Annotated in this window: 53 protein-coding genes (2 of these 53 only partly in view); 27 read left to right on the top strand and 26 right to left on the bottom strand. The window is 75.0% G+C overall.

What is annotated here, in order from left to right; genetic code table 11:
* The 8 genes in view from HUT06_RS23400 to HUT06_RS23365 are tightly spaced (each overlapping or abutting the next) and all read left to right on the top strand, a layout consistent with a single transcriptional unit that may run on beyond the window.
* Positions 1–1,845, top strand: partial view of a lycopene cyclase family protein gene (locus HUT06_RS23400; RefSeq protein WP_176197688.1) — the 3' portion only. Its footprint begins 174 nt before the window's first position; the window shows 1,845 of its 2,019 coding nt (coding positions 175–2,019); its start codon lies off the left edge, out of view; the stop codon is at positions 1,843–1,845.
* Positions 1,842–2,399 carry a hypothetical protein gene (locus HUT06_RS23395; RefSeq protein WP_176197687.1) on the top strand — a complete coding sequence of 186 codons (558 nt, stop codon included), beginning with the start codon at positions 1,842–1,844 and terminating at the stop codon, positions 2,397–2,399. Before HUT06_RS23400 ends, HUT06_RS23395 begins: the two co-directional genes overlap by 4 nt.
* Positions 2,396–4,066 carry an AMP-binding protein gene (locus HUT06_RS23390; protein WP_176197686.1) on the top strand — a complete coding sequence of 557 codons (1,671 nt, stop codon included), beginning with the start codon at positions 2,396–2,398 and terminating at the stop codon, positions 4,064–4,066. Before HUT06_RS23395 ends, HUT06_RS23390 begins: the two co-directional genes overlap by 4 nt.
* Positions 4,063–5,271, top strand: coding sequence for an acyl-CoA dehydrogenase family protein (locus tag HUT06_RS23385; protein WP_217711409.1), 1,209 nt, complete (start codon positions 4,063–4,065; stop codon positions 5,269–5,271). The genes HUT06_RS23390 and HUT06_RS23385 overlap by 4 nt, the downstream gene beginning before the upstream one ends.
* A complete protein-coding gene (locus tag HUT06_RS23380) occupies positions 5,268–6,416 on the top strand; it encodes an SDR family oxidoreductase (protein ID WP_176197685.1) in 1,149 nt (382 codons plus the stop codon). The genes HUT06_RS23385 and HUT06_RS23380 overlap by 4 nt, the downstream gene beginning before the upstream one ends.
* On the top strand, positions 6,413–7,372 hold the full coding sequence (locus HUT06_RS23375) for an NAD(P)-dependent oxidoreductase (RefSeq protein ID WP_176197684.1): 960 nt from the start codon (positions 6,413–6,415) through the stop codon (positions 7,370–7,372). The genes HUT06_RS23380 and HUT06_RS23375 overlap by 4 nt, the downstream gene beginning before the upstream one ends.
* Complete coding sequence (locus HUT06_RS23370; RefSeq protein WP_176197683.1) at positions 7,369–8,868, top strand: PEP-utilizing enzyme; 1,500 nt, start codon at positions 7,369–7,371, stop codon at positions 8,866–8,868. Before HUT06_RS23375 ends, HUT06_RS23370 begins: the two co-directional genes overlap by 4 nt.
* Positions 8,843–9,106, top strand: a complete 264-nt coding sequence (locus tag HUT06_RS23365) for an acyl carrier protein (protein WP_176197682.1) — start codon at positions 8,843–8,845, stop codon at positions 9,104–9,106. Before HUT06_RS23370 ends, HUT06_RS23365 begins: the two co-directional genes overlap by 26 nt.
* Here HUT06_RS23365 and HUT06_RS44690 read toward each other — a convergent pair.
* From HUT06_RS44690 to HUT06_RS23330, 7 genes are all read right to left on the bottom strand, one after another.
* Positions 9,087–10,073: a PEP-utilizing enzyme gene (locus HUT06_RS44690; protein ID WP_176197681.1), complete on the bottom strand. Its 987-nt coding sequence runs from the start codon at positions 10,071–10,073 to the stop codon at positions 9,087–9,089. The genes HUT06_RS23365 and HUT06_RS44690 overlap by 20 nt on opposite strands.
* Entirely contained in the window at positions 10,070–12,199 is a 2,130-nt protein-coding gene (locus HUT06_RS23355; RefSeq protein WP_176197680.1) for an MMPL family transporter, read from the bottom strand. Before HUT06_RS23355 ends, HUT06_RS44690 begins: the two co-directional genes overlap by 4 nt.
* Before the next feature lies 1 nt (position 12,200).
* A complete protein-coding gene (locus HUT06_RS23350) occupies positions 12,201–12,413 on the bottom strand; it encodes a hypothetical protein (RefSeq protein WP_176197679.1) in 213 nt (70 codons plus the stop codon).
* 90 nt (positions 12,414–12,503) lie between these two features.
* Positions 12,504–13,178: a response regulator transcription factor gene (locus HUT06_RS23345; RefSeq protein ID WP_176197678.1), complete on the bottom strand. Its 675-nt coding sequence runs from the start codon at positions 13,176–13,178 to the stop codon at positions 12,504–12,506.
* A complete protein-coding gene (locus HUT06_RS23340) occupies positions 13,175–14,311 on the bottom strand; it encodes a sensor histidine kinase (RefSeq protein ID WP_176197677.1) in 1,137 nt (378 codons plus the stop codon). The genes HUT06_RS23345 and HUT06_RS23340 overlap by 4 nt, the downstream gene beginning before the upstream one ends.
* 120 nt (positions 14,312–14,431) lie before the next feature.
* Positions 14,432–15,094 carry a permease prefix domain 1-containing protein gene (locus HUT06_RS23335; protein ID WP_176197676.1) on the bottom strand — a complete coding sequence of 221 codons (663 nt, stop codon included), beginning with the start codon at positions 15,092–15,094 and terminating at the stop codon, positions 14,432–14,434.
* Positions 15,091–15,414 carry a PadR family transcriptional regulator gene (locus HUT06_RS23330; protein ID WP_176197675.1) on the bottom strand — a complete coding sequence of 108 codons (324 nt, stop codon included), beginning with the start codon at positions 15,412–15,414 and terminating at the stop codon, positions 15,091–15,093. Before HUT06_RS23330 ends, HUT06_RS23335 begins: the two co-directional genes overlap by 4 nt.
* A gap of 86 nt (positions 15,415–15,500) precedes the next feature.
* Between HUT06_RS23330 and HUT06_RS23325 the strand changes: the two genes are divergently transcribed.
* Positions 15,501–15,944, top strand: a complete 444-nt coding sequence (locus HUT06_RS23325; RefSeq protein WP_176197674.1) for a hypothetical protein — start codon at positions 15,501–15,503, stop codon at positions 15,942–15,944.
* Positions 15,945–15,966: 22 nt separating this feature from the next.
* Here the strand turns inward: HUT06_RS23325 and HUT06_RS23320 are convergent, their stop codons facing one another.
* Complete coding sequence (locus HUT06_RS23320; protein WP_217711408.1) at positions 15,967–16,422, bottom strand: MarR family winged helix-turn-helix transcriptional regulator; 456 nt, start codon at positions 16,420–16,422, stop codon at positions 15,967–15,969.
* An 83-nt stretch (positions 16,423–16,505) separates the two neighbouring features.
* On the opposite strand from HUT06_RS23320, the gene HUT06_RS23315 reads away from it, so the two are divergent.
* Positions 16,506–18,011, top strand: coding sequence for an MDR family MFS transporter (locus HUT06_RS23315; RefSeq protein WP_176197673.1), 1,506 nt, complete (start codon positions 16,506–16,508; stop codon positions 18,009–18,011).
* On the opposite strand, the gene HUT06_RS23310 is transcribed toward HUT06_RS23315, so the two are convergent.
* The 3 genes from HUT06_RS23310 to HUT06_RS23300 are packed head-to-tail and all read right to left on the bottom strand — an operon-like array spanning position 18,008 to position 20,305.
* The gene (locus HUT06_RS23310; RefSeq protein WP_176197672.1) at positions 18,008–18,676 is read right to left on the bottom strand and encodes a response regulator transcription factor; all 669 of its coding nucleotides are present in this window, start codon (positions 18,674–18,676) and stop codon (positions 18,008–18,010) included. The genes HUT06_RS23315 and HUT06_RS23310 overlap by 4 nt on opposite strands.
* 20 nt (positions 18,677–18,696) lie before the next feature.
* Positions 18,697–19,125 carry a pyridoxamine 5'-phosphate oxidase family protein gene (locus HUT06_RS23305; RefSeq protein WP_176197671.1) on the bottom strand — a complete coding sequence of 143 codons (429 nt, stop codon included), beginning with the start codon at positions 19,123–19,125 and terminating at the stop codon, positions 18,697–18,699.
* On the bottom strand, positions 19,106–20,305 hold the full coding sequence (locus tag HUT06_RS23300) for a sensor histidine kinase (protein WP_254715344.1): 1,200 nt from the start codon (positions 20,303–20,305) through the stop codon (positions 19,106–19,108). Before HUT06_RS23300 ends, HUT06_RS23305 begins: the two co-directional genes overlap by 20 nt.
* 145 nt (positions 20,306–20,450) lie before the next feature.
* Between HUT06_RS23300 and fdxA the strand changes: the two genes are divergently transcribed.
* Together fdxA and HUT06_RS23290 are read left to right on the top strand one after the other, a co-directional pair.
* Positions 20,451–20,774 (top strand): ferredoxin, encoded by a 324-nt coding sequence (fdxA, locus tag HUT06_RS23295; protein ID WP_176197669.1) that lies wholly within the window; start codon positions 20,451–20,453, stop codon positions 20,772–20,774.
* Position 20,775: 1 nt separating this feature from the next.
* Positions 20,776–21,408 carry a metalloregulator ArsR/SmtB family transcription factor gene (locus HUT06_RS23290; RefSeq protein ID WP_138641398.1) on the top strand — a complete coding sequence of 211 codons (633 nt, stop codon included), beginning with the start codon at positions 20,776–20,778 and terminating at the stop codon, positions 21,406–21,408.
* Between the two features lie 36 nt (positions 21,409–21,444).
* Here the strand turns inward: HUT06_RS23290 and HUT06_RS23285 are convergent, their stop codons facing one another.
* The 10 genes from HUT06_RS23285 to tkt all read right to left on the bottom strand — a co-directional run bounded on the left by HUT06_RS23285 (position 21,445) and on the right by tkt (position 35,005).
* Positions 21,445–21,777 carry a cupin domain-containing protein gene (locus tag HUT06_RS23285; protein ID WP_176197668.1) on the bottom strand — a complete coding sequence of 111 codons (333 nt, stop codon included), beginning with the start codon at positions 21,775–21,777 and terminating at the stop codon, positions 21,445–21,447.
* A 102-nt stretch (positions 21,778–21,879) separates the two neighbouring features.
* Positions 21,880–23,082 carry an Ig-like domain-containing protein gene (locus HUT06_RS23280; protein WP_176197667.1) on the bottom strand — a complete coding sequence of 401 codons (1,203 nt, stop codon included), beginning with the start codon at positions 23,080–23,082 and terminating at the stop codon, positions 21,880–21,882.
* Positions 23,083–23,224: 142 nt separating this feature from the next.
* Positions 23,225–23,980 (bottom strand): 6-phosphogluconolactonase, encoded by a 756-nt coding sequence (pgl, locus tag HUT06_RS23275; protein WP_176197666.1) that lies wholly within the window; start codon positions 23,978–23,980, stop codon positions 23,225–23,227.
* On the bottom strand, positions 23,977–25,023 hold the full coding sequence (locus HUT06_RS23270; RefSeq protein ID WP_176197665.1) for a glucose-6-phosphate dehydrogenase assembly protein OpcA: 1,047 nt from the start codon (positions 25,021–25,023) through the stop codon (positions 23,977–23,979). Before HUT06_RS23270 ends, pgl begins: the two co-directional genes overlap by 4 nt.
* Positions 25,023–26,549, bottom strand: coding sequence for a glucose-6-phosphate dehydrogenase (gene zwf / locus HUT06_RS23265; RefSeq protein ID WP_176197664.1), 1,527 nt, complete (start codon positions 26,547–26,549; stop codon positions 25,023–25,025). Before zwf ends, HUT06_RS23270 begins: the two co-directional genes overlap by 1 nt.
* A 110-nt stretch (positions 26,550–26,659) precedes the next feature.
* A complete protein-coding gene (locus HUT06_RS23260; RefSeq protein ID WP_176197663.1) occupies positions 26,660–28,252 on the bottom strand; it encodes a glucose-6-phosphate isomerase in 1,593 nt (530 codons plus the stop codon).
* Positions 28,249–29,952, bottom strand: coding sequence for a phosphoheptose isomerase (locus tag HUT06_RS23255; RefSeq protein WP_176197662.1), 1,704 nt, complete (start codon positions 29,950–29,952; stop codon positions 28,249–28,251). Before HUT06_RS23255 ends, HUT06_RS23260 begins: the two co-directional genes overlap by 4 nt.
* 136 nt (positions 29,953–30,088) lie before the next feature.
* Positions 30,089–31,756: a glucose-6-phosphate isomerase gene (locus HUT06_RS23250; protein ID WP_176197661.1), complete on the bottom strand. Its 1,668-nt coding sequence runs from the start codon at positions 31,754–31,756 to the stop codon at positions 30,089–30,091.
* A complete protein-coding gene (gene tal, locus HUT06_RS23245; RefSeq protein WP_176197660.1) occupies positions 31,753–32,868 on the bottom strand; it encodes a transaldolase in 1,116 nt (371 codons plus the stop codon). Before tal ends, HUT06_RS23250 begins: the two co-directional genes overlap by 4 nt.
* A gap of 10 nt (positions 32,869–32,878) precedes the next feature.
* Positions 32,879–35,005 (bottom strand): transketolase, encoded by a 2,127-nt coding sequence (tkt, locus tag HUT06_RS23240; protein ID WP_176197659.1) that lies wholly within the window; start codon positions 35,003–35,005, stop codon positions 32,879–32,881.
* A gap of 615 nt (positions 35,006–35,620) precedes the next feature.
* Here tkt and HUT06_RS23235 point away from each other — a divergent pair.
* The 3 genes from HUT06_RS23235 (at position 35,621) to HUT06_RS23225 (ending at position 38,914) form a co-directional block, all read left to right on the top strand.
* Positions 35,621–36,565 (top strand): heme o synthase, encoded by a 945-nt coding sequence (locus HUT06_RS23235; RefSeq protein ID WP_176201563.1) that lies wholly within the window; start codon positions 35,621–35,623, stop codon positions 36,563–36,565.
* A gap of 73 nt (positions 36,566–36,638) precedes the next feature.
* Positions 36,639–37,865 carry a PrsW family intramembrane metalloprotease gene (locus HUT06_RS23230; protein ID WP_176197658.1) on the top strand — a complete coding sequence of 409 codons (1,227 nt, stop codon included), beginning with the start codon at positions 36,639–36,641 and terminating at the stop codon, positions 37,863–37,865.
* Between the two features lie 47 nt (positions 37,866–37,912).
* On the top strand, positions 37,913–38,914 hold the full coding sequence (locus HUT06_RS23225; protein WP_176197657.1) for a heme A synthase: 1,002 nt from the start codon (positions 37,913–37,915) through the stop codon (positions 38,912–38,914).
* Positions 38,915–38,963: 49 nt separating this feature from the next.
* Here HUT06_RS23225 and polX read toward each other — a convergent pair whose 3' ends face one another.
* The 5 genes from polX to HUT06_RS23200 all read right to left on the bottom strand — a co-directional run bounded on the left by polX (position 38,964) and on the right by HUT06_RS23200 (position 44,307).
* Positions 38,964–40,685: a DNA polymerase/3'-5' exonuclease PolX gene (gene polX, locus HUT06_RS23220; RefSeq protein ID WP_176197656.1), complete on the bottom strand. Its 1,722-nt coding sequence runs from the start codon at positions 40,683–40,685 to the stop codon at positions 38,964–38,966.
* 51 nt (positions 40,686–40,736) lie between these two features.
* A complete protein-coding gene (prcB, locus tag HUT06_RS23215) occupies positions 40,737–41,573 on the bottom strand; it encodes a proteasome subunit beta (protein ID WP_254715343.1) in 837 nt (278 codons plus the stop codon).
* 65 nt (positions 41,574–41,638) lie between these two features.
* Positions 41,639–42,586, bottom strand: coding sequence for a DMT family transporter (locus HUT06_RS23210; protein ID WP_176197654.1), 948 nt, complete (start codon positions 42,584–42,586; stop codon positions 41,639–41,641).
* A gap of 3 nt (positions 42,587–42,589) precedes the next feature.
* Positions 42,590–43,360 carry an ABC transporter permease gene (locus HUT06_RS23205; RefSeq protein ID WP_176197653.1) on the bottom strand — a complete coding sequence of 257 codons (771 nt, stop codon included), beginning with the start codon at positions 43,358–43,360 and terminating at the stop codon, positions 42,590–42,592.
* Positions 43,357–44,307: an ABC transporter ATP-binding protein gene (locus tag HUT06_RS23200; protein ID WP_176197652.1), complete on the bottom strand. Its 951-nt coding sequence runs from the start codon at positions 44,305–44,307 to the stop codon at positions 43,357–43,359. The genes HUT06_RS23205 and HUT06_RS23200 overlap by 4 nt, the downstream gene beginning before the upstream one ends.
* Before the next feature lie 198 nt (positions 44,308–44,505).
* Between HUT06_RS23200 and HUT06_RS23195 the strand changes: the two genes are divergently transcribed.
* The 12 genes from HUT06_RS23195 to sufU form a co-directional block, all read left to right on the top strand.
* Complete coding sequence (locus tag HUT06_RS23195; RefSeq protein WP_176197651.1) at positions 44,506–45,744, top strand: arginine deiminase; 1,239 nt, start codon at positions 44,506–44,508, stop codon at positions 45,742–45,744.
* Between the two features lie 50 nt (positions 45,745–45,794).
* Complete coding sequence (gene argF, locus HUT06_RS23190) at positions 45,795–46,808, top strand: ornithine carbamoyltransferase (RefSeq protein WP_176197650.1); 1,014 nt, start codon at positions 45,795–45,797, stop codon at positions 46,806–46,808.
* A gap of 10 nt (positions 46,809–46,818) precedes the next feature.
* The gene (gene arcC / locus HUT06_RS23185) at positions 46,819–47,754 is read left to right on the top strand and encodes a carbamate kinase (RefSeq protein ID WP_176197649.1); all 936 of its coding nucleotides are present in this window, start codon (positions 46,819–46,821) and stop codon (positions 47,752–47,754) included.
* Between the two features lie 13 nt (positions 47,755–47,767).
* On the top strand, positions 47,768–49,234 hold the full coding sequence (locus HUT06_RS23180; RefSeq protein WP_217711407.1) for an amino acid permease: 1,467 nt from the start codon (positions 47,768–47,770) through the stop codon (positions 49,232–49,234).
* Positions 49,234–50,181, top strand: coding sequence for a universal stress protein (locus tag HUT06_RS23175; protein WP_176197648.1), 948 nt, complete (start codon positions 49,234–49,236; stop codon positions 50,179–50,181). Before HUT06_RS23180 ends, HUT06_RS23175 begins: the two co-directional genes overlap by 1 nt.
* A 131-nt stretch (positions 50,182–50,312) precedes the next feature.
* Positions 50,313–51,014 (top strand): metalloregulator ArsR/SmtB family transcription factor, encoded by a 702-nt coding sequence (locus tag HUT06_RS23170; protein WP_254715789.1) that lies wholly within the window; start codon positions 50,313–50,315, stop codon positions 51,012–51,014.
* A 28-nt stretch (positions 51,015–51,042) separates the two neighbouring features.
* A complete protein-coding gene (sufB, locus tag HUT06_RS23165) occupies positions 51,043–52,455 on the top strand; it encodes a Fe-S cluster assembly protein SufB (protein WP_176197646.1) in 1,413 nt (470 codons plus the stop codon).
* Positions 52,455–53,591 carry a Fe-S cluster assembly protein SufD gene (gene sufD, locus HUT06_RS23160; RefSeq protein WP_176197645.1) on the top strand — a complete coding sequence of 379 codons (1,137 nt, stop codon included), beginning with the start codon at positions 52,455–52,457 and terminating at the stop codon, positions 53,589–53,591. The genes sufB and sufD overlap by 1 nt, the downstream gene beginning before the upstream one ends.
* Entirely contained in the window at positions 53,588–53,902 is a 315-nt protein-coding gene (locus HUT06_RS23155) for a non-heme iron oxygenase ferredoxin subunit (protein ID WP_176197644.1), read from the top strand. The genes sufD and HUT06_RS23155 overlap by 4 nt, the downstream gene beginning before the upstream one ends.
* A 26-nt stretch (positions 53,903–53,928) precedes the next feature.
* Positions 53,929–54,693, top strand: coding sequence for a Fe-S cluster assembly ATPase SufC (sufC, locus tag HUT06_RS23150; protein ID WP_176197643.1), 765 nt, complete (start codon positions 53,929–53,931; stop codon positions 54,691–54,693).
* Complete coding sequence (locus HUT06_RS23145) at positions 54,690–56,009, top strand: cysteine desulfurase (protein WP_176197642.1); 1,320 nt, start codon at positions 54,690–54,692, stop codon at positions 56,007–56,009. Before sufC ends, HUT06_RS23145 begins: the two co-directional genes overlap by 4 nt.
* Before the next feature lie 43 nt (positions 56,010–56,052).
* Positions 56,053–56,291, top strand: the 5' portion of a protein-coding gene (sufU, locus tag HUT06_RS23140) for a Fe-S cluster assembly sulfur transfer protein SufU (protein WP_131939266.1). Its footprint extends 220 nt past the window's final position; only the first 239 of its 459 coding nucleotides appear in the window; it begins with the start codon at positions 56,053–56,055; its stop codon lies off the right edge, out of view.

Below are 56,291 nucleotides of genomic sequence, written 5' to 3'. Positions count from 1 at the left end.
GGCTGGGACGAGGCTTTCCCGCGTCCGGCCGGAGAGCTCGACCTGTGGTTCGGCGCCCGCACCCGGCGCGTGATCGACGACGCCGCGATGGCCGTGTGCGACCGCGCCGGGCTGCTGGCCGCGCTGCGCCGGGCCGCGACCGAGGCGGGCGCCGTGACGCTGGCCGGGCGCGTGGCGGATCTGCGCCGCGCGGACGGCGGCCACCGTGCCGTACTCGCCGACGGGACGGCCGTCACCGCCCGCCACGTCGTCCTCGCCACCGGCCCGGCGCCGGACGGCGCGTCCGGCGGAGCGGGGGCGCGGCTGCAGTGCGCGCAGCGGTTCACCGGTGCCGCGCCGGGCGGCCGGATCGTCCTCCAGCTGGTCACGCCCGCCGGCAACGACCCCAAGGCCCAGCCGTCCTGCGTCTGGGTGCTGCCCGGCTCCGGCGGCGGGTTCACGATCGGCGTCACCGGCGGCGGCCCGGACGCCGCGTCCCTGATGGCCGGGGCGGTCGCCGGGCTCGCCGAGGCCGACCCGCGGTTCGCCGGGGCGCGCCCGGACGGCCCGCTGTCGTGGGGCCCGGTCGACAGCGGCTTCGCCCCCGAGCGCGCGGCCGAGGACGGCCGCCTGGCGGTCGGCGACGCCGCCGGCCTCGTCAACCCGTTCACCGGCGAGGGGCTCAGCTACGCGGTGCAGAGCGGCCTGCTCGCCGCCGAGTCCATCGCCCGCCACCCCGGCGACCCCGGGAAGGCGGCGCGCTCCTACCGCGCGGCGCTCACCCGCGCGTTCGTCGGCTACTTCGAGACGGCCCGGCACGCGGCCCGCCGGTACCACCTCGCCTGGCGGGTGCTCGCCGCGACCGCCGAGAGCGACCACCCGTTCTTCGGCAAGGGCCGCCGCGCCGTGCTGCTGCCCGAGGGCATCGCGGGCGTGACCGCCGCCGAGCCCCTCGACCCGGGCCCGCGCGAGTCACTGGTGCTGCGGCCGTTCCTCGCGGGCTGCGACGAGGTGTCGGTCGCGGCGGTGCGGGGCGAGTGGCCGTTCATCGCGCGGATGCTCATCACCGGAGCCGGCCCCACCCACCGCCGCCTGCGGCCGGCGGCGCTGCTGTGCGCCGGCCTCATGAGCACCGGTGCCCACCCCGACATCGGGCACGCCCCGACCGGCTCGGCGATCGAGCTGGCCTCGCTCGGCGGGCTGGCCTTCCTCGGCCCGGCGGCGCCCGCGCTGCCCGGCGGGCGCGGCGTCGACTGGGCGTCGGCCACCACCGTCCTCGCCGGGGACTTCCTCCTGGCCCAGGCGTGCACGCTGGTCGCCGAGCACGCGCCCGGCCTGTCGTGGTCGTTCTCGGACTGGCTCGCGGAGCTGACGGTGCTGCGGGCCCGGTACCTGGACGGGGCGCCGGGCACCTCGGCCACCGACGTGTTCGCGGCGATGTTCGAGTACCCGCTGCGGGCCGGCGCGCTGCTGGCGGACGCCCCCTCCGCGACCGTCGCCCCGCTCCGCGAGTTCGGGCGGCACTGCGGCCGGGTCTTCGTGCACGCCGAGGACGTCCTGGCCGTGCGCGGCCTGCGCACCCGCCTGGACACCTCGCTGGAGGCGATGCTCGACGGCCGGGTCTCGGCCCTGCCCGACCTGCTCGGCGCGCCCGGCCTCACCGCCGGCGCGGTGGCCGCCGACCCGCGGCTGCGCGGCGAGGCGCTCGCCGTCGCGGTCGCCGCCTGCCGCGAGGAACTGGACCTCGCGCGCAAGGCCGCGGCCGAGGTGGCGGAGGAGATGCCCGCGCGCATCCTGCGCGGCTTCGCCGAGGCGATGGCCGCGCCCGCCCTGGACGTGCCCGCCCCGGCCGGGGCGCGGTCATGACGGACGCGTTCGCGGTGCTGCACGCGCTGTGCGTCAAGGGCATGGCCGGGACGGCGCAGCTGAGCCTGATGACCGGCAGGCCCGAGTCCGCCGTCCTGCCGGCGGCGCGGAACCTCGCCGGCGCGGGCGCCGCGGTCTTCGTCGCCGCCCGCGAGGTGTGGCGGGTCACGGAACAGGGCCGGTCGCGGCACGCCGCGGAGGTGCGCGCGGACCTCACCCCGGACGCCGCCGCGACGCTGCGCGCCTGCCACGACCGGTTCGTCCCGCTCGACCACCGCGTCAAGGAGCTGTGCACCCGCTGGCAGCGCGGGGAGGCCGCCGAGGCGGACGTCCGGGCGGAACTGGCGGACCTGCACCGGAGCCTGCTCGCCGTGGCGGTGTACATGGCCGGCGCACGAGGCCGGTACGCGGGGTACGCGCGCCGCCTCACCGCCGCCCGCGACCGCTTCGAGTCGGGCGACGCCGGGGCGCTCACGGGCGTCCTTTGCGACTCCTACCACGAGGTCTGGATGGAACTGCACCGCGACCTGCGGCTCACCCTGGACCTGCCGTGACCGCCGGGCTCCTGGACTGGCTCGACGCGCCGTCGGAGTCCGCCGGCCTGCGCTTCCTCGCCGAGGACGGGACGTGGGAGGCCCTCTCGTACGCGGCGCTGGCCGGGCACGTCCGCGCCACCGCCCGCGACCTGCGCGACCGGGGGCTCACCACGGGGCAGACCGCGGTCGTCCTGCGCCGGACCGGGCCCGGGTTCGCCGCCGCGTTCTTCGGGATCCTCGCCGCGGGCGGCACCCCCGCGCCGCTCGCGCCGCCCGCCGCACTCGGCGCCGCCCGCCGGTGGCGCGCCCATGCCGCCCACGTGATCGCCGAGTCCGGCGCGAACCTGGTGCTCGCCGACCCGGACCTGGCCGGGGCCGCGGCCGCGGTCGCCGGGCCGGGACGCGCCGTCCTGGCGCCCGCGAGCGCCGCCGACGCCCCGCGTGGATCATGGCCACCGGCCGAGACGGCCCTCCTGCAGTTCACCTCCGGATCGCGCGGCAGGGCACGCGGCGTCCGGGTGAGCCGGGGCAACCTGGAGGCCAACATCGCGATGATCGGGCGGCGCTGGGCCGGCCGGGCCGCCGGGACCGGCGTGCCGTGGCTGCCGCTGCACCACGACCTCGGGCTGGTCTTCGGCCTGCTCACCCCGGTCGTGCGGGGCGAGCCGGTCGCGCTGATGCGGCCCGAGCAGTTCGTCCAGCGGCCGCTGCGCTGGCTGCGCGAGCACCACGCCCGGCCGGGCATGGTCATGCTGATGCCGAACTTCGGCCTGGAGTACGTCGTGCGGCGCGTCCGGCCCGAGCAGGTCGCCGGGCTCGACCTGTCCGGGGTCGAGGCGGTCGTCACCGGCGCCGAGCGGGTGCGCCTGGACACCGCCGCCGCGTTCCTGGACCTGCTGGGCCCCTGCGGCCTGCGGCCGTCGGCGCTGCGCCCCGCCTACGGGCTGGCGGAGGCGACGCTCGGCGTCACCTGCGCGCCGCTGGGCCGCGCCGCGCCGGCCGTCGCGGTCGCCCCCGGCCCCCTCCGGATGGGGGAGCCGCTCCCGCTGCTCGGCGCGGCGGAGGTCTCCCGGCGCGCGCCGGCCGGCCCCGGCGTCTGGCACGTCGGCTGCGGGACGCCGCTGGACGGGCTCACCGTGCGGATCGCCGACGACGCCGGCCGCCGCGTCCCGGACGGGAGCCTCGGCGAGATCACCGTGGCCGGCCCCTCGGTGGCGCTGGGCCACACCAGCGCGCAGGAGGACCCCGCCACCCGGTTCGAGGACGGCGTGCTGTTCACCGGCGACGCGGGCTTCATGACCGGCGGCGAGCTCTACGTCGTCGGCCGCATCGGCGACAGCCTCCAGGTGCGGGGCCGCAACGTGTACGTGGAGGAGCTGGAGGCGGCCCTGGCCGAGGAGGGCCTGCTGGCCCGGCGGCGGACCGCGGTGCTCGCCGGGTACCTGGACGACGACCCCGTGGTGTGCGTGCTCACCACCGCACCGTCCGCGGAGGGCGTCGTCGCGTGCCTCGCCCCGCTCGTGGGCCCCGACGTGGCCGTGCGCGTCGTGCGGGTGCGGGCCGCCGCGATCGAGCTGACCTCCAGCGGCAAGCCGCGCCGCCGCTCGATGTGGCGGAGGCTCCTCGCGGGCGAGATCGACGGCCCGCTGCTGTCCTCGTCCGAGCCCGCGGGGGCCGGGCGGTGACCGGGCCGCTCTACGCGGCCGGCCTCACCGGCCCGCACGTGGACGCCTTCCGGGACCGCGTGCGCGCCGCGGTCCGGGACGAGATCATGCCGCTGACGCCCGCGGCGGAGGAGGCGGGCGCGTTCCCCCGCGCGGCGCTGGCCGCGCTGGGCCGCGCCGGGCTCGTCCGGGAGCGCTGGACGCCGCTCCCGGGCGGCGATCCCGGCCGCGCCGCGATCCTCGCGGAGGAACTGGCGCGGGCGGGCGGGGTCGGCATCGGGGTCGGCGTCGTCGTGGAGACCGTGGCCGCGGCCCTGGCCCGCTACGGCCGGTCCGACCTGCTCGCCCGCACGCTGGAGGGCGTCCTCGCCGGCGACCTGGTCGGCTGCTTCGGCGCCTCCGAGCCCGCCGGCGGCTCGGACATCAACGGCATCGGCACCGCGGCCGTCCGGGACGGTGCGGGCTGGCGCGTGCGCGGCGAGAAGAAGTACCTGTCGCTCGGCCGCGCCGCCGACTTCGCCCTGGTCCTGTGCCGGACGGGTGGCTCGGGGCTCGCCGCGCTCAGCCTGGTCCGGGTCCCCGCCGAGGGCCTGCGCGAGGTGAGGCGGCTCGCCACGCTGGGCGCCGCGTCGCTGGAGACCACATGGACGGCGATCGACGCGTGGGTGCCCGACGAGGCGGTGCTGGGCCGCCCCGGACTCGGCCTGACCGCGGCGACCTGGGCGCTGAGCCACGAGCGGATGGCCGTCGCGGCGCACGCGGCCGGCGTCTGCGGGCTGGCGATCGGGCTGGCCTGCGCCCACCTGCACCGGCGCCGCCAGTTCGGCCGCCCGCTGATCGAGCACCAGGCGCTCCGGCTGCGGCTGGCGCGGCTCCAGGCCGAGCTGGTCGCGTTGCGCTCGGGCGTGCACGGCGCCGCCGCCACCGCGTTCCAGCCGGGCGGTGCCGGGGCGCGGGAGGCGGCCGCGCTGAAGGTCACCGCCGTCCGGCTCGCCGAGCGGACCGTCACCGAGTGCATGCACCTGTTCGGCGGGATGGGCTACCTGGAGGACGAGACCCCCATGGCACGGATGTGGCGCGACGTCAGGATCGGCCGGGTCGGCGGCGGGACCGACGAGATGATGTGGGAGATGGTGGCGGCCGGGCTCGTCCCCGACTTCGCCGCCTACGACGCCACCGTCGGGGACGCCTCCGTCGGGGACGCCTCCGTTGGGGACGGGGCGTGAGGCTGCTGGTGGCGGGCGCCACCGGCCAGCTCGGCGCCGGCCTGCTGGAGACGGCGGGGGAGGCGGGCTGCACCGTGGTCCCGCTCCTGCGCGTCCCGGCGCGGGGCCGCCGCGCGGGACGGCTCCAGGCGCCCGACCCGGCGGTGGCGGGCGAGCCCGTGCACGGCGACGTCCGGTCGCCCCGCTGGGGCCTGGACGACGCGGCGGTGCGGCGGCTCGCCGCCGAGGCCGACGCCGTCGTCAACCTGGCCGGCGAGACCGACTGGGCGGGCCGCGCCGCCGACCTCCACACCACCCACGTGCTGGGCGCCGAGCACGGGTACCTGCTGGCGCGCGAGCTCGCCGCGCTGTCCGGCCGCCGCGTCCCCTACCTGTACGCCGGGTCGGCCTACGCGGTCGGCGGCGCCGTCGGGGAGATCGCCGAGCTGCCCTACCGGCGGCGCGCCGACCGGACCGTCTACGAGCAGGCCAAGTGGCTCGCGGAGCGGCGGCTGGCCGAACTCGCGGCCGAGGACGCGCCGCTGCTGGTCCTGCGGCTGTGCGCGCTGGTCGGCAGCGCCGCGACGGGCCGGACGCTGCGCCGCAACTCCCTCTACATGCTCGCGGACCGGTGGGACGACCTGCCCGGCGGGATCCTGCCCGCCATGCCCGCCGCCCGGGTGGACGCGCTGCCCAGGGACGTGGCCGCGCGGGCGCTGCTGCGCGCGGTCCGCCGCCTCGCCGGCGCGCCGGACGCGGGGCGGCCGGGCACGGGCCCGCCGGACGCCGGGCCGCTGATCTGCCATCTCGGCCTCGGCGAGGCGGCGCCCAGCGTGCGCGGCCTGCTCGACGCGGCGTTCACCGCCGACCCCGAGCGGTTCCGCCGCCCGCCGCGCGTCGTCTCCGTGACGGCCCGGCAGCTCGTCTGGACCAGCCAGAACGCCCACCGCTTCCTCCCGCTGGCGCCGGCGGCGCGCAACGCGCTGATCGGGCTGCGCTACGTCGGCCTGGACCGCGTGTTCGCCCGCCCCCGGCTGGCGGCGCTGCTCGGCGGGGAGTTGCCCGCCGCCGACCCCGGCCTGCTGGCCGGGCTGCTGTTCGGCGCGCCGCCGCGCCGCCTGGACACCCCGGACGCGGGCGGTTCGATGGCGCGGTTCCCCGGATGAAGGTCCTGGTCGTCGGCGCCTCCGGCTACCTGGGCGGTGCGGTGTGCGCGCGCCTGGAGCGGGCCGGGCACGAGGTGATCGGCCTCAGCCGCTCCGGCGGCGGGCCCGCGCGGCGCGCCCTGCGGGGCGACGCGACCCGCCCGTCCCTCGCGCTGCGGGGCGACGCGCTCGACGAGGTCAGGGCCGAGGCGACCCACATCGTGACCGCCTTCGGCAGCGTCGACTGGGACGCCGGGCCGGCCGACGCCCTGGACCTGCACGCCGCCGGGGTCCGCAACGTCCTCGCGCTGGCGCGCGGCTGCGAGCGGTTCGCCGGCCTCGTCCACGTCTCGTCCCTCCTCGCGCTCGGACGGGCCTCCGGCCGGGTGGGGAACCGCGAACTGTACGTCGGCCAGAGCTTCCGGAACTGGTACGAGTACGGGAAGTACGTCGCCGAGGGCCTCGTGCGGGCGGCGCGCGACGTGCCGTCCACGAACGTGCGGTTCGGCCCGCTGCTGGGCGTCCCCGCCTCGCCGGGTGCCCTGTCGGCGCGGCACGGGCTGCTCGCCGCCGTCCGGCCGCTGCTCCAGGGGTACCCCGTCCACCTGCGCGGGGGTGGGGAGTTCCCGTGCTACGCGGGCGAGGTGGCGGGCGCGGCCGAGGTCGTCGCGCGCGCGGTCGAGGCGCCCGCCACGGGAGCGACCTGGACCTGGTTCGACCCGGACGGCCCGACACTGGCGGACGTGCTGCGGGCGGTGTGCCGCCCCCTCGGGCGCGTCCCGCGCATCGTCGACAGCGCGGCCATGGGGCGCCTGCAGCGCGCGCTCGCGTCCCGCGCCGGGGTGCCGCCGGCCCTGCTCGGCTACTGCGAGCCGTGGTTCGACCTGGACCCGGCCGTCCTGGACGCCGTCCCCGGCGGCGCGCCGCGCTGCACGACCGGATACCTGGAGGCGACGGGCCGGGAGGTCTTCGCGTGACCGCTCACTTCCCGCCGATCGACACCGACCCGCACCCGTCCCTCCCCGTCTACAGCGCCGGGAACTTCGGCGAGGTCGCGCCGGACCGGATCTCACCGGTGTCCTGGTCGCTGGTCGGCACGCCCATGGAGCGCGCGACCCGGCGCCTCGCCGCGCGCTGCTTCGGGGAGCGCCCCTGGGCGCAGGGCGGCCACTACGTGTTCCTCGGCTACTTCGCGTGCAAGCCGTACCACAACCTGTCCGCCTACACGCGGCTGGCGAGCCGGCTGCCCCTGGTCACCCCGGAGGACGTCACCGCCGCCTACTTCGAGGGAACCCGCCCGCCGAGGCTCGGCCGGGCGCGCGAGGGCGCCCTCCGCCAGGCCGCCGCGCTGCCCCGGCTGATCCGCGAGCTGACCCGGCTCGGCCCCGAGCTGCGGCGGCTGGAGGAGGAGACCGCCGACCTGGAGCTGCTCGCCCGCACCGCCGTGTCGCTGGGCGGCGAGGCGGGCCTGGTCGAGGTCCTGACGCGCGCGGCCCCTGTCCTGGACGACGCCTGGGACGCCCACATCGTCGCCACCACCGGGCTCGTGCCGCTGGGCGTCGTGCAGCGGCGGGTGAACGGGCTGATCGTCCCGCACGCCGAGGCCGTCACGCCGTGGCTGAACCGCCCCGCGGAACTGGTGTGGGAGCGGCTGCACGCCTTCACCGGCGACCTCGCGCCGGGCGAGTTCCTCGGCACGTCCTTCTACGAGGTGGCCGAGGACCGGGAGCCGTGGTCCCGGTTCGGCGCCCGGCGCCGGGCCGAGCCCGCCGCGGACCGCCCCGGCACCGACCCCGTCGTCGACCCGGCCGAGGCGGCGCTCGGCATGCTGGGGCCGGGCCGGCGCCGCCTGGCCGGAGCCCTCGCCCGGGTCATGGCGGAGACGATGGCCTCACGGGAGCATTCGAAGTCGCTGGTCATGCGGGTGCTGCACGTCCACCGCAGGGTCCTGCCGGAGCTGGCCCGGCACTGGCCGCTCGACGACGCGGACTGGCCGTACCTCACCATCGAGGAGCTCCGCCGCCTGCACCGCGCGCCCGGCCTCGCCGGCCGCGCGGCCGAACGCGCGGCGGCCTGCGCCGCGGCGGTGGACGCGCCCATGCCCGAACGCCTCGACTTCTCCGGCGGCGGGCGGCGGGGCCGGGACGCGGCCCCGGCGGCGGGCAGCGGCGTGTCGCCCGGCCGCGTGACGGGCGTGGTGGTGCGCCCGCCCGCCGACGAGATCCCGGCCGGCCGCCCCGCCATCCTGGTGTGCGAGTCGGCGGACGCCGACGCCGCCCCGCTGCTCGGGCTGGTCGGCGGGGTCGTCACCGGGCGCGGCAGCGCGATGTCCCACATCGCCATCCTGGCCCGGGAGCACCGGGTCCCGGCCGTGGTCGGCCACCCGGGCGCCGCCGCGCTGCGCCCCGGCGACGTGATCACCATCGACGGCACGACGGGAGAGGTCCATGCCGAAACGGCCTTCACCGGATGAGTTCCTCACCGTCCTGGAGGACGCCTACGAGGCCGCCAAGCGGATCCGGCGCAGCATCCGCATGGAGGACGACATCGCGCGGGGCCTCGGGATCGACTCCCTCGACGCGATGGAGCTGCTCCTCGTCCTGGAGCAGACCTACGGCGCGGCGCTGATCGACGCGCCCGCGATCGCCGACGTGGAGACCGTGGGCGACCTGTACGACCTCCTCGTCCTGCTCACCGGCCCGTCACCCTGACCGCGCCGCGGGTCCCGTCGACCTCGGCGCGCATCCCGGTGCGCAGCCGGTCGAGGGCGTCCGCGACGCCGGTGACGCACGGGACCCCCAGCTCGCGGGCGACGATCGCGGCGTGGCACAGGCTCCCGCCGGAGGTGGTGACCACGGCGGCCGCCTCCGCCATGAGCGGCACCCACTCCGGGTCGGTGCCGGCGATCACCAGCACCGACCCGGGCCGCCACGACGGATCGGCCGGACCGGACGCGCACACCACCGTCCCCTCCGCGACGCCCGGAGCCGCGGGGACGCCGGTGAGCGGCCCGCCACCGGGGGCCGGGGCCGGCACCGGCCGGGTGACCGGCCTGTACTGCACCCACGTCAGGCCCGAGTCGAGCACGGCGAACTCCAGGTCGGCCACGGTGTCCAGCGCCCGCTGCACGCCGAGGCAGGCCCGCCCGGCCGGCCCGGCGCCGCTTCCGGAGGTGCACTCCTCGGCGGTGCACTCCTCGGCGGCGCCGGACGCCCACTCCAGCCGGCCCGACTCCAGGTCCCGCCCGATCCACACCCCGGACTCCCGCGGCGGCTCGTACCGCTGGAGCACGACCGCGACCTCGACGTCCCGGACGGCGAGGCCCGCCCTCGCCTGGTAGGCCCGGACGCGCTCGCCGGCCCCCGACCGCGCGACCCGGGCGATGGCCGCCGGGAGCCCGCCGAAGCCGACGCCCAGCTCGGTGCGGAACAGCCCGGCGAAGGAGTGGACCGGATCGTCCTCGACGGAGGCGGAGCTGCGGACGGCCCACAGGCCGGGCCCGGCGAGCCCGCTCAGATCCGCCGCGCCCGGACCGGCGGTGCCCGGACCGGCGGGCAGCACCCAGGTCGCGGGGACGCGGAACCCGTGGCGCCGCAGCACGGCGAGCCCGCGCGCCTTGCCGCCCACCGCCGCCCGCGCGTCCTCGGGATCCACGTCGCGGAGCATGATCGGCTTCACGGAGCGGACGATACGCCCTCGCGGTGGCCGAGGTCCTCCGCCGGGCGCTCCAGGGCGACCCGGGGCAGGCGCCTCGCCAGCGGAGCCGGGAGCCACCAGGCGTGCCGGCCGAGGAGCTGCATCACGGCCGGGACGATCAGGCAGCGGATGACCACCGCGTCCAGCAGGACGGCGACCGCGAGGCCGAGGCCGAACTGCTGGAGCATGCGGTCCGGGCTCAGGATGAACGCCGCGAACACGACGATCATGATGGCGGCGGCGGCCGTGATGACCCCGCCGGTGGCGGCCAGGCCCTCCCGGACGGCGTGCGACGGGTCCCGCGTGCGCTCCCACTCCTCGTGGATCCGGGAGACCAGGAAGACCTCGTAGTCCATGGAGAGGCCGAACACGATCGCGAAGATCATCACGGGGATGAACGCCTCGATGGGGCCGCTCTGCGCGCCGAACCGGCCGTCCTGGAACACCAGCGTGATCGCGCCGAGCGCGGCGGCGATGGACAGCAGGTTCAGCAGCGCCGCCTTGACCGGGATCAGGACCGAGCGGAACACCACCATCAGCAGCAGCGCCGACATGCCGACGACGATCGCGACGAACAGCGGCATCCGCGCGGACACGGCGTCCGAGAAGTCCTGGGTCGCGGCGGTCGGGCCGCCGACCAGGTACTCGGTGCCGGTCCGGGCCGACAGGCCGGGCAGCACGTCCTCGCGCAGGTCGTGGACGAGCGCGGTGGTCGCCGCGTCCTGCGGCGCGGTCGCCGGGTAGGCGATGACGGCGGACACCGCGCCGTCGCGGGACGGGATCGGCGGCGTCGCCGCGGCGATGCCCTCGGTCTCGGCCAGCGCCGTGCGCAGCGGCCCCGCGTCGCCCTTGGCGACCACGATGAGCGGGCCGTTGAAACCGGGCCCGAAGCCCTCGGCCAGCAGGTCGTACGCCTGGCGGCTCGTGGTGGACGGGGCGTCGTTGCCCGCGTCGGCGAAGCCGAGGCGCATGCCGAGGGCCGGGGCCGACAGGGCGAGCAGCGCCAGCACGGCGGCCAGCAGGGCCGGGACGGGCCGGCGCTGGACGGCCGAGGCCAGCCGGTGCCAGCGGTCCGCGCCGGGCCGGGCCTTCGCCGCCCGCTTGCGGACGTGCCGCTCGATGCGGCCGCCGAAGACGCCGAGCAGCGCGGGCAGCAGCGTCAGCGACGCGGCCATGGTGACCAGCACGGTCAGCGCCACGGCGAGCGCCACGCCCTGCAGCGAGCCGAGCCCGAGCGCGATGAGGCCGAGCAGCGCGATGATCACGGTGCAGCCGGCGAAGAAGACGGTGCGCCCGGCGGCGTCCAGGGCCCGGCGGGTCGCGGTGGCCGGATCGGCGCCGCCGCGCAGCTCCTGCCGGTACCGGTAGAAGATCAGCAGCGCGTAGTCGACGCCGACGCCGAGGCCGATCAGCATCATGATCGGCGGCGTGAAGTCGGCGACGGTGAACGCGTGCGAGGCCAGCGCGATCAGCCCGACCGCGCCGCCCACCGCGAACAGCGCGGTGACCAGGGGGAGCGCGGCGGCGACGAGGGAGCCGAACAGCAGCACCAGGATGACCAGGGCGGCCAGCATCCCGGCGCCCTCGGCGCCGCCGCCCCCGCCCTCCTCGGCGCCGCGCACGGGGTCGCCGCCGAGCTCCACGCGCAGCCCGTCCCCGGACGCCGCCCGCGCCGTTTCGATGATCTTCGTGACGTGGTCCTTCGGGACGTCCTGCGCGGACGCGTCGAGGGTGACGGTGGCGTAGCCGATGGTGCCCTGCTCCGACACCGTCAGGTCCCCGACACCGGCGACGGAGGGCAGGCCCCGCACCCGGTCGAGCATCCGCCCGATGTCCCGGCGGTCGGCGGCCAGCCCGCCGCCGTCCCGCGCGACGATCTGGACGGTCGCGCCGGCCTGCTGGGAGCCGTGCTCGGCCATCAGGTCGGCCGCGGCCTGCGAATCGGTGCCGGGCAGCGAGAAGTCGTTGTGGTAGGCGCTGCCGGCGGCCTGCGAGCCCACCGTGATCGCCGCGACCACGGCGGCCCACAGCAGGAGGGCGGCCCAGCGGTGCCGCTGCGACCACGCGGCCAGGCGGCCGAAGCGGCCGGAGGGAACGGGGACGGTCACGTCAACCTCGGTTCATGCGGCGGGCGCCGACGACGGCGCCGGCGGCGGCGGACAGGATCGGCACGACGACGAAGGCGGCCAGCAGGACGGGCGTGCCGTCCACGTCGAGCGTGCGGTCAAGGACGAAGGTGAAGAACGCGCCCACGGTCTCGGTCAGCAGGAAGCCCGCGGCCCCGCCGCAGACCAGCCCGATGAGGGCGCCCGGAATGCTCATGCCCCCAGCGTCGGGAACAGGCGCCCCCGGCGGCATCGGCCGGGAGGCCGCACCCGGCCCACCCCGGAAGTTGCGGGCGCGGCGGCGCGGCTACCTCCCGGGTCGCATCCAGCGGGGGCTGACCATGCCCGACTCGTAGGCCATCACGACCAGCTGCGCCCGGTCGCGCGCCCCGGCCTTCGCCATGATGCGGCTGACGTGCGACTTGACGGTGGCGGTGCTGAGCACGAGCCGCCCGGCGATCTCGTCGTTGCTGTGCCCGGCGGCGACGAGCAGCATGACCTCGCGCTCGCGGCCGGTGAGCGAGCGCAGCCGGGGGCCCGGCTCGGGGGCGTCGGCCCGCCCGGCGAACTCGCCGATCAGCCGCCGGGTGACCGACGGGGTGATCAGCGCGTCGCCGCGCGCCGCGACCCGCACCGCGTGGATCATCTCGGCCGGCTCGGTGTCCTTCAACAGGAAGCCGGTGGCGCCCGCGCGCAGCGCGCCGTACACGTACTCGTCCAGGTCGAACGTGGTGAGGATGACGACGTGCACCCCGTCCAGCCGCGGATCGCCGGTGATCTTCCGGGCGGCCTCCAGACCGTCCATCCGGGGCATCCGCACGTCCAGCAGTGCCACGTCGGGGCGCAGCGCGCGGCAGGCGGCGACGGCCTGCTCGCCGTCCGCGGCCTCGCCGGTCACGGTGATGTCGTCCTCGTCGTCGAGGATGGAGCGGAACCCGGCCCGCACCAGGCCCTGGTCGTCGGCGAGCAGCACCTCGATCACCGGCCGGACGCTCCGTTCTCGTACGGCAGCCGGGCCCGCACGACGAAGCCGCCGCCCGGTCCGGGGCCGGCGGTCAGCTCGCCGCCGAGGGCGCGGGCCCGCTCCCGCATGCCGTCCACCCCGCTGCCCGCCGCGCCCGCGACCGCCGCCCGGCCGGTGCCGCCGTCGGCGACCTCGACGCGCAGTTCGCCGGTCCCGCGCTCGACGCTGACGGCGACCTCCGCGCCGGGGGCGTGCCGCGAGGCGTTGGTGAGCGACTCCTGGACGATCCGGTAGGCGGCCAGCCCGACCTCCGTGGGCGGGTCGGCGGCGCCGGAGACGCTGCTGCGCACGGTGAGCCCCGCCGCCCGCGCGGACTCGACCAGCTCGCCGATGCGGTCCAGGCCCGGCGCGGGCGCGGTCGGCGCCTCCTCGTCGGCCTGCCGCAGCACGCCGAGCGTCGCGCGCAGGTCGCGCAGGGCCTCACGGCTCGACTGCTTGATGGCGGCGAGGGCGGCCTCGCCCTGCGCCGGGTCCCGGTGGAAGCGGTGCAGCGACGTCCCGGCCTGGACGTTGATGAGCGACAGGTGGTGCCCGACGACGTCGTGCACCTCGCGGGCGATGCGCAGCCGCTCCTCGGTCGCGGCCTGCCGCTCGGCCTCGCGCAGGAACGCGAGGCGGCTGTGCCGGACCCAGCCCAGCGCGACCATCGCCACCACCCATCCGGTCAGCATGAACACGGCGACGCCGTTGACGTCCTCGTTGCCGAGCAGCGTCCCGGTGCCGGTGGCGATCACGGTGAGCGCCGCCAGCACCACGGCCGCCTCGACCCGGCCCTGCGCCGCGACCAGGTACAGCGCCACGATCACCGCGATCATCAGACCGCCGTCGTGGACGCTGGTGACGTAGTACACGCCGGTCGAGACGAGGACGGACGCGGCCACGGCCACCGGGAACCGGCGGGCGAAGTACAGCGCCCCGCAGGTGAGCAGGATCAGCGCCCAGCCGGCCGCCGTGCGCGCCCACGGCTCCCGCCAGGCGTCGCCGATCACCGAGTTCAGGCTGCTGACCGACACCACCGCCAGCACGCCGCCGGCGAGGGCGGCGTCGCGGAGCCGGCCGCGCGGCGGGCGAGGACTGCGCCGACCACCCATGCGAGCACCCTAACCGGGCCGCCGCCCCGGCCCCGTCCGACCCGCGGCCGAAGCCGCTCGCGCCTGCCCGCGACCAGGGGTGCAGCCGCCCGCCGCCGGCATGCGACCGGAGGATGAGTCCTAGCCGGACGGGACGAGCCGGGCGCATTCGCGGCAGGTGCGGGACGCGGTCGCGACGACGGCGTGCGAGGCCGCCGCGAAGGCGCCGGACAGCAGCATCAGCGGCCAGTCCGAGGCGAGCACGGCGGCGGCGACCAGGGCGAGCGCGCCGACGGCCATCGCCACGGCGGCGGCCGTGCCCGCCCACGCCACCGCCAGCGGCAGCCGGGGAGGGGGCGGGAGCCGGCGGGCGACCGGGCCGGTGGCCGCGAGCGCGGCGGCGGCGAGCAGCCCGGCGACGGCGGCGACGCAGCCCAGGTGGACGGCCAGCAGCCGCAGCGGCCAGCCGCCGCCGGGACCGGACGCCCAGATCAGCGGCCAGCAGCCGGCGAGGAACGGCACGGCCAGCGCGGCGGCCCGCGCCGTGCGCCGCACCTGCGCGATCGTCAGTTCCCGCTGGCAGCCGGGGGCCAGTTCCGCCGCGGTGCCGAACTCGCGCACGGCCCGGCGGACGGCGTGCCCGTAGGGGACGCCTTCGGCGGCGTGGGCGGTGACGGTGTCGGCGAACCCGTCGCGGATCTCCTCGACCATCCGCGCCTTGGCGCGCGCCGGTCCGCGCAGGGCGCCCGCCAGCGCGGCGGCGTACTCCTCGACCGGGTCGTCCCCGGTGTCCCGGGCGCTCATGTCGCCGGGTTCAGGACGGAGCCGATGGCGGTCGTGAACTCCCGCCAGGCCGTCCGCTCGTCGGCGAGGGCGCGCCGGCCCGCGTCGGTCAGCTCGTAGCTGCGGCGGCGCCGCCCGCCGCCGGAGTCCCAGCCGCTGCGCAGCAGCCCGAGCCGCTCCATCCGCTGGAGCGTCGGGTAGATCGTGCCGGTGCGCAGCTCCAGCCGGCCGCCGCTGCGCCGCTGCACCGCGGTGATGATCGCGTAGCCGTGCAGGGGGCCCGCTTCCAGCACGGCCAGCAGCAGCCCGTCCAGATGCCCGCGTACCGCGTCCGCCTTCATGAGTAGGCAGCCTACACAACGGACGTGTAGGCATGGTACGTATTGACAGCCAACATATTGGGTGCCAACACATTGGAGGCGGACGCATGACCGAGGTGCTGCTGACCGTGCACGTCCTGGCCGCGATCCTGGCGATCGGGCCGATCACCGTCGCCGCGTCGGTGTTCCCCCGCCAGGTCCGGGCCGCGGCCCCCGGCGACGGGACGGCGGCGTTCCTGCACCGCGTCTGCCGGGGCTACGGGCTCGTGGGGCTCGCCGTCCCGGTCTTCGGGTTCGCCACGGGCGCGCAGCTCGGCGTGCTCACCGACGCGTGGCTGATCGCGTCGGTCGTCCTCACGGCGGTCGCCGCGGGCGTCCTCGCGCTGGCGATCCTGCCCGGGCAGCGGCGGCTGCTCGGCCTGCCCCCGCAGGCGGCCGGCCGGGACGCGGCGGCGGCCCGGCTCACCGCGTACACCGGCACGTTCAACGTGCTGTGGGCGGTGGTCGTCGTGCTGATGATCGTCCGCCCGGGCTCGGCGACCGGGGGGTGAGCGCGGGCCGCGGCTCCGGCGGTCAGTCGTCGTAGCCGTGGACGAAGCGGGCCAGGAGGCGGGCGAACTCGGCGCGCTCGGCGTCCGTCCAGTCGCCCATGGCCTTGGCGAAGTGCTCCTGGCGGGTCTGCCGGGTGGCCTCGACGACCCGCCGGCCGGCGGAGGTGAGCTCGAGGTGGATGCGGCGGCCGTCCTCCTGGGAGGCGACGCGCCGCACGAAGCCGGACTTGACCGCCTCGGCGACGATGCGGCTGCCGCGCGAGGCGTCCACGCCCAGGCGGGCGGCGACCAGGCCGACGCTCATCTCCTGGCCGGGGTCGTCGGGGCCCTCGTCGATCACGTCCACGACGTGCAGGACCTGCACGTCCACGGGGAGGTTGTGCTCGCGGACCGCGGCCTTGCCGAGCCGCTGCCGCGACATGCCCCGGCGCAGCCTGACCATGCTCCGCTCGACCGAGTCGAGTGCCTCCTCGCCCATGCCCGCCAGTCTAGTTGGCTTGCGCGGCTCAACCATGTGCTCTTAGCATTCAATTGCCCAACGCATATGAATGTGAGGTGCACATGGTTGCGACGACCGCGCCGATGTCCCACCGGCACCGGCTCGTGGTGTTCGGCGGGCTGCTGCTCGGCGGGCTGATGTCCTCGCTGGACGCGACGGTGCTCGGCACCGCGCTGCCGGCGATCGTCGGGGACCTCGGCGGGCTCGACCGGATCGCCTGGGTGTCCACGGCGTACGTGCTGGCCACCAGCGTCACCGTCCCGCTGTCGGGGCGCCTCGGCGACCTGTTCGGGCGCCGGACGGTCCTGCTGACCGGGCTCCTCGGCTTCCTCGCCGGGTCGGCGGCCTGCGGGGCGGCGCCGAGCATGACCTGGCTGATCGTGTTCCGGGCGGTGCAGGGCGCCGCCGCGGGCTGCCTGATGAGCTCGATGTTCGCGCTCACCGGCGACCTGTTCGAACCGCGCGAGCGCGCCAGGTACCAGGGCTACTCGGCGGTCAACTTCGCGGTGTCGAGCATCGCGGGGCCGCTGATCGGCGGCTTCCTCGCCGACCACGCCTCGTGGCGGTGGGTGTTCTACCTCAACCTACCCCTCGGCATCGCCGCCACGGCCACCACCGTGCTGTTCCTGCGGCTGCCCCGGCCCGAGGGCAGGCCGCGCGTCGACTACCCCGGCATCGTGCTGCTCGGCGCGGCCGTCACCTGCTTCACCCTGTTCACGAGCTGGGCCGGAACGCGGTACGCGTGGGACTCGCCGGCCGTCCTCGCGCTGGCGGCGGGCTCCGCCGCGCTGTTCGCCGGGTGGGTGCTCGCCGAGCGGCGGGCCGCCGAGCCGATCATCCCGCCGCGGCTGTTCCGCGACCGGTCGTTCGCCGTCGCCTGCGTCGTCGCCGCCGTCGGCGGCGCCACCGGCTTCGGGCTCGCCGTCTACCTGCCGATGTTCTTCCAGGTCGTCGGGGGAGTGGGCGCCACCCGCTCGGGGCTGCTGCTGCTGCCGATGATGGCCGCGCTGCCGGCCGCGTCCGTGGCCGCGGGCCGCTACGTCCACCGGACCGGCCGCTACCACCGCCTTCCGGCGGCGAGCATGGCGATCAGCGGGGCGGGCATCGCGCTGCTGGCCACGATGGACGCCGGGACCGGACTGCTCACCGCCGGCTGCTACATGGCCGTCCTCGGCTTCGGGGCCGGGCTGTCGCAGCAGGTCGTGATGCTGATCGCGCAGAACGCGGCGCCGCGCCGCGACCTGGGCGCGGCCGGCTCCGGGGTGTTCGCCACCCGGATGCTCGGCACCGCCGCCGGGATGGCGGTCTTCGGCGCGATCGTGGCGAACCGGTTCGCCGAGGAGGTCGTGCGGCGCGTCCCGGACGGGCGGGTCCCCGCGTTCGCCGACGCCGTCCGCCCCGAGGTCCTGGCCACCCTCCCCGAACCCGTGCGGGACGGCGTCGCCGCCGCGTTCGCCGACGCGTTCTCGGCGCTCTTCGTCACCGCGCTGCCCGTCGTCGCGGTGGGGCTGGCGGCGGCGCTGCTGCTGCGGCACGTCCCGCTGGTGCCGCGCGGCCCCGGCCGCTAGTCGTCGTCGAGGGCGGCGTCGTGGACGAGGAGCGCGATCTGCACCCGGTTGTTCAGGTCGAGCTTGGTCAGCAGCCGCGACACGTACGCCTTCACGGTCGCGACGCTGAGCGACAGGTCGGCGCCGATCTCGCCGTTGGTCCGGCCCCGCCCGACGAGCGAGGCCACGGCCCGCTCGCCGTCGGTGAGCCGGGCCAGCAGCTCGCGGGCGCGGTCGCGGCGCGGGTCGCCGCCGCGCTCGGCGACGTAGGACATCATCTTGCGCAGCACCGCCGGCGACATCATCGGCTCGCCCGCCGCGACCTGCCGGATCGCGCGGACGATCTCCGGCGGCGGGGTGTGCTTGAGCAGGAAGCCGCTCGCGCCGGCCCGCATCGCCCGCAGGATGTGGTCGTCGGTGTCGAACGTCGTCAGCACGATGACCTCGGGCGGCTCGCGCCGCGAGCGCAGCAGCCCGGTCGCCGCGAGCCCGTCCACCCGCGGCATCCGGATGTCCATCAGGACGACGTCGGGCCGGTGCTCGTTGACGGCGGAGACGACCTCGGCGCCGTCGGCGACGTCCGCGACCACCTCGATCCCGGCGGCGTTCGCCAGCATCATCGACAGGCCGGCGCGGACGAGCGCGTCGTCGTCGACGATCAGCACCCGGACGGGAGGGGAGTCCATCCGATCACCCTACGGGCCGGTCAGGGCCGGGACAGCCGGCGGCCGCTGACCTCGTGCGCCGCCAGCCGGAACCACTCGTCGCGGTCGCCGCCCGGCCACGGCCGCACCTGCGCCACGTCCGCCCGCTCCTGCTCGGTCAGGTGGTGGGTGCCGCCGCGCAGCAGCACGCTCCACCCGACGTGGTCGGTCTCGTCGAACCGGTCGACCTGGAACGCCGCCCGGACCTCCCCGCCCACCACCGAGGTCAGCAGGCTGCGGTTCATCCGGCCGGACGACGACGTCCGGAAGATCACGGCGTCGCCGTCCAGGGCGTAGTTCACCGGGATCACCGTGGGGCCCTCGCCGTCGTCGAACGCGACCCGGCCGATGGTGCCGCCGTCGATGAGCCGCAGGCACTCGGCGCGGTCGAGTTCTTCCAGCACGGGCCGGTCAGTGGAGTTGGCTGCCATGCACCTCGTCCTTCCCGCCGGCCTCGCCGGCATGCGCGGTTCCGAGCGGCAGCCGGGCCCGCAGCCGGAACCGCCCGTCGCCGGTGCGGCCGTGCTCCAGCGTCCCGCCGAGCAGCGCCACCCGCTCGCCGAGGCCGACGAGCCCGGCCCCGGCGCCCGGCAGCGCCGCCGCGGGCGGCCAGGGCGGCAGCCCGTTGACGATCTCGATGTCCAGGTCGCCGCCCGCCGCGAGGACGACCCGGACGTCCGCGCCCGGCGCGTGCTTGCGCGCGTTGGTCAGCCCCTCCTGGACGATCCGGTAGGCGTGCCGCCCGACCCGGTCGGGGACCGAGCCCGGATCGAGGACGCCGTCCTCCAGCACGACGCGGGCGCCGGCCCGCCGCGACTCCCGGACGAGCCCCGCCACGTCGGCGAGCGTCGGCTGCGGCCGGTCGGACTCGGCGCCGGCCGTGTCGTCGCGCAGCACGCCGATCACCTCCCGCAGGTCCTCCATCGCCTCGTAGGCGCTCCGGCGGATGACCCCGGCGGCCTCGCGCTGGTCGGCGGGCGCGTCCGGGCGGTACTCCAGCGCCCCCGCGTGCACGGCCAGCAGCGAGATGCGGTGCGCGAGGACGTCGTGCATCTCCCGGGCGATCCGCTCGCGCTCCAGCAGCCGGGCCTCCTCCACCCGCAGCCGCTGCTCGGTCTCGGCGGACCCGGCCCGCTCCTTCAGCGACGCGATGAGCTGCCGCTGCGACCGGACGAGCATCCCCGTCGTGACCAGCACCCCGTACAGGAGCCCGAAGACCACGCTGCCCTCGCGGGCCTCCGGCGCGGTCGACAGCGCCCAGAACAGCCCGAGGATCAGCGCCAGGTTCACGCCGGCGACCGGCAGCGCGATCCGCCAGGGCCGCAGCATCGCCAGAGAGTACATCGCGACCGCGCCCGTGCCGAGCGCCGCCGTCGCCGTCCACTGCGCGAAGACCATCGTCACCGCGACCGCCACGGGGTGGCGGCGCCGGAACAGCAGGAGGAACACGCAGGTGACCGCGCCGATCAGCAGATCCCGGGGAACCGAGATCGTCTCGCCGGCGGGGAGGTCGTCGACGGTCCCCTGGAGCAGCACCCAGCCGAGCAGGAGGGCGGCGCCCGCCGCGCCGAGGTCACCGAGCCAGTCGCGCCACGGTCGTCCAAGGTCCACGTGTCCCACGGTAGCCACGCCGCCCGGGTGCGAACGCGGCCGCAGGTCGACGGCGGGACCGACTTTGGTAGCCCCGGCCGTTGCCTTATTATTTACATGTAGGATTGTGAGAAATAGGGAGTCGGACGGAGACGAGGAGCGCGCCATGACCTATGTGATCGCCGAACCGTGCGTCGACGTCAAGGACCGGGCGTGCGTGGACGAGTGTCCGGTCGACTGCATCTACGAGGGACGGCGCGCCCTCTACATCCACCCGGACGAATGCGTCGACTGCGGCGCGTGCGAACCGGTGTGCCCGGTCGAGGCCATCTACTACGAGGACGACCTCCCGGACCGCTGGAAGGACTACACCGGGGCCAACGCCGAGTTCTTCGACGACCTCGGCTCGCCCGGCGGCGCGAGCAAGCTCGGCGCGCTCGACCGCGACCATCCGCTGATCGCCGCGCTGCCGCCGGCGGAGGAGGGCTGAGATGACCGCCGAACGCTCCCGCCGCCAGGAGGTGCTGGACATCCTGCGCGACGCCGGGGCCGCGCTGGGCGTCGCCGAGGTCGCCGAGCGGCTCGGCGTCCACGCCAACACCGCGCGCTTCCACCTGGACGCCCTGACCGCCGAGGGGACCGTCGAGCGCACCGCCGAGCAGCCCTCCGGCCCCGGCCGCCCCCGCACCGTCTACGCCCCGCGCCCCGGCATGGACCGCGGCGGCGCCCGCGGCTACCGGCTGCTCGCCCAGATCCTGCTCAGCCGGCTCGCCGCGGAGGGGCCCACCGCCCGCGAGAGCGCCGCGCGGGCGGGCCGCGAGTGGGGCCGCTACCTGGTCGACCGGCCGCCGCCGTTCCAGCGGCTGAGCGCCGCGGAGGCGACCGACCGGCTCACCGCCCTGCTGGACGACCTGGACTTCGCCCCCCGCCCGGGCGGCGACCTCATCCGGCTGCGGCACTGCCCGTTCCTGGAGCTCGCCGAGGAGTACGGGCCGCTGGTCTGCGACGTCCACCTCGGCCTCATGCAGGGCGCGCTGAAGGAACTGGACGCGCCGGTCGAGGCCGACCGGCTGGAGCCCTTCGCCGAACCCGGCGCCTGCCTCGCGCACCTGCGCCGCGAGTGACCCCGGACGGGGCGGCGAGCGGAGGGCCGGGGCGGCTCAGCCCACCTTGGCGACGGTGAGCAGCACCGCCGCGTCCTCCAGGGCCTCCAGGCTGTGCCGCGCGTCCGGGACGATCAGCAGGTCGCCGGACATCCCGTCCCACGCGTGGTCCCCGGCCAGCAGCCGGACCCGCCCGTGCAGGACGAGGATGGTCGCCTCGCCGGGGTTCTCGTGCTCCGACAGGGTGGTGCCCGCCGTCAGGGCCACCAGCGTCTGGCGCAGGACGTGCTCATGACCGCCGTAGACGGTGTCCGCGCTGCGCCCGGTCGAGCCGGCCGCGGCCCGCTTCAGATGGTCACGTACCTGTGCGTCCAACGAGAGCTTCTGCATGGCCCCGAGTCTGCCCCGTGATCGCGCGCGCACACGAGGCGCCGGGCACACGAGACGCACCGCACACGGGACGCGGGCACATGAGCCACTGAGCACGCGTGGTCAGGTGAGGGGGAGACCCGTCACCGGCTTGCCGGTCGCGCTGCCCGCCAGCCAGCCGTCCCAGTCCTTCGCCCACGGCGTCGGGCCGTTGCCGAACTGCAGCTGCCGGGACGTGCCGGTCACCTTCACGATGTCGCCCCGGTTCGTGAAGTCGTAGAACCACTTGGCGTCGGACGGGGAGGCGTTCACGCACCCGTGGCTGACGTTGTCGTTGCCCTGCGCGTCGGTCGACCACGGCGCCGAGTGGACGAACGTCCCGCTGTAGGTGAGGCGGACGTTCCACTTCGTCGGGATCCGGTACTCGCCGGGGTCGCCGGTGGTCGCCGAGTCCATGACGATGTCGGCGGCCTTCTCCTGCGCGATCATCGTGCCGCTGTAGCTGTCGTGGCCCGGCTTGCCGAGGCTGACCTTCATCGTGCGGACGGTCCGGCCGCCGTCGGTCACCGTCGCCTTGTGCTTCTTGGCGTCGATCGTCGTGACGTGCCGCGCGCCCACCGTGAAACTGGCGCTGCGGTCCTTCGTCCCGTAGACGCCGTCGCCGACCTTCAGCCCCGCCAGGTGCGCGATGACCTTCACCTTCTGCCCGGACGGCCAGTACTCGCGGGGCCGGAAGTCGACCTCCTTGTCACTGATCCAGTACCAGGCGCCCTCGACCGGCTTGGACATCCGGACCTCGAGGGCCTTCTCGACCGCGACCTTCCCCGCCTTGGAGCTCACCGGCCGGGACAGCAGCAGCTGCACCGGCATGCCGACGCCGACGGTCTCGCCGTCCAGCGGCGACATGCCCGACGTCAGCTTCTTGCGCGGTGTCAGCGTCGTGAACGTCGACGTCGCGGTGACGGGCTTGCCGCCCTCGCCGGCGCCCGTCGCGGTGACCGTGTACGTCGTGGACGGCCGCAGCGTCCACGACGACTTCCACGACTTGCCGTCCGCGGCGAGCCTGCCCTCGGCCTTGGCGTTCTTCTCGCCGTAGGTGAGGGTGACGCTGGTGAGCCTGCCGTTGTCGGCGGTGACGGTGACGGGCCGGTCGGGCGCCGCCTGCCGCGTGCCGGTGGCGGGCGTGATCGCCAGCTTCACCGCGTCCGCGTCCTCGCCGCCGCCGTCCCCGCCCTTGCCGCCGCCACCGGACGAGCAGCCGGCGACGGCGACGAGCACCGCCCCGGCGACCGCCGCGATCGCCGTTCCGGACCGACCCTTGCGCACCTGAGAACTCCTCACGCTCGCCTGCCGTGCCCGTCGCGCGGGGTAATCCCGCGTTCAAGGCCCGCACAAGGTATGCACGTGCTCAGGTTATGCACGGTTCAGCGCGACCCATGCGACACCACGGCCACTCTTCGGTGTTCTCTCAGCCGGGCAAGTCCGCCGCGGCGGCGATGTCCAGCAGGAACAGGGTCCGGTCGCGCCCGCGCGCCCCGGCGGCCGGGGCGCGGGCCACGTCCGCGTCCGCCGCCAGGGCGAGCCGGACGGCCTCCGCCTTCGACGCGCCCGCCGCCAGCACCCACACCTCGCGCGCGGCGCGCAGCGACGGGAACGTCAGCGAGATCCGGGTCGGCGGCGGTTTGGGGGAGTCGCGCACCGCGACCACCGGACGCTCGTCGCGCAGCCCCGGCATGCCGGGGAACAGCGACGCGACGTGCGCGTCCGGGCCCATGCCGAGCATCAGCACGTCGAACTGCGGGACCGGGCCGCCGCCCGGCCCGGCGGCGGCGCGCAGCTCCGCGGCGTACCGCTCCGCCGCCGCGTCCGGGTCGTCGCCGTCCGGGCCGTCCGGGCCGCGCATCGCGTGCACCCGCGCCGGGTCGACCGGGACGTGGTCCAGCAGTGCCGCCCGCGCCCCGGTCTCGTTGCGCTCGGGGTCGCCGGCGGGACGGAACCGCTCGTCGCCCCACCACACGTCCACGCGGGCCCAGTCGACCGCGTCGCGCGCGGCGGACGCGGCGACCGCGGCCAGCACCGCGGTGCCGACCCCGCCGCCGGTCACGACGACCGACGCCGAGCCGCGCGCCGCCTGGGCGTCGGCGATCCGGGTCAGCAGCCGCGCCGCGGCCGCCGCGGCGAGCACGTCCTGGTCGCGGTGGACCAGGACCGCCGGGGCGCTCACGCCCCTCCCTCGGCGTCGCCGCGTCCCCCGGTGGCGCGCCGCGCCTTGGCGTGCCGCTTGGCGGGCCCGGTCTTGGCCGCCGCGTCCGTCGCCGACACCGGCTCGTCGGCCACGCCCGGCCGCGCCGTCCCGTGCGCGAGGTCCTTGGCGAACCGGGCGGCGGCTTCGCGGTACACCTCGTCGGGGTCGAGCCTGCGCAGCTCCTCGGCCAGCAGGTCGGGCATCGGGCGGCGCAGCAGCGACACCTGCCGGTCGGGCTGCCCGGGCCGGCACAGCGTCGCGACCCGCCCGTCCGGGCGGTGGATGACGATGTCGCCGCCGGTCGTGGTGAGCCGGACGCCGGTGATCCCGGGCCCCTCGGAGACGGCCCGCCCGAGCGGCACGCCGAGCCGGACCGACAGCCACGCGGCCAGCAGCTCCGCGCTCGGGCTGTCCGGCTCGGCGGTCACCTCGCCCGACACGATGTCGTCGTGGTCCTGGTCGAGCGCGGCGGCCAGCAGCGACCGCCACGACGTGAGCCGCGTCCAGGTGAAGTCGGTGTCGCCCGGCCGGTAGCCCTGCGCGAGCTGCGCGAGGGTGCCGAGCCGGTCGCGGGCCGCGTAGGAGTCGGTCACCCGGCGCTGCGCCAGCGCGCCGAGCGGGTCCTTCGCCGGGACCTTCGGCACCTTGCCGCCCGGCCACCACGTCACGACCGGGGTGTCGGGCATCAGCAGCGGGACGACCACCGAGTCGGCGTGCTCGGCGAGCGGCCCGTACATGCGCAGCAGCACCGTCTCGCCCGGCCCGGTCTCGCCCATCCGGATCTCGGCGTCCAGCCGCGACGAGCCGCCGCGCGGGTCGCGGGAGATGACGGTCAGCACCCGGCAGGGGTGCTCGCGCGCCGCCTCCGTCGCGGCGCGGACCGCGTCGTACTGCGCCGACTCGTCCGTCACGATGATCAGGGTCAGCACCATGCCGACCGCCGGGCCGCCCATCAGGTGCCGGGACTGCGTCAGCGCGTCCTGGATCTTGCGGGTGGTGGTCCCGGTGAGATCGATGTTCATTAGAGCCGCCTCCAGGTGCGCCCGTCCCGCGCCATCAGCTCGTCGGCGCTGTCGGGGCCGTAGCCGCCGGACTTGTACTGGTCGAGGCCGCCGCGGCTCGCCCAGAACTCGGTGATCGGGTCGAGGATCTGCCAGGACAGCTCGACCTCCTCCTGCCGGGGGAACAGCGGCGGGTCGCCGATCAGCACGTCCAGCAGCAGCCGCTCGTAGGCCTCGGGGGAGGTCTCGGTGAACGACTCGCCGTAGGCGAAGTCCATGTTGACGTCGCGGATCTCCATCGAGGTGCCGGGCACCTTCGAGCCGAACCGGACCGTGATGCCCTCGTCCGGCTGCACCCGCATCACCAGGGCGTTCTGCCCGAGCTCCTCGGTGTCGGTCTGGGAGAACGGCAGGTGCGGCGCCTTCTGGAACACCATCGCGACCTCGGTCACGCGGCGGCTGAGCCGCTTGCCGGTGCGCAGGTAGAACGGGACGCCCGCCCAGCGCCGGTTCTCGATCTCCAGCTTGATCGCCGCGTAGGTCTCGGTGCGGGAGTCGGCCGGGATGCCGTCCTCGTCCAGGTACCCGCGGACGTTCACGCCGCCCTGCCAGCCCGCCGCGTACTGCCCGCGCGCGGTCGCCTCGGCGAGGTCGCCGGGTACCCGCACCGAGGACAGGATCTTGGCCTTCTCGGCGCGGACCGCCTCGGCGCGGAACGAGGTGGGCTCCTCCATCGCCGTCAGCGCCAGCAGCTGCAGCAGGTGGTTCTGGATGACGTCGCGGGCGGCTCCTATGCCGTCGTAGTAGCCGGCCCGCCCGCCGATCCCGATGTCCTCGGCCATCGTGATCTGCACGTGGTCGACGAACGACCGGTTCCAGATCGGCTCGAACATCGTGTTGGCGAACCGCAGCGCCAGGATGTTCTGCACCGTCTCCTTGCCGAGGTAGTGGTCGATCCGGAAGATCGACTCCTCGGGGAAGACGCGGTGCACGGTGTCGTTCAGCTCCACCGCGGTCCTCAGGTCCCGGCCGAACGGCTTCTCGATCACCACCCGGCGCCAGGCGCCCTCCTTGCGGTCGGCGAGGCCGCTGCGCTGCAGCTGCTCGACGACCTGCGGGAAGAACTTCGGCGGTATCGACAGGTAGAAGGCGTAGTTGCCGCCGGTGCCGCGGCTCTCGTCCAGCTCCTTGACGGCCATCGACAGCGCGTCGAACGCGCCCGGGTCGGAGAACTCGCCGGGGACGAAGTGCATGCCCTCCGACAGGTGCGTCCACACGTCCTCGCGGAACGGGGTCCGCGCGTGCGCCTTGACCGACTCGTAGGCGATCTGCCGGAAGTCCTCGTTCTCCCAGTCGCGGCGCGCGAAGCCGACCAGCGAGAAGCCCGGCGGCAGCAGCCCCCGGTTCGCCAGGTCGTAGATCGCCGGGAGCAGCTTCTTGCGGGACAGGTCCCCGGTGACCCCGAACAGCACGAGCACGCACGGCCCGGCCACCCGCGGCAGGCGCTTGTCCCGCGGGTCGCGGAGCGGATTGGCTGGGTTGGTCACGTGGCCCCCTCTGGTCGGACTGCGCCTTCTCGTCTCACTGCTGCAAGCATCCTGCCCCAACTCGTGTCACGGGCCCCACTTCCTGGAACGTGCGCCTTCCGTGCGGGGCCTCATCGCCCCGCGCCGGCGGCGTCGAGCAGCCGGGCGAGTCCCGCCCAGCGGTTCTGCAGGTGCAGCCGCACCACCGCGCGCCCCGCCGCGCGCGCGTCGCGGGCGTCCCCGAGCGCCCGCGCGAGCTGCAGCATGGCCAGCCGGTGGTGCCGGCCCGGGACCGGTACGTCGCGGACGACGTTCCCGGTCACCAACAGGTATACGCCTCCGCCGGTTTGATCATTCCCGGCCGCGCGGGGCCGCCCGCCCCACCCGGTGCGCACCGGCCGGCCGCAGCGGGCGGCCAGGAGCGCGGCCAGCCGCCGCACCTGCGCGCCCTGCCCGCGCGCCTCGTCGGGATCGAGGTGGGCGGCCAGGTCCAGGTGCCCGGCCGGGCCGACCTCGGCGGCCAGCGCGTCCAGCAGCGCGGGGAGGCCGGACGCGCCGGCCAGCGCGGGCACCGTCGTGTGCGCCTCCACCGCGCGGCCGGGATCGCCGTCGGCGAACAGCGGGTCGCCGGTCCCGTCGTCCACGGTCATCGCGGCGGGCGGTGCGGGCGGCGCGAGCGGGTCGGCCTCCAGCAGGTAGGCCGCGACGGCCGCGGCGTACTCCCACACCACCAGCTGCGCCGCGAGCGGCCCCGCGACCGTGGCGTCGTCCTGGTGCGGACGGCCCCCGAAGGTGACCAGGAACAGGTCGTCGGCGGGCGCCAGCGGCATTCCGCCCTCCTGGACGACCGGGACCAGCCGCCCGCCGGTCGCCTCGTCCAGCAGGTCCGCCGCCCAGCGGGCGAGGCCGGGCCGGTCGGCCGCGTAGCCGCCGAGCACCGCCGTCCGGCGGCCCGCGCGGGCCGCCCCGCCGAGGATCGCGCCGAGGACGAGCCCCGGGTTGTTCTCCGGCCGGGTCAGCGCGGGCAGCGCCGCGGTGGCCTCGTCCAGCAGGGCCCGGACGTCGGCGCCGGCGAGCGCGGCGGGCACCAGCGCGTACGGCGACAGCGCCCCGAACGCCGTCGCGGCCGGCGCCTCCACCAGCGGGTGCCCCGCCTCGGCGGCGTGCTTGGCCGCGGCGGTGCCCGGCTCGGCGACGGTCACGAACCGCCGCGCGGCCTCGGCGGGGGACAGGCCGGCGTCCGCGAGCATCCCGGCGATCACCGACCGCAGCGTCTCGGCGGCCGGGTCGTCGCCGGCGACGGCGACCAGGGTCCGGCCGAGCCGCTCCCCGTCGTCGCGCAGCCGCAGCAGCGGGCCGGGCTCCAGGCCGTCCAGCACGCTCAGCGGCGCCCCGCCGGCGGCGGCGATCAGCTCCGCGGCGCGGGCCGGGGTGCCGCCGCCGAGCAGCACGACCTCCGTCAGCCCCTCGGCGCGGGCTCCGGCGCGCAGCTCCTCGGCACGGTCCAGGGCGGCGCGGCCCGGGCCGGGCTGGCCGGGCCAGCACAGCGGCCGGCCCGCCACCCCGGCGGTGGCGGCGGACGGCCACAGCGACGCGTCCTCGGACGCGAGCCGGACCGGCACCTGGTCGATCCACAACCGGCCGAGGACCCGCTCGGCGGCCTCCTTCAGCGGACCGCGCGCGGTGATGGCCGTCTCCCCCGAGACGACGGCGGTGAAGCTCACGGCCTGCGCGCCCCCGCCACCGCGCGGACCGCCCCGGTCAGCCGGCCGGCGCCGTCGACCGGGTCGCGCAGGTGCAGCCGGATCACCGGCAGCCGGCGCTGCCGCAGCGCCCGCAGTTCGCCGAGCGCCCGCGCCAGCCGCAGCTGCGCCAGGCTGTAGGGGCGGCCGGGCACCGGGTGCGCGGCGAGCGCGTCGCCGGGCGCCGGGTCGCCGGTGATGATGAGGAACGCGCCGTTGCCGGGGCCGTCCTTGTGCACCGGCCCGGTCGCGTGCGGGTAGCCGGGGCCCGGGCCGTAGGCGACGGGACGCCCGGCCGCGCGCGCCAGCGACGGCGCCAGGTACCGCCCGGAGAAGTCGCCCGACAGGTACGTCATCACCGACAGGTAGCCGTCGGAGGGCACCGAGGCGACCAGCCCGCCGAGGACGGTCCGCAGCTCCGCGCCGGGCGGCCACGGGAAGTCGGCGTGCACCTCGATGCCGTCCTCGACGTACACCGGGCGCTCCGCCGTCAGCGACCCCGCCGCCGCGCCGCGCAGCAGCATCGCCGCGTCGTCCTCGGCCTCCTGCACGACCGTGCTGCCGGCCTCGAACGGGTTCACGCCGAGCAGCCACCCGGCGACGGCCGTCGCGTACTCCCACAGCAGGAACTGCGCGCCGAGCGGCGCCCACACCGAGGTGTCCGCGTCGTCCTGCGCCGCCGACCGCGGGTTGATCGCCACGCCGTGCACGTCGGGGAACTCGCCGCGCCCGCCGGGCGGCTCGAACGCCAGCACGCCGCGGCCCCGCTTGCCGGTGCCGACGGCGAGCAGCTGGGAGATCCACGCGCTCAGCGCGCCCGGGCCGCCGGGCTCGCGCAGCAGCACCTTGTCGCGGGCGAGCCCGCCCTCCGGCTGCTGCGCGCAGCCGCCGATGACCGCGCCGAGCAGCAGGCCCGGGTTGTCCTCGTCCTTGGACAGCGACGGCACCAGCGACGCCGCCTCGTCCAGCAGCCGGTCGGCGTCCGCGCCCGCCAGCACCGCCGGGACCAGCCCGTACGCCGACAGCGCGCCGTAGTGGCCCGGCAGGTAGGGGTCGGTCAGCCCGATCCGGTAGCCGCACTGCCGGGCGAAGTCGTGCAGCGGGCTGCCGTGGTCGGTGACGACCAGGAACCGGCCCGCGATCTCCCGCTCGGACATGCCCCGCTCGCGGAACGCCGCGGCGAAGATCCGCCGGTAGGCGTCGCCCTCCAGCGACACGCCCGCCTTGCTCGCCAGGACGACCAGCGTCCGGTCGAGCCGCTCCATCGCGAACGCCAGCGCGGCGGTGTCGCCGCCGTCCAGCACGGTCAGCTCGCCGGTGGTGCGCTCGGCGCCGCCCGGGGGCGTGCCGGCGGGGCCGCCGGCGCCGGCCAGCGCCGGCGCGTGCGCCTCCATGATCGCCTGCGCGGCGAGGCTCTCCGCGCCGACGCCGATCAGCACGATGTGGTCGAGGCCCGAGTAGCGCGCCTCCGACACGAGCCCGCCGATCTGGTTCAGCAGCCCGCGGGAGGCGAACGGCAGGTCGAGCCAGCCGAGCCGGCTGTGGTCCACCGCGCGCCGCCCCCACAGCCGCGGGTCCTTGGCGGCCAGCGCGCCGGGGACGCCGCAGCTCACGAGGTAGTCCCGTGCCTGCAGCGCCGAGTCCAGCACGTCGCCGCGCGTCAGTACGTCGAATCCGGACACCGTTCCCTCCTGCCCCCCATCGTTTCAGGAGAGAACGGGCATTCGCGACCATCTCCATCGATCTTCTTTGTCGCGTCCCGGATCCGCGCGGTCGCGCTGCGTCCCGGCGGGCGGGCGGCGGGCGCGCGGCGGGCGGTCAGCCGAGCGCGGCGGTCAGCTGCGCGAGGCCCTCGGCCCGGTCCCGCAGGTGCAGCCGGACCGCCGGGCGGCCGAGTGAGCGCAGCACCCGCAGGTCGCCGAACGCCTGCGCGAGCTGCAGCTCGCCCAGCGTGTACGGCTTGCCCGGCACCGGCACGTCGGTCGTGACCGCCCCGGTGATCTGCAGGAACGCCCCGTTCAGCGGCCCGCCCTTGTGGTACTGGCCGGCCGCGTGCAGGTAGCGCGGGCCCCAGCCGAACGTGACCGGCGCCGGGGTCCGGCGGACCTCGCCGCCGCGCGCGGCCAGCAGCGGCCGCAGCCCGGCCGCCGCCGCGTCGCCGGAGCGGTCCAGGTAGGCCAGGACCGCGAGGTAGCCGCCGCCGGGGACGTCCGCGAGGACGGTCTCCAGCGCCTCGGTGAGCGTCTTGGCGCCGCGCAGCGCGTCCTCGGGGGCGTGCACCTCGACCGCGCCCTCGACCAGCTCCGGCGGCCGCCGGACCACCGTCGGCGCGGTGCCCTCCTCCGAGCGCAGCAGCGCGGCCGTGCTCTCCCGCGACTGGCCCGTGTCCGGCTCGTCGAACGGGTTCACCCCGATCACCCGCGCCGCGACCGCGACCGCGTACTCCCACAGCAGGAACTGCGCGCCGAGCGGGCCCGCGACGCTCACCCCCGCCTCGCGGCCGGGGCCCGGCTCGTCCGGGCGGCGGCCCAGGATGACCCGCCGCAGGTCGCCGGCCAGCGCGAAGCCGGGCGCGTCGACGCCCTCCACCACGACCGGCAGCAGCCCCTTGCCGTCCTTGCCGAGCGCGCCGCCGACCAGCTGCTCCGCCCACCCGGCGAGGCCGTCCAGGCCGGAGCCGTGGTCGGCGATCACCAGCTTGTCGCGGACGCCGAGCGCCGACGAGCCGAGCGCCGCGCCGAGCGCCAGCGCGGGGTTGTCGTAGGGCTGCCGCAGCGCCGCGGCGAGCCCCGACGCCTCGTCCAGCAGCGCGCCCGCGTCCGCGCCCGCGAGCACCGCCGGGGCCAGCGACCGCACGCCGAGCGCCCCGAACCGGTCGTCGACGTCGGGCTCGGCCGGGACGAGGTGGTGGCCGACGTCCCCGGCCGTGCGCGCGAGCGCGGAGCCCTCCTCGGCCACGATGACGAACCGGCGCGCCAGCTCGGCGCCCTTCAGCCCGGCCTCGGCGAACGCCCGCCCGAACACCCGCCGCAGCGACTCCGCCTCGACGCTCTCGCCCACCACGACGACGAGCGTCCGGTCCAGGTCGGCCGCCAGCACGCGCCCCACCTCGTGCGGGTCGGTGGTGTCGAGGACGGTCAGCCGGACGCCGGCCGTGCGGCACATCGCCTCGGCGGCCAGGGCCGTGCCCCCGGCGGCGGCCAGCACGATCCGGTCGAGCCCGGCGGCGCGGGTCTCGCGCAGCAGTGCCGCCGCCGGGCCGGCCGGCCGGTCCACCGTTGACCGCGAGGCCTCCGGCAGGTCCAGCCAGCCGAGCCGGCGGGCGGCGAGCGGGGCCGCGTCCGGCCCCCACAGCTTGGCGCTCCGGGACGCGAGCGAACCCGGCACGCCGTCGGAGACGAGACGGTCCAGGACCGTCTCGCCCTCGTCGACGACGGCGCCGCGGATGGTGACCGAGATCCCCCCGGCGGTCACCACCGAGGTCACGCGCCGGCCCTCTTGGACTCCAGCTCGCCGGTGATGGAGTCGAGCATGCCCTTCCACGAGGCCGCGAACTTCTCCACGCCCTCGTCCTCCAGGACCCGCACGACGTCGTCGTAGTCCACGCCGGCCGCCTTCAGCGCCGCCATGTGCGCGCGGGCGTCGTCGTAGGAGCCGCGGACGGTGTCGCCGCGGACCTGGCCGTGGTCGGCCTCGGCCACGAGCGTCGCCTCCGGCATCGTGTTGACGGTGCCGGGCGCGACCAGCTCGTCCACGTACAGCGTGTCGTTGAGGTCCGGGTCCTTCACGCCGGTGGAGGCCCACAGCGGACGCTGGGGGCGGGCCCCGGCGTCCTTCAGCGCCTTCCACCGGTCGGTGGCGAACTTCTCCTCGTACAGCGCGTAGGCGAGCCGGGCGTTGGCGAGCCCCGCCTTGGAGCGCAGGCCCTTCGCCTCGTCCGAGCCGATCTTGTCGAGCCGCTTGTCGATCTCGGTGTCCACCCGGCTGACGAAGAACGACGCCACCGACGCCATCTTCGACAGGTCGTGGCCGTTGTCGCGGGCCTGCTCCAGACCCGCGAAGAACGCGTCGATGACCTCGCCGTAGCGCTCCAGCGAGAAGATCAGCGTCACGTTCACGCTGATGCCCTGGGCCAGCGTCGCGGTGATCGCGGCCAGCCCCTCCCGCGTCGCGGGGATCTTGATGAACAGGTTGGGCCGGTCCACCAGCCACCACAGCATCCGCGCCTCGGCGACCGTCTTGCCCGTCTCGCGGGCCAGCCGCGGGTCGACCTCGATCGACACCCGGCCGTCGACGCCGTCGGTCCGGTCGTAGACCGGGCGCAGCACGTCGCAGCCCCACCGGATGTCGTAGGTGGTGATCGCGCGGGACGCCTCCTCGACGTCCACGCCCAGCGCCGCCAGGTCGCGGACCTGGTCGTCGTAGGCGTTGCCCTTGCTCAGCGCCTTGGCGAAGATCGTCGGGTTGGAGGTGACGCCCACGACGTGGCTGTCCTTGACCAGCTCGGCCAGGTTGCCCGTCCGCAGCCGCTCCCGGCTGATGTCGTCCAGCCAGATCGACACGCCCTCGTCCGAGAGCTCCTTCAGGATGTCGCTCATCGCTCTCCTCCTAGTTGCCCGTGGTCTCGCCGCGCCCGGCGCCGTGCACGCCGGCCTTGATCAGGCTCGCCTTGGCCGCCGCGACGACCCGCTCGGCGGTGATGCCGAACTGCAGGAACAGCGTCTTGTAGTCGGCGGACGCGCCGAAGTGCTCCAGACTCACCGACTCGCCGTCGTCGCCGACGTAGCCGCGCCAGCCGAGCGCGACGCCCGCCTCGACGGACACGCGCGCCTTCACCCCCGGCGGGAGGACCTCCTGCCGGTAGGCGTCGGTCTGCTCCTCGAACCACTCCACGCACGGCATCGACACCACCCGGGTCGGGGTGCCCTCGGCCTGCAGCGCCGTGCGCGCCTCCAGGGCGAGCTGCACCTCGCTGCCGGTCGCGATGAGGATCACCTCGGGCTGCCCGCCGTCGGCGTCGGCGAGGACGTAGCCGCCCTTGGCGGCGCCCTCCGCGGACGCCAGTTCGCCGCCGCGCTCCAGCGTCGGCAGCTTCTGCCGGGTCAGCGCCAGGCCCGCCGGGCGGTCGGTGTGCCCGAGCACGGTCCGCCACGCCACCGCCGTCTCGTTGGCGTCGGCCGGCCGGACCACGTCCAGGCCGGGGATGGCCCGCAGCGCCCACAGGTGCTCGACCGGCTGGTGCGTCGGGCCGTCCTCGCCGAGGCCGATCGAGTCGTGCGTCCACACGTAGGTGACCGGCAGCTTCATCAGCGCCGCCAGCCGGACGGCCGGGCGCATGTAGTCGCTGAAGATCAGGAACGTGCCGCCGTAGGGGCGGGTGCCGCCGTGCAGTGCGATGCCGTTGCAGATCGCGCCCATCGCGTGCTCGCGGACGCCGAAGTGCAGCGTGCGGCCGTAGCGGTGGCCGGGGAACTCCTTGGTCTGGAACTCCTCGGGGATGAAGGACGGCTCGCCCTTCATGGTGGTGTTGTTGCTCTCGGCGAGGTCGGCCGAGCCGCCCCACAGCTCCGGCAGCACCGGCGCCAGCGACGCCAGGATCTCGCCGGACGCGGCGCGGGTCGCGATGTCCTTGCCGGCCTCGAACGCGGGCAGCGCCTCGTCCCAGCCGGGCGGCAGCGTGCGGGTGGAGATCCGGTCGAACTCGGCGGCGCGGCCGGGGTTCGCCGCCCGCCACGCGTCGAACGCCCCGTTCCACGCGGCGTGGTCGGCGCGGCCCCGCTCGCACACCTGCCGGGCGTGCGCCAGCACGTCCTCGGGGACCTGGAAGGTCTCCGCCGGGTCCAGGCCGAGGATCCGCTTGGTCGCGGCGACCTCGTCGGCGCCGAGCGCCGAACCGTGGATCTTGCCGGTGTTCTTCTTGTTCGGCGCCGGCCAGCCGATGATCGTGCGCAGCGCGATGAACGACGGGCGGGCCGTCTCGGCCTTCGCCGCGGCGAACGCCGCCGCGAGCGCGGCCACGTTCTCCTCGTAGTCGCCGTTCTCGGTCCAGTCGACGCGGTGGACGTCCCAGCCGTAGGCCGCGTACCGGGCCCGCACGTCCTCCGACAGCGCGATCGCGGTGTCGTCCTCGATGGAGATCTTGTTGTCGTCGTAGAGCAGCACGAGGTTGCCGAGGCGCTGGTGGCCCGCCAGCGCGGACGCCTCGTGGCTGATGCCCTCCTCGATGTCGCCGTCCGACGCGAACGCCCAGATCATGTGGTCGAACGGGGACTCGCCCTCGGGCGCGTCCGGGTCGAACAGCCCGCGCTCGCGGCGCGCCGCCATCGCCATGCCGACCGCGTTCGCGATGCCCTGCCCGAGCGGCCCCGTGGTGGTCTCCACCCCGGCGGTGTGCCCGTGCTCGGGGTGCCCGGGGGTGAGGCTGCCCCACTTGCGCAGCGCCTTCAGGTCGTCCAGCGTCATCGGGTAGCCCGACAGGTACAGCTGGATGTAGAGGGTCAGGCTGGAGTGGCCGCAGGAGAGCACGAACCTGTCGCGCCCGGCCCAGTTCGGGTCCGTCGGGTCGTGCCGGAGGAAGCGCTGGAAAAGAAGGTAGGCGGCCGGCGCGAGGCTCATCGCCGTGCCGGGATGGCCCGAGCCGGCCTCCTCGACCGCGTCCATGGCGAGGGCGCGGATCACGTCCACCGCGCGCCGGTCCTTGTCGGACCACTCAAACGTGCTGTTGTCCCTGCTCACGGAACGCCAGGCTCCTCTCGAACCGGTGTCAAGATGACTCTGTAATGTTGTGCGCCGCAGCCCCGTGCCGCCCTGCCGCGGCCTCCGATGGCCGTAACGCCCGGCGACCCGGCGCGCTTCCCCCTGCCCCGTTCCGCCGCCGGTCCGCGGCGGGCGAAGATCATGCCGCGCCCCAGGCGAGCCTATCGCGAGGGAGGGCCGCCGCAGGCGGGACGGGACGCGCCGGGGGACACGCGCGTCCGGGGGGTCCGGGCCGCGTGCGGCGCCTCATGCACCCTTGCCCGGCGGCCCCTGCGACTAACCCCCCGCACGGGGGATCCGGAGGGTGATCCCGGACGCGTCCGGACGGGCCGCCCGGCGGGGGCGGGCGATCATGGATCGGCGCGTCCGGCGCGTCCGGCGACCCGGTGCACGGCCCCCGGAGGGGGCGGACTACAGTGATGGCGCGGCCGACGGAAAGCGGCCGCCGCAACAAGACCAGCCGAAGTCGCATCAACCGGAGGCCGGCCCGGAACGCGGGGGCACCGCCGAGGTGGACCGATTTCTCATCCCTAGTTGGACGTGGACCCGATTGTGACGGTGCTCAGTAGCAAGCGCGGGGTCGAGCTCGACGAGATGCCGGGGGCGCTCTCGCCGGCCCTCGTGCCGGACCCCGCCGAAAGCGCCGCCCGCCGGACGGTGGGGGCGAGCGTGCGCGCCTACGTGGCGCTCACGAAGCCACGCGTCATCGAACTGCTGTTGATCACCACGATCCCGGTGATGTTCCTCGCGGCCGGCGGCGTCCCGCCGCTGTCCACCGTGCTGCTCACGCTGGCGTTCGGGACCATGTCCGCCGGATCCGCCAACGCGATCAACTGCTACATCGACCGCGACATCGACGCCAAGATGCGCCGCACCCGGCGCCGCCCGCTGGCCCGCCACCAGGTCACCCCGGCGCGCGCCCTGATCTTCGGGGTGACGCTGGCCGTGCTGTCCACGGCCGGGTTCCTGCTGGCGGTCAACCCGGTCGCCGCGGCCGGGTCGCTGTTCGCGATCCTGTTCTACGTCTTCGTGTACTCGCTGCTGCTGAAGCGGCGCACCTCGCAGAACGTCGTCTGGGGCGGCATCGCCGGGTGCATGCCCGTCCTCATCGGCTGGGCCGCGATCACCGGGTCCGTCGCCTGGACGCCGTTCGTGCTGTTCATGGTCGTGTTCCTGTGGACGCCGCCGCACACGTGGACGCTCGCGATGCGCTACCGCGAGGACTACGCCGTCGCCAAGGTCCCGATGCTGCCGGTCGTCGCGTCCGAGCGCCGCGTCGTCACCGAGAGCCTCGCCTACACCTACGCCACCGTCGCGGCCTCGCTGGCCCTGTGGCCGGTCGCCGGGATGAGCCCGGTGTACGGCGCCGTCGCCGTCGTGCTCGGCCTGGTGTTCCTCGCCGAGGGCCACCGGCTGCTGAAGGCGGTGCGCGCCGGCGTCACCGGCGTCCACCTGCGGCCGATGCGGTTCTTCCACCTGTCCAACGTCTACCTGGCGCTGCTGTTCACCGCCGTGGCCGTCGACCCGCTGCTGCACTGACCCGCCCCGCCCGGTCACGCTGCGTGGCGGTCCCGGCTTAGCGCTTCGCCCCACCTGCCGTTACCCTCACGACATGGCGCGCATGGACCCGAAGGCGGTGCTCGACGGCCGGGTGCCCGGCCGGCCCCCGGTCGGCCTCATCGTCGGCATGACCGTGTCCGGGCTCTGCATCCTGGTCGCGTTCGGCGCCGACGCCGCGTTCGGCGGCGCGGGCTTCTGGGTCGGCGTGCTGCTGGCCATCCTGCCGATCCCGGTGCTGGTCGCCCTCGCGCTCACCCTCGACCGGCTGGAGCCCGAGCCCCCGCGCGCGCTCGTGTTCTCGTTCATGTGGGGCGCCGGGATCGCGGTGCTCGGCGCGCTCGTCCTCAACACCGCCGGGCTGCTGTACGTCACCGTGCCGATCTTCGGGGAGACCGAGGGCCACTTCGTCAGCGCCACCTTCGGCGCGCCGATCATCGAGGAGACGCTGAAGGGCGCCGTCCTGTTCGGGCTGCTCTGGTTCCGCCGCAACGAGATCGACGGGTTCGCCGACGGCATCATCTACGCCGCCATGGTCGGCCTCGGCTTCGCCATGATGGAGAACATCACCTACTACATGCGGGCGTTCGAGGACGGCGGCGCCCAGCAGCTCCAGGCGGTGTTCGTCCTGCGCGGCCTCATCGCGCCGCTCAGCCACCCGCTGTTCACCTCCATGACGGGCCTCGGCGTCGCCTACGCCGCCACCCACCGGCGCGGCCAGCTCGCCGCGCCGCTGCTCGGGCTGCTCGGCGCGATGATCCTGCACGGCCTGTGGAACGGCGCCGCCGGCGCGTTCGGCCTCGCCGGGCTCGGCATCGTCTACCTGCTGGACTTCGGCGTCCTGGTCACGCTGATCGTCATCGTCTTCGTCGAGCGGCGCGGCACCGTCCGCCGCATCGAGGCCTACCTGCCGCGGTACGCGGGGACGGGCCTGGTGACGCCGCAGGACGTGCGGATGCTGCGCTCCATCCCGTCCCGCCGGGCCGCCCGCCGGTGGGCCCGGTCCGTCGGCGGCCCGCCCGCCGGCCGCGCCATGACCGACTACCAGCTCGCCGCGACCGAACTGGCGCTGCTGCACAAGCGCGCCGACCGGGGGGTGGCCGACGAGCGCTGGTTCGCCACCCGCCGCGACGCGCTGCTGGAGCTGATGTCGCTGGCCCGGCAGGCGTTCCTGCGCACCCCGCCGCGCGCCGGCGCGAACTGGCCCGCGGGCCCGCCGTGGGCGGCGCAGGGCCCGTCGGGCTTCCTGCCGCCGCGCCCGCCCGGCCCCTACGGCACGTAACCGGGGGGCGAGTCGGGACCACCGGGACCCGGCCATACGATGGGGCCGTGGCAGAGCGACCGTCGACCAACCTCCTGAACCGGACCTGGAACGCCGTGTGGCGTCCGACCCATGGATCGCTGCGGCTGCTCGCGCTGCTCGGCGTCGTCGGCAACGTGCTGATCGTCGTCAGCGGCGGGGCCGTGCGGGTCACCGAGTCAGGGCTCGGCTGCCCCGAGTGGCCGCGCTGCAGCGGCGACAGCCTCGTCCCCACGCACAACCCCGAGCACCACTGGCTGAACATGTCGATCGAGTTCGGCAACCGGCTGATCACCTTCGTGGTGCTCGGTGTCGGCATCCTGGTGTTCGTCGCGGCGCTGCGGCTCGTCCCGCGCCGCAAGGACCTGGTCTGGTGGGCGCTCGCGCAGCCGATGAGCGTGGTCGCGCAGGCCGTCATCGGCGGCATCGTCGTCCTCACCGAGCTGCACCCGGCCGCCGTGTCGCTGCACTTCCTCGTCTCGCCCGCGCTGCTGGTGTTCTGCGTCGCGCTGTGGATCCGCGCCGGGGAGGGCGACGCGCCGCCGCGCCGGCTCACCGGGCCGTGGACGCGCGGCCTCGCCGCCGTGCTGCTGGCCGCGTGCGCCGCCGTGCTCGTCGCGGGCACCGTCGTCACCGGCACCGGCCCCCACGCGGGCGACGCCGAGTCCCGCCGCTACGGCTTCGACATCACCGACGTCGCCCGCATCCACGGTGAGCTGGCCTGGCTCACCATCGCGCTGACGGTGGCCGTCATCATCGCCCTGTACCGCGCCGGCGGCCCCGGCCTGCGGAGCGCGCGCCTGCGGGCGCTGGAGCTGGCGGGCCTCCTCGTCGTCCAGGGCGCGATCGGCTACACCCAGTACTTCCTCGGCGTCCCCGCCGGGCTGGTGCTGCTGCACATGCTCGGCGCGGTGCTGATGTGGATCGCGGCGTTCCGCCTCTACTTCGCCCTCCGCGACCGGGGCCCCGCCCCCATCGCGGTGCCCGCCCCGGCCCCCGCCCGCCAGGCGGAGACCCCGCAGCCCGCCTGAGACCCGCAGCCCGCCTGAGACCCGCAGCCCGCCTGAGACCCCGCGCCCGCTACGGCTTCTTGCCGAGGAACTCGCGGAGGCGGGGGAGGGGCCAGGTGTTGATGACGTCGTCGGGGGTCAGCCAGCCGCGCTGGGCGGTGCCGATCCCGTAGCGGATGTTGCGGTGGTGCGCGAGGGAGTGCGCGTCGGTGTCGACGGAGAACTTCACCCCGAACCGCTTCGCGCGGCGGACCAGGTCGGCGGGCAGGTCGAGCCGGTCGGGGAACGAGTCGATCTCCATGGCGGTGCCGGTGCGGGCGGCGGCGCGGAACACCTCGTCCCAGTCGGCGTCGACCGGCGGGCGGCGGCCGATGCTGCGCGCGGTCGGGTGGCCGATCACGTGCACGTGCGGGTTCTCGCACGCGCGGACGAGCCGCCGGGTCATGGCCGCCTGGTCCTGGGTGAAGTGCGAGTGGACCGAGGCGACGCACACGTCGAAGCCGGACAGGAAGTCGGCGTCCCAGTCGACGCCGCCGTCGGGGTCGATGTTGAGCTCGGTGCCGTGCAGCAGGACCAGGTCGCCGTAGTGCTTCTGGAGTTCGGCGATCTCGGCGCGCTGGGCGAGCATCTTCTCGTCCGTCATGCGCTGCATCACCAGGTTCGGCGCGTGGTCGGTGATCGCGTAGTACTCCAGGCCGCGGGCGTGCGCGGCGGCGGCCATGTCGGCCAGGGAGGCGATGCCGTCGGTCAGGTCGGTGTGGCTGTGCAGGTCGCCGCGCAGGTCGCCGACGGTGACGAGGCGGGGCAGCCCGTCCTTCAGGGCGGCCTCGATCTCGCCGGTGTCCTCGCGGAGCGCGGGGTGCACCCACGGCAGGCCGAGGCGCTCGTACACCTCCTCCTCGGTCTCCGACACGATCAGCTCGTCGGTCTCGGCGTCGAACAGGCCGTACTCCGACAGCTTGAGGCCCGCCTTCACCGCGATCTCGCGGGTGCGGATGTTGTGCGCCTGCGAGCCGGTGAAGTACTGCAGCGCGGCGCCCCACGACTCGGGCGGGACGACGCGCAGGTCGACCTGCAGCCCCTTGGCGGTGCGGATCGAGGTCTTCTTGTCGCCGCTCGCGATGACCTCCGCGACGAACGGCAGCGCGGTGAAGGCCGCCATGATCGGGCGCGGGTCGCGGGACGCGGCGAGGACGTCGACGTCGCCGATGGTCTCGCGCATCCGGCGCAGGGACCCGGCGTGGGCGCAGCGCTCCACCTGGGGCAGCTCCGCCAGCGCGGCGGTGATCTCGTCGGCGACGGCCGCGGCGGCGTCGACCAGGACGCGCTCCCCGGAGCTGCGCAGCAGCTCGATGCCGCGCAGGATGTTCTCCTCGGTCTTGGCGCCGAAGCCCTTGAGGCCGCGCAGCCGCCCCTCCCCGATGGCGGCGGCCAGCTCGTCCACCGAGGAGATGCCGAGCTCCTCGTAGACGGCCAGGGCCTTCTTCGGGCCGAGCGTGGGGATGGCGGTGAGCGCGCGGACCCCGGCCGGGATCTGGGTGCGCAGCTCCTCCACCTGCCGGATCGTGCCCGTGGTGTTGTAGTCGAGGACCTTCTTGGCGATCGCCTCGCCCACGGCCGGGATCGTGCGCAGCCCGGCCAGGTCGAGGCCCGCGATGTCGTCGGGGTACCCGGCGATCGCCCGCGCCGCCTTCTCGTACGCCCTGATCTTGAAGGCGTCACCGCCGGTGATGGACAGCAGGTCGGCCAGCTCCTGGATGAGCGCGGCGGCCTCGTCGTTAGCGCGTGCCATACGGCCGAGTCTAGGCGGGGGGTACGACGTTTCCCGTGCTCGGCCCGGTGCTCAGCGCAGCGGCGCGGTGGGCCCGCCGGGGCTGTCCATCCGGCCGCGGACGACCGCGTCGGCGATCGCGGAGACCTGGTCCTCGGGCAGCCGGCGGTAGCCGTCCTCGGTGACGACCGCGACCGTCGGGTAGATCCGCCGGGACGGGTCGGGCCCGCCGGTGGCGGTGTCGTCGTCGGCCGCGTCGTACAGGGCCTGGACGCACACGGTGGCGGCGTCCTCCAGGGACAGGTCGCGCCGGTACAGCTTCTTCAGTGCGCCCAGCGCGTACGGGGAGCCAGACCCGTCGGCGTGGAAGTCGCGGGCCTCCTGCGGGGCGCCGGTGATGTCGTAGGTGTAGATGCGGCTCTCCGCGGTGCCGGGGTCGTACCCGGCGAACAGCGGCACGACGGCGAGGCCCTGCAGCGCCTGGGCGAGGTTGGCCTGGATGACCGCGCCCAGCCGGCGGGCCTTGCCCGGCAGCGACAGCGGGACGGTCTCCATCTTCTCGTAGTGCTCCAGCTCGACCTGGAACAGCCGGACCATCTCCAGCGCCAGCCCGACCGTCCCGGCGAACGCGACGGCGGAGTACTCGTCGGCGCGCTGGACCTTGTCCAGCTCCCGGTAGGCGATGCGGTTGCCCTGCGTGGCGCGCCGGTCGCCGGCCATCATGACGCCGCCCGGGAACTGCAGCGCGAGGACGGTCGTGCCGTGCGGCAGCTCCGGCGCGTCGCCCTCCGGCACCCGGTTGACCGGGAGCAGCTCGGGGGAGTGGACGCGCAGGAAGTCGACGAACGAGGCCGAGCCCGCCTCGAAGAACTCCGGCGGGATGCCCTGGTCCTCGGTCCGGCCGATCACGGCGGCTCCCTTCCCCATGCTGGACGATCTGATCTTTCCACCCTGCCACACGAGCCCGCCGCCGCTCAGGCTTCGGGCGCCTCCGGCGGATCCTTCTGGCCGCGGGTGGCCCCGGCGCAGGCGGCGATGACGCAGCCGACCGCGACCCACTGCCGCCCGGACAGGACCTCGCCGAGCACGACGAGCCCGACGAGCGCCGCGACGGCGGGCTCCAGGCTCATCAGGATCCCGAAGACGCGGGCGGGCACCCGGCGCAGCGCCTCCAGCTCCAGCGAGTACGGGATCACCGACGACAGCAGCCCGACGCCGAGCCCGATCAGCAGCAGCGTCGGGTCGAGCAGGGCGCCGCCGCCCGCGGCGACGCCGCTCGCGATGCCGCCCGGCAGGATCACCAGCGTGCCGACGATGCTCGCCAGGGCCAGCCCGGTGGTGCCGGGGATGCGCTGCCCGGTCGCGGCGGTGAGCAGGATGTAGGCGGCCCAGCCGACGGCCGCGAGCAGCGCGAACCCGATGCCGACGATGTCGAGATCGCCGCCGCCCCGGGCCAGCATCAGGACCCCGGCGGCGGCGAGCGCCACCCACACCAGGTCGCGGGGGCGGCGGGAGCCGGCGATGGCGACCGACAGCGGGCCGAGGAACTCGATCGTCACCGCCACGCCCAGCGGGATCCGCGACAGCGACTGGTAGAAGGCGAAGTTCATCCCGGCCAGGGAGACGCCGTAGCCGGCGACGACCGCGAGGCTCTTCCAGGAGTGCTCGCGCAGCACCGGCAGCAGCGCCCGGCGGGCCAGGAAGCCCAGCACGAGCGCCGAGGCCAGCAGCCGGATCGACACGACCGACGTCGGCGGGAGCCGGTCGAACAGGTGCTTGGCCAGGCCGGCGCCGACCTGCACGGACACGATGCCGAGCAGGATCAGCGCGGGCGGCGGCACCGACGCGGGCGACAGCGCGCGCACGCGGCCGGGGGCGCGGCTCGCGCCGCCGAACGAGCCGGGCGCCTCAGCGAGTGCCAACGATCACTCCCACCGGAAGAAGCGGGCGGCGAGGGCGAGTCCGGCGACGGCCCACACCGCGAGGACGAGCAGGGGTTGCGCGGGGAGCGCGGCGCCGTCCCGCAGGACGTCGCGCAGCCCGCCCGCCAGCGCCGAGATCGGCAGCAGTTCCAGGGCGTCGCGCACCGGGCCGGGGAACTTCTCGAGCGGGAACACGACACCGCCGACGGCCAGCAGCAGGATGTAGACCAGGTTGGCGGCGGCGAGGGTGGCCTCGGCGCGCAGCGTCCCGGCCATGAGCAGCCCGAACCCGGAGAACGCGGCGGTGCCGAGCAGCAGCAGGACGACCACCGAGCCGGGGTCGCCGGCCGGGTGCCAGCCGAGCGCCAGCGCGACCGCGCAGATCACCGCGGCCTGCACCGCCTCGACGGCGAGCACGCTGGCGGTCTTGGCGGCGATGAGCCCGCCGCGCGGCAGCGGGGTGGCGCCGAGCCGCTTGAGGACGCCGTAGCGCCGCTCGAACCCGGTCCCGATCGCCTGCCCGGTGAACGCCGTCGACATCACCGCGAGCGCGAGGATGCCGGGGGTGAGGAAGTCGACCCGGCGGCCGGCGCCGAGGTCCAGCAGCGAGGTGGCGCTGAACAGCACGAGCAGCACCACCGGGATGATCAGCGTCAGCAGCAGCTGCTCGCCGTTGCGCAGCACGGTGCGGAACTCGTAGCGGGCCTGGGACATGACCATCCGCGGCAGCGGCACGGCTCCCGGCGCGGGGGACAGGTCCAGCGGGGCGGTCATGCGCGCAGCTCCCGTCCGGTCAGTTCGAGGAAGACGTCCTCCAGGGTGCGGCGCTCGATCCGCAGGTCCTCGGTGAGGACGCCGTGGGAGGCGCACCAGGCGGTGACGGTGGCCAGCAGTTCGGGCCGCACGTCCGCCTCGATCAGGTAGTGCCCGGCGGGCGACTCCTTGGCGGCGCTCCCCGCGGGCAGCGCCGCGAGCAGCTCGTCGAGGCCGAGGCCGGGCCGGGCGCGGAACCGCAGCTGCCGCTCGGCGCCGGTCAGCACCTCGGGGGCGCCCTCGGCGACGACCCTGCCGTGGTCGACGATGACGACGTGGTCGGAGAGGCGCTCGGCCTCCTCCATGTTGTGGGTGGTGAGGACCACCGACACCCCGGCGGCGCGCAGGTCGCCGATGAGGTCCCAGGTGGCGTGCCTGGCCTGCGGGTCGAGGCCGGTGGTGGGCTCGTCCAGGAAGACCAGCTCGGGACGCCCGACGATGGCGACGGCCAGGGACAGCCGCTGCTGCTGCCCGCCGGACATGCGGCGGAACGGGGTGCGGGCGTGCTCGGTGAGGCCGAGCCGCTCCAGCAGCGCGGCGGTGCCGAGCGGCGCCGCGTGGAAGGAGGCGACCAGCTCCAGGAACTCCCCGGCGCGGGCCGTGCCCGGCACGCCGCCCGACTGCGGCATCACCCCGACCCGCGGCTTCAGCGCCCGCGCGTCGGCGGCCGGGTCGAGCCCGAGGACGCGGACGGTGCCCGCGTCGGCCCGCCGGAACCCCTCGCAGATCTCGATCGTGGTGGTCTTGCCCGCGCCGTTCGGGCCGAGCAGCGCTGTGACGGCGCCCCGGGCGGCGTCGAGGGACAGCCCGTCCACGGCCCGCCGCTCCCGGCCGGCCGTCCCGTAGCGCTTCACGAGCGAGCGCAGCTCGACGGCGCTGTGCCGGTCGCCGCCTCCGGGGGGTGTCATGCCGACGAGTCTAGGTCTGCGGCCGGGCAGCTTCGCGCCGGGCCCCGGCGCCGCGCCGGGTGAAGGTCGGGTCAAGCCCCCGGGTCGGAGCCGGCCGGGTTTCGCGGGCCCGAGCGCGGGAATCGCGGTCGTACCGCCGGGCCGGCCCCGGCGGGCAGGGGGCGCGCGGCGACGCGGCCGCGCTCGGCGGAGGTGGGGATGTTTCACGTTGACTCGGAGGCCGGCCGGCTCCGGGAGGTCCTGCTGCACCGGCCCGAGCTGTCGCTGAAGCGGCTCACCCCGTCCAACGCGGCGGGGCTGCTGTTCGACGACGTGCTGTGGGTGCGGCGCGCGGTGGAGGAGCACGAGGAGTTCGAGGACGTCCTGCGGGCGGAGGGCGTGCGCACGCACCTGCTGATCGACCTGCTGCGCGAGACGATCGGGATCCCCGAGGCGCGCAAGCACATCCTGGACGCCGTCGTCGACCCGCACTGGTTCGGCCCGCTCGCCACCGACGCGATCCGCAACTGCCTCGACGCGATGGACGTCCACGAGCTGGGCTCCTACCTGGTCGGCGGCATCACCAAGCGGGAGATGCTGGAGCGGATGCCCGAGCCCGCGTCCATCGCGTTCCACTCCATCCCGGCGGACGGGTTCATCCTGCCGCCGCTGCCGAACCACCTGTTCACCCGCGACACCTCCTGCTGGATCTACGACGGCGTCTCGATCAACACCATGCGCAAGAAGGCGCGGATGCGCGAGACGGTGAACATGGAGGCCGTCTACCGCTGGCACCCGCTGTTCGCCGCCGGCTACGGCCGGCCCGCCGAGGGCGGCTTCCGCGTGTGGAGCAGCGGGACGGCGATGGCCCCGGCGACGCTGGAGGGCGGCGACGTCCTGGTCATCGGGAACGGCGCCGTGCTGGTCGGGATGAGCGAGCGGACGCAGCCGCAGGCCGTCGAGATGCTCGCGCAGTCGCTGTTCGCCGCCGGGTCGTGCACCCGGATCGTCGCCCTGCGGATGCCGCACAAGCGGGCGTTCATGCACCTGGACACCGTCATGACGATGGTCGACCACGGCGTGTTCACCGCCTACGCGGGGATGGGCATGCTGCCGTCGCACACCGTCGAGCCCGGCGACACCGAGAAGGAACTGAAGATCACCGATCACCCGGCGCAGGACATGCACCGGGCGATCGCCGCCGCGCTCGGCCTGGACGGCATCAAGGTCATCACTCCGACGCAGGACGTGTTCTCCGCCGAGCGCGAGCAGTGGGACGACGGCGCCAACGTCCTCGCCGTCTCGCCCGGCGTCGTCGTCGCCTACGAGCGCAACGCGACGAGCAACAACGAGCTGAGCCGCCACGGGATCCGGGTCATCACGATCCGCGGCAGCGAGCTCGGCCGGGGGCGCGGCGGCCCGCGCTGCATGACCTGCCCGCTCGTCCGGGACGCCTGACGACCACCTTCCGCGGCACCGCCCGCGGCACGACCCTCGGGAGACCGGAAATGGCGCTGGACCTGCGCGGCCGCAGCCTCGTCAGGGAGCTCGACCTCACGCCGGCCGAGTTCGAGGGCCTGCTCGGCCTCGCCGCCGAGCTGAAGGCCGCCAAGCGCGCCGGCACCGAGACCCCCGCGCTGGCCGGCCGGAACATCGCGCTGATCTTCGAGAAGACCTCCACCCGGACGCGCTGCGCGTTCGAGGTCGCCGCGCACGACCAGGGCGCCCACACCACCTACCTCGACCCCGGCGGCTCGCAGATCGGCCACAAGGAGTCGATGAAGGACACCGCCCGCGTCCTGGGGCGGATGTACGACGGCATCGAGTACCGGGGGTCCAGCCAGCGGCTCGTCGAAGAGCTCGCCGAGTACGCGGGCGTCCCCGTGTGGAACGGCCTGACCGACGAGTGGCACCCCACGCAGATGCTCGCCGACATGCTCACCATGCGCGAGCACAGCGGCAAGCCCTTGCAGGACGTCACCTACGCCTACCTGGGCGACGCGCGCAACAACATGGGCCACAGCTACGTGGCCGCCGGCGCGCTGCTCGGCATGAACGTGCGGATCGTCGCGCCGCGCACCCTGTGGCCGGACGAGGAGACGGTCGTCAGGCCGTCCATGGCCGTGGCGGCCGGGACGGGGGCGGACATCGTCCTGACCGAGGACGTCGCCGAGGGCGTCCGGGGCGCCGACTTCGTCCTCACCGACGTGTGGGTGTCGATGGGCGAGCCCAAGCAGGTGTGGGACGAGCGCATCGCGCTGCTCACGCCCTACCAGGTGAACGCCGAGGTCATGCGGGCCACCGGCAACCCCGGCGCCAAGTTCATGCACTGCCTCCCCGCCTTCCACAACAGGGAGACCGCGGTGGGGGAGGAGATCTACCGCAAGACCGGCCTGGAGGCGCTGGAGGTCACCGAGGAGGTGTTCGAGTCCGCCGCCTCCATCGTCTTCGACGAGGCCGAGAACCGGATGCACACCATCAAGGCGGTCATGGTCGCGACGCTCGGAGGGCCGGGCGGGTGAGGGGGAGCGGATGCGCGTGGTCGTCGCGCTCGGAGGGAACGCGCTGGTGCGGCGGGGGGAGACGCCCGACGCCGCGCCGCAGCGCGCCAACGTGGACCGCGCGGTGCGGTCGCTGGCGCCGCTCGCCCGCCGGCACGAGCTGATCGTCACGCACGGGAACGGCCCGCAGGTCGGGGTGCTGTCGCTGGAGAGCGTCAACGACCCGTCCCTGACGCGGCCGTACCCGCTGGACACCATCGGCGCCGAGACCCAGGGCATGATCGGCTACTGGATGCTGCAGGCGCTGCAGAACGCGCTGCCGGGCCGCCAGGTCGTCGCGATGATCAACCAGACGCTGGTGTCGGCGGTGGACCCCGCCTTCGAGGACCCCACCAAGTTCGTCGGGCAGGTCTACGACCGGGACGAGGCCGACAAGCTCGCCGCCGAGTACGGCTGGACGGTCCGCCGGGACGGGGACGGCTGGCGCCGCGTCGTGCCGTCCCCCCGCCCGCAGCGGGTGATCGAGACACGGCTGATCAGGGAGCTGGTGCGGCTCGGGACCGTGGTGGTCTGCGCGGGCGGCGGGGGCGTGCCGGTGTTCCGCAACGACGTGGGCCGGCTGGAGGGCGTCGAGGCGGTGATCGACAAGGACCTCACCGCGTCCGTCCTCGCCGAGAGCATGGACGCCGACGCGCTGCTGATCCTCACCGACGTGCCCCGGGTGATGCGGAACTACGGCACGCCGCAGCAGGAGGAGATCACCCACACCACCCCGTACGAACTGCGCGCCGAGGACTTCCCCGCCGGGTCCATGGGCCCCAAGGTGGCGGCCGCGGCGAGCTTCGTCGAGCGGACCGGCGACATGGCCGCGATCGGGCGGCTGGACCAGTGCGTGGAGATCCTGGAGGGCACCGCGGGCACGATCGTCACCCCGAACGCCACCTGGCCCCTGGAGAGCACCCTGTGACCGGGGAGCGCCCGTGACGGCCGGGACGGCGCCCGCCGCGTCGTTCGTCCGCAGCCTGCTGCGGACCAAGCCCGTCGACCGGATCGTCGCCGAGGGCGGGCAGGGCGAGGGCGGCGAGCTGAAGCGCACGATGAGCCTGCTGCAGCTCACCTTCTTCAGCGTCGGCGCGACCCTCGGCACCGGCATCTTCGTCGTCCTCGGCGAGGCCGTGCCGCTGGCCGGCCCCGCCGTCGTGCTGTCCTTCGTGCTCGCCGCCGTCACCGCGCTGTTCTCCGCCCTGTCGTACGCGGAGCTGGCCGGGACGATCCCGGTCTCCGGCTCGTCCTACTCCTACGCCTACGCCACGCTCGGCGAGCTGGTCGCGTGGGTCTGCGGCTGGTGCCTGCTCCTGGAGTACGCGGTGTCGGTGTCGGCCGTCGCGGTCGGCTGGGGCTCCTACCTCAACGCGTTCTTCGACGCGGCGTTCGGGTTCACGATCCCCGCCGAGATCAGCAACCCGCCGGGGGACGGCGGCCTGGTCAACATCCCCGCCGTCGTCGTGGTGCTGCTCGCCACGCTGCTGCTGCTGCGCGGCACCTCCGAGAGCGCCACCGCCAACACGGTCATGGTGTTCCTCAAGATCGCCGTGCTGCTGTTCTTCTGCGCGGTCGCCTTCACCGCGTTCAAGGCGGGGAACCTCAGCGCGTTCGCGCCCATGGGCTGGGCCGGGATCAGCGCCGCCGGCGGCAAGGTGTTCTTCTCCTACATCGGCTTCGACGCCGCCTCCACCGCCGGCGAGGAGGCCAAGAACCCGCGCCGCGACCTGCCGCTCGCGATCATCCTGTCGCTGGTGATCGTCACGGTCCTCTACGTGCTGGTCGGGCTCGCGGCCGTCGCCGCCATGCACTGGGACAGGTTCGCGATCAGCGGCGCGGAGGCGTCCCTCGCCGAGGTGCTGGACGTCGCGACCGGGCAGTCCTGGCCGTCGATGATCCTCGCGCTCGGCGCGGTGATCGCGATCGCCAGCGTCGTCCTCACCGTCATGTACGGGCAGACCCGCATCCTGTTCGCGATGTCGCGGGACGGGCTCGTCCCCGACGTCTTCCAGAAGGTCAGCCCCGGCCGCCGGGTGCCCGTCGCCAACACCGTGATCGTGGCGCTGTTCATCGGGATCCTCGCCGCCGCGGTCCCGCTCGGCCGGCTCGTCGACGCCACCAGTATCGGGACGCTGTTCGCGTTCGCGCTGGTCAGCGTCGGCGTCATCGTGCTGCGCCGCACCCGGCCCGACCTGCCGCGCAGCTTCCGGACCCCGCTGTTCCCGGTGACGCCGCTGCTCGGCGTCGGGTTCTGCGTGTACCTGATGGTCGGCCTCGGCGGGGTGACCTGGACGGTGTTCGCCCTCTGGTGCGCCGTCGGGCTGGCCGCCTACTTCCTGTACGGGCGCCGCCACTCCCGCCTGGCGGCCCGGCCACCTCGCGACCCCGCCCGAAAGGGGCTCTGATGAACGCTCCCGAGAACGCCGCGAACGGCATGCGGGTGCTGGTCGGCTACGCGCCCGACGAGCGCGGCGACGACGCGCTCGCGCTGGCGGCGCTGCTCGCCCGGACCATGAAGGCGCCGCTGACGGCCGTGCACGTGCACCCGCCGCCGTGGCCCACGCCGGGGCCGGGCGCGGTGGACGCCGAATGGCTCGCCTACCTCAAGGGCCAGGCGGACGAGGCCCTCGACGCGGCCCTGGCGCGGCTGGCGGAGCTCGGCGTCCCGGGGCGGGACGTCACCCCGCGCGTCCAGGCCCACCGGGGCAGCGGGCGCGGCCTCATCGAGGTCGCCAAGGACGTCGGCGCCGACCTCATCGTGGCGGGCTCGGCGCCGCGCGGCCGGCGCGGCCGGGTCGCCGTCGGCAGCACCGCCGACCAGCTGCTGCACGGCTCGCCCGTCCCGGTCATGCTGGCGCCGCGCGGCTACGCGGCGCACCCGCCGCGGCGGTTCGCGCGGATGACGGTCGCCTACTGGCGGCGCCGGGACGCCGACGGGCCGCTGTCGGCCGCCGCCGCGCTCGCCGAGCGGCTGGACGTGGAGCTGCGGCTGCTCACCCTCGTGCTGCGGCCGCCCGGCCTCGCGGCCCGCTTCCAGGTGCCCGGCGGCGTCCTGGACCGCCAGGTCGCCCAGGCCGAGGAGGACCTGCGCTACGCCGCCGGGCTGTTCGGCGGCGGGACGCCGGTGGAGCGGCTCACGGCGATCGGGACCGACATCGCCAAGACCCTCGGCACCGTCGATATGCTGCACGGCGAGGTCCTCGCCTGCCTGTCCAGCCACGACGGGCCGCTGCGCAAGGTCTTCCTCGGGGAGAGCTCCGGCAAGATCCTGCGGGCCGCGCCGTGCCCGGTGCTGCTGCTGCCGCGCGGGGCCGCCGCGCCGACCAGCGGCGAGAAGCCGCAGGTTAGGTAAGGCTTACCTGCGTGAGGTACGACATCGGCGTTCCGGTGTTTCGCGGGAAGTAATTACGGCACACTGATGTTGTGAAATACGTGAGCGAGGATCAGACGAGCGCACGGACCGCCCCCGCGCGGTCTTCCGGCGTGCCGTCGTCCGCCGGTCACACCGAGCGCGACACGCGCGCCCGGGTGGCCCGGCTGATCCTCGAGCACGGCCCGGTCACGGCGTCCACGCTGGGGGAGCGCGTCGGCCTCACGCCGGCCGCGATCCGCCGGCACCTGGACGCGCTGCTCGCCGAGGGCATGATCGAGGTCCGCAAGGCACGGGTGCCGCAGACCCGGCGCGGGCGGGGCCGCCCCGCCAAGTGGTTCGCCATCACCGACGCCGGGCGCAGCGCCTTCGTGCACGCCTACGACGACCTGGCGACCAGCGCGCTGCGGTTCATCGCCGACACGGCGGGCGAGCACGCGGTCGCCGAGTTCGCCCGGCGGCAGATCGCCGACCTGGAGCGGCGCTACCGGCCCGTCGTGCAGGACGCGCCGCCCCAGCAGCGGGTCCGCACGCTCGCCGAGGCGCTGTCGGGCGACGGCTACGCGGCCGCCGCCGCGAAGGCGCCCCAGCCGGGCGGCGGCGAGCAGTTGTGCCAGCACCACTGCCCGGTCGCGCACGTCGCCGCGGAGTTCCCGCAGCTGTGCGAGGCCGAGACCGAGGCGTTCAGCCGGCTGCTCGGCACCCCGGTGCAGCGGCTGGCCACGATCGCCCACGGCGACGGGATCTGCACCACCCACGTCAGCCCGGCCGACCTGTGCGCCGACCGGGCCCGGGATGACGACGACGCGACGTGACGAACAAATCACTCTTTGGAGTTGTTCTATGACTACGGCAGCCCACCCCGAACTCGAGGGGCTGGACAGGTACAAGTTCGGCTGGGCCGACTCCGACGAGGCCGGCGCCTCGGCGCGACGCGGCCTGAACGAGGACGTCGTCCGCGACATCTCGGGCAAGAAGGACGAGCCCGAGTGGATGCTCGACCTCCGCCTCAAGGGGCTGCGGCTGTTCAGCAAGAAGCCGATGCCCACCTGGGGCTCGGACCTGTCGGACATCGACTTCGACAACATCAAGTACTTCGTGCGCTCCACCGAGGCGCAGGCCGCGTCCTGGGAGGAACTGCCCGAGGACATCAAGAACACCTACGACAAGCTCGGCATCCCCGAGGCCGAGAAGCAGCGCCTCATCGCCGGCGTCGCCGCGCAGTACGAGTCGGAGGTCGTCTACCACAAGATCCGCGAGGACCTTGAGGAGAAGGGCGTCATCTTCGTCGACACCGACACCGGCCTGCGCGAGCACCCGGAGATCTTCCAGGAGTACTTCGGCTCCGTGATCCCGGTCGGCGACAACAAGTTCGCCGCGCTCAACACCGCCGTGTGGTCGGGCGGCTCGTTCATCTACGTCCCGCCGGGCGTGCACGTGGAGATCCCGCTCCAGGCCTACTTCCGGATCAACACCGAGAACATGGGCCAGTTCGAGCGGACGCTGATCATCGCCGACGAGGGCTCCTACGTCCACTACGTCGAGGGCTGCACCGCCCCGATCTACAAGTCGGACTCGCTGCACTCCGCCGTCGTGGAGATCGTCGTGAAGAAGGACGCCCGCGTCCGCTACACGACCATCCAGAACTGGTCGAACAACGTCTACAACCTGGTGACCAAGCGCGCCGTCGCCTACGAGGGCGCCACCATGGAGTGGGTCGACGGCAACATCGGCTCCAAGGTCACCATGAAGTACCCGGCCGTCTACCTGCTCGGCGAGCACGCCAAGGGCGAGACCCTGTCGATCGCGTTCGCCGGCGAGGACCAGCACCAGGACGCCGGCGCCAAGATGGTGCACGCCGCGCCGAACACCTCCAGCAGCATCATCTCCAAGTCGGTGGCGCGCGGCGGGGGCCGCACGTCCTACCGCGGGCTGGTGCAGATCCAGGAGGGCGCCGAGCACAGCAAGTCCACCGTCAAGTGCGACGCGCTGCTGGTCGACCAGATCAGCCGGTCCGACACCTACCCCTACGTCGACGTCCGCGAGGATGACGTGGAGATGGGCCACGAGGCCACCGTCTCCAAGGTGTCGGAGCAGCAGCTGTTCTACCTGATGAGCCGCGGCCTCACCGAGGACGAGGCGATGGCGATGATCGTGCGCGGGTTCGTCGAGCCCATCGCGCGGGAGCTGCCGATGGAGTACGCCCTCGAGCTGAACCGGCTCATCGAGCTGCAGATGGAAGGAGCCGTCGGCTGATGGGGCTCGACACCAAGCCTCTCTCGACGCTGCACGAGAAGGCGTCCTACGACGTCGCCGACTTCGAGGTCCCGACGGGCCGCGAGGAGGAGTGGCGGTTCACCCCGCTGCGCCGCCTGCGCGGCCTGCACAAGGGCACCGCCGAGGAGGGCGGCAAGGTCGTGACGGAGGCCGAGGCGGCCCCCGAGGTCACGGTGGAGACCGTCGGCCGCGACGACCCGCGGGTCGGCAAGTCCTACGTGCCCGCCGACCGGGTCAGCGCCCAGGCGTGGAACTCCTTCACCGAGGCCACCGTCGTGACCGTCCCGAAGGAGGCCGTCGCCTCGGCGCCGACCGTCCTGCGGCGGCGCGGCGAGGACGGCTCCGCCGCCGCCTACGGGCACACCACCGTGATCGTGGAGCCGTTCGCCGAGGCGACCGTGGTCCTGACGCACCGCGGCCCGGCGACCTACGCCGACAACGTCGAGTTCGTCGTCGGCGACGGCGCCCGGCTGTCGGTGATCAGCCTGCAGGACTGGGCCGACGGCGCCGTGCACGTGTCGCACCAGCACGCCCGGCTCGGCCGCGACGCCCGGTTCGTCTCGCACAACATCTCGCTCGGCGGCGACGTCGTGCGGATCTCGCCGTCGGTCGCCTACGACGGGCCCGGCGGCGACGCCGAGCTGTACGGGGTCTACTTCGTGGACGGTGGCCAGCACCTGGAGCACCGCCTCCTGGTCGACCACACCGTGCCGCACTGCCGCAGCCGCGTCGACTACCGCGGCGCCCTGCAGGACCAGGACGCGCACGCCGTCTGGATCGGCGACGTGATCATCCGCGCGGAGGCGGAGGGCACCGACACCTACGAGCTGAACCGCAACCTCGTCCTCACCGACGGGACGCGGGTCGACTCCGTGCCGAACCTGGAGATCCTCACCGGCGAGGTCGCCGGCGCCGGGCACGCCTCGGCGTCCGGCCGGCTGGACGACGAGCACCTGTTCTACCTGCAGGCGCGCGGCATCACCTTCGACGACGCGCGCCGCATGGTCGTGCGGGGCTACCTCGGCCAGCTCGTCGACCGCATCGAGGTCGCCGAGGTCCGCGACAAGGTCCGCGAGGCCATCGAGGAGGAGCTGGACCAGGGAGCGGCTCGATGACGTTCGTGAAGGTGTGCGCGCTGGAGGAGGTCCCGGCCGACGGGGCCCTCGGCGTCGAGGTGGACGACACGCCCGTCGCCGTCGTGCGCAGCGGCGAGGACGTCTACGCGCTGAACGACATCTGCTCGCACGCCGAGGTCTCGCTCTCCGAGGGCGAGGTCTACAACGGCACCATCGAATGCTGGCTGCACGGGTCGTGCTTCGACCTGCGCAGCGGCAAGCCCACCAACCCGCCGGCCACGCAGCCGGTCGCCACCTACAAGGTCAAGGTCGAGGGCGGGGACGTCTACGTCTCGCTCGGCGACGACTGACCCCACCACGAAGGACTGTACGCACTATGGCCACGCTAGAGATCCGCGACCTCCACGTCTCCGTCGGCGACGGCTCCGACGGGGCGAAGGAGATCCTGCGCGGGGTCGACCTGACCGTGAAGGCCGGCGAGACCCACGCGATCATGGGGCCGAACGGCTCGGGCAAGTCCACCCTGGCCTACGCCGTCGCCGGACACCCCAAGTACGAGGTGACGTCGGGCACCGTCACGCTGGACGGCGAGGACGTCCTCGCCATGTCGGTGGACGAGCGCGCCCGCGCCGGGCTGTTCCTGGCGATGCAGTACCCGGTCGAGGTGCCGGGCGTGTCGGTGTCGAACTTCCTGCGCTCGGCCGTGACCGCCGTCCGCGGCGAGGCCCCGAAGCTCCGCGAGTTCTCCAAGGAGATGAAGCAGGCGATGGACGCGCTGTCCATCGACCCGGCGTTCGCGCAGCGCAGCCTGAACGAGGGCTTCTCCGGCGGTGAGAAGAAGCGGCACGAGATCCTGCAGCTGGAGATGCTCAAGCCGAAGGTCGCCGTCCTGGACGAGACCGACTCCGGCCTGGACGTCGACGCGCTCAAGGTCGTCTCCGAGGGCGTGAACCGGTTCGCCTCCGGCGACACCGGCGTCCTGCTGATCACCCACTACACCCGCATCCTGCGGTACGTGAAGCCCGACTTCGTGCACGTGTTCGCCGCCGGCCGCGTCGTCGCCGAGGGCGGCCCGGAGCTGGCCGACGAGCTGGAGGAGCAGGGCTACGAGAAGTACGTGAAGGCGGGCGCCACGCTATGACGTCGAGCGAAGCGAGCCGGGGGGAGCGGGGGGCCGCCCCCCCGCAGGCAGCGGGGGGCCTGCTGCCCGAGGAGCTGAAGAAGGACTTCCCGCTGCTGCGCCGCACGGTCCGCGGCGGGCGTCCTCTGGTGTACCTCGACTCCGGCGCGACGTCGCAGAAGCCCGTCCGGGTGCTGGACGCCGAGCGCGAGTTCTACGAGCGGCACAACGCGGCCCCGCACCGCGGGGCGCACCTGCTCGCCGAGGAGGCGACGGAGGCGTACGAGAACGCGCGCGCGTCCATCGCCCGGTTCATCGGCGCGACGCCGGCCGAGATCGTGTTCACCAAGAACGCCACCGAGGGCATCAACCTGGTCGCGTACGCGATGAGCAACGCCGCGACCGCCGGCCCGGAGGCCGAGCGGTTCGCGGTGGGCCCCGGCGACGAGGTCGTGGTGTCGGAGATGGAGCACCACGCCAACCTCGTCCCGTGGCAGGAGCTCTGCCGGCGGACCGGCGCCACGCTGCGCTGGTTCGGCATCACCGACGAGGGCCGCCTCGACCTGGCGGACCTCGACGACCTGGTCAACGAGCGCACCAAGATCGTCGCGCTGACGCACCAGTCGAACGTGCTCGGCACCGTCCCGCCGGTGAAGCGGATCATCGCCCGCGCGCACGCCGTCGGCGCGCTCGTCCTGCTGGACGCGGCGCAGTCGGTGCCGCACCAGCCGGTCGACGTGACCGACCTCGGCGCCGACTTCCTGGCGTTCTCCGGGCACAAGATGCTCGGCCCGACCGGCATCGGCGTGCTGTGGGGGCGGAGCGAACTGCTGGAGGCCATGCCGCCGTTCATCACCGGCGGTTCGATGATCGAGGTCGTCCGCATGGAGGGGACCACGTTCATGCCGCCGCCGCAGCGGTTCGAGGCGGGCGTGCCGATGACGGCGCAGGCCATCGGGCTCGGCGTCGCCTGCGACTACCTCGCCGAGATCGGCATGGACCGCGTGCACGCCCACGAGGAGGCCCTGGTGGCCTACTCGCTGGAGCGGCTCGGCGAGATCCCGGGCGTCCGCGTCATCGGCCCCGGCACCACCGAGGCGCGCGGCGGCGCCGTGTCGTTCACCGTGGAGGACATCCACCCGCACGACGTCGGCCAGGTCCTGGACGACCTGGGCGTCGAGGTCCGCGTCGGCCACCACTGCGCGTGGCCGATCTGCCGGCGCTTCGGCATCCCGGCGACCACCCGGGCGACGTTCTACCTCTACAACACCCTCGCCGACGTGGACGCGCTCGCCGACGGGGTCCGGCACGCCCAGAAGTTCTTCGGAACACACTGACCGGCGGGCCGGTTGTAGCGAGAAAAGGCTTGGAAGGGACGACATGCAGCTGGAGGCGATGTACCAGGAGGTCATCCTGGACCACTACCGCAACCCCCACCACAAGGGGCTGCGGGAGCCGTTCGAGGGCGAGGCCCACCACGTCAACCCGACCTGCGGTGACGAGGTGACGCTGCGCGTCCACCTGGACGGCGAGGGCCAGGACGCCACGGTCGCCGACGTGTCCTACGACGCCATGGGCTGCTCGATCAGCCAGGCCAGCGCATCGGTGATGTCGGACCT

It is taken from the genome of Actinomadura sp. NAK00032, assembly GCF_013364275.1.
Taxonomy (GTDB): domain Bacteria; phylum Actinomycetota; class Actinomycetes; order Streptosporangiales; family Streptosporangiaceae; genus Spirillospora.
The sequence above is the reverse complement of the archived record's forward strand: the minus strand, read 5'-3'. Positions and strand labels throughout refer to the sequence as shown.

What these genes read in the sequence shown, in the direction of transcription:
- HUT06_RS23320 (WP_217711408.1), bottom strand. Translation starts at nt 16,422, where the DNA reads ATGGGCGAGGAGGCACTCGACTCGGTCGAGCGGAGCATGGTCAGGCTG.
- HUT06_RS23350 (WP_176197679.1), bottom strand. Translation starts at nt 12,413, where the DNA reads ATGAGCATTCCGGGCGCCCTCATCGGGCTGGTCTGCGGCGGGGCCGCG.
- HUT06_RS23340 (WP_176197677.1), bottom strand. Translation starts at nt 14,311, where the DNA reads ATGGGTGGTCGGCGCAGTCCTCGCCCGCCGCGCGGCCGGCTCCGCGAC.
- HUT06_RS23395 (WP_176197687.1), top strand. Translation starts at nt 1,842, where the DNA reads ATGACGGACGCGTTCGCGGTGCTGCACGCGCTGTGCGTCAAGGGCATG.
- HUT06_RS23155 (WP_176197644.1), top strand. Translation starts at nt 53,588, where the DNA reads ATGACGTTCGTGAAGGTGTGCGCGCTGGAGGAGGTCCCGGCCGACGGG.
- HUT06_RS23200 (WP_176197652.1), bottom strand. Translation starts at nt 44,307, where the DNA reads ATGACACCCCCCGGAGGCGGCGACCGGCACAGCGCCGTCGAGCTGCGC.
- fdxA (WP_176197669.1), top strand. Translation starts at nt 20,451, where the DNA reads ATGACCTATGTGATCGCCGAACCGTGCGTCGACGTCAAGGACCGGGCG.
- HUT06_RS23290 (WP_138641398.1), top strand. Translation starts at nt 20,776, where the DNA reads ATGACCGCCGAACGCTCCCGCCGCCAGGAGGTGCTGGACATCCTGCGC.
- tal (WP_176197660.1), bottom strand. Translation starts at nt 32,868, where the DNA reads ATGAGCGACATCCTGAAGGAGCTCTCGGACGAGGGCGTGTCGATCTGG.
- HUT06_RS23335 (WP_176197676.1), bottom strand. Translation starts at nt 15,094, where the DNA reads ATGAGCGCCCGGGACACCGGGGACGACCCGGTCGAGGAGTACGCCGCC.
- polX (WP_176197656.1), bottom strand. Translation starts at nt 40,685, where the DNA reads ATGGCACGCGCTAACGACGAGGCCGCCGCGCTCATCCAGGAGCTGGCC.
- HUT06_RS23145 (WP_176197642.1), top strand. Translation starts at nt 54,690, where the DNA reads ATGACGTCGAGCGAAGCGAGCCGGGGGGAGCGGGGGGCCGCCCCCCCG.
- HUT06_RS23205 (WP_176197653.1), bottom strand. Translation starts at nt 43,360, where the DNA reads ATGACCGCCCCGCTGGACCTGTCCCCCGCGCCGGGAGCCGTGCCGCTG.
- HUT06_RS23235 (WP_176201563.1), top strand. Translation starts at nt 35,621, where the DNA reads ATGCCGGGGGCGCTCTCGCCGGCCCTCGTGCCGGACCCCGCCGAAAGC.
- HUT06_RS23270 (WP_176197665.1), bottom strand. Translation starts at nt 25,023, where the DNA reads ATGAACATCGATCTCACCGGGACCACCACCCGCAAGATCCAGGACGCG.
- HUT06_RS23175 (WP_176197648.1), top strand. Translation starts at nt 49,234, where the DNA reads ATGAACGCTCCCGAGAACGCCGCGAACGGCATGCGGGTGCTGGTCGGC.
- HUT06_RS23310 (WP_176197672.1), bottom strand. Translation starts at nt 18,676, where the DNA reads ATGGACTCCCCTCCCGTCCGGGTGCTGATCGTCGACGACGACGCGCTC.
- HUT06_RS23230 (WP_176197658.1), top strand. Translation starts at nt 36,639, where the DNA reads ATGGCGCGCATGGACCCGAAGGCGGTGCTCGACGGCCGGGTGCCCGGC.
- argF (WP_176197650.1), top strand. Translation starts at nt 45,795, where the DNA reads ATGGCGCTGGACCTGCGCGGCCGCAGCCTCGTCAGGGAGCTCGACCTC.
- HUT06_RS23365 (WP_176197682.1), top strand. Translation starts at nt 8,843, where the DNA reads ATGCCGAAACGGCCTTCACCGGATGAGTTCCTCACCGTCCTGGAGGAC.
- sufB (WP_176197646.1), top strand. Translation starts at nt 51,043, where the DNA reads ATGACTACGGCAGCCCACCCCGAACTCGAGGGGCTGGACAGGTACAAG.
- arcC (WP_176197649.1), top strand. Translation starts at nt 46,819, where the DNA reads ATGCGCGTGGTCGTCGCGCTCGGAGGGAACGCGCTGGTGCGGCGGGGG.
- HUT06_RS23195 (WP_176197651.1), top strand. Translation starts at nt 44,506, where the DNA reads ATGTTTCACGTTGACTCGGAGGCCGGCCGGCTCCGGGAGGTCCTGCTG.
- HUT06_RS23315 (WP_176197673.1), top strand. Translation starts at nt 16,506, where the DNA reads ATGGTTGCGACGACCGCGCCGATGTCCCACCGGCACCGGCTCGTGGTG.
- HUT06_RS23330 (WP_176197675.1), bottom strand. Translation starts at nt 15,414, where the DNA reads ATGAAGGCGGACGCGGTACGCGGGCATCTGGACGGGCTGCTGCTGGCC.
- HUT06_RS23285 (WP_176197668.1), bottom strand. Translation starts at nt 21,777, where the DNA reads ATGCAGAAGCTCTCGTTGGACGCACAGGTACGTGACCATCTGAAGCGG.
- HUT06_RS23375 (WP_176197684.1), top strand. Translation starts at nt 6,413, where the DNA reads ATGAAGGTCCTGGTCGTCGGCGCCTCCGGCTACCTGGGCGGTGCGGTG.
- HUT06_RS23305 (WP_176197671.1), bottom strand. Translation starts at nt 19,125, where the DNA reads ATGGCAGCCAACTCCACTGACCGGCCCGTGCTGGAAGAACTCGACCGC.
- sufD (WP_176197645.1), top strand. Translation starts at nt 52,455, where the DNA reads ATGGGGCTCGACACCAAGCCTCTCTCGACGCTGCACGAGAAGGCGTCC.
- sufC (WP_176197643.1), top strand. Translation starts at nt 53,929, where the DNA reads ATGGCCACGCTAGAGATCCGCGACCTCCACGTCTCCGTCGGCGACGGC.
- HUT06_RS23325 (WP_176197674.1), top strand. Translation starts at nt 15,501, where the DNA reads ATGACCGAGGTGCTGCTGACCGTGCACGTCCTGGCCGCGATCCTGGCG.